The organism is Streptomyces sp. NPDC058665, assembly GCF_042714995.1.
Taxonomy (GTDB): Bacteria; Actinomycetota; Actinomycetes; order Streptomycetales; family Streptomycetaceae; genus Streptomyces.
The window spans coordinates 55,919-112,411 of record NZ_JBHXRX010000007.1; the positions used below are offsets into that span (position 1 = coordinate 55,919).

51 protein-coding genes (1 of these 51 running past the window's edge) are annotated in these 56,493 nt (G+C 71.6%); 25 read left to right on the top strand and 26 right to left on the bottom strand.

Annotated features, from left to right (window positions below):
• Positions 1–504: the start of an LVIVD repeat-containing protein gene (locus tag ACFWV8_RS06285; RefSeq protein ID WP_384198466.1), read on the bottom strand. 996 nt of this gene lie to the left of the window's left edge; the window shows 504 of its 1,500 coding nt (coding positions 1–504); its start codon is at positions 502–504; its stop codon lies off the left edge, out of view.
• Positions 505–693: 189 nt separating this feature from the next.
• Here ACFWV8_RS06285 and ACFWV8_RS06290 point away from each other — a divergent pair, with 189 nt between their 5' ends.
• Positions 694–1,371, top strand: coding sequence for a DUF305 domain-containing protein (locus ACFWV8_RS06290; protein ID WP_384198467.1), 678 nt, complete (start codon positions 694–696; stop codon positions 1,369–1,371).
• 42 nt (positions 1,372–1,413) lie between these two features.
• Here ACFWV8_RS06290 and ACFWV8_RS06295 read toward each other — a convergent pair whose 3' ends face one another.
• Positions 1,414–2,136, bottom strand: a complete 723-nt coding sequence (locus ACFWV8_RS06295) for a DUF6214 family protein (protein ID WP_384198469.1) — start codon at positions 2,134–2,136, stop codon at positions 1,414–1,416.
• 187 nt (positions 2,137–2,323) lie between these two features.
• Between ACFWV8_RS06295 and ACFWV8_RS06300 the strand changes: the two genes are divergently transcribed.
• From ACFWV8_RS06300 to ACFWV8_RS06315, 4 genes are all read left to right on the top strand, one after another.
• Positions 2,324–3,730: an FAD-dependent oxidoreductase gene (locus tag ACFWV8_RS06300; protein ID WP_384198471.1), complete on the top strand. Its 1,407-nt coding sequence runs from the start codon at positions 2,324–2,326 to the stop codon at positions 3,728–3,730.
• Positions 3,731–3,891: 161 nt separating this feature from the next.
• Positions 3,892–4,806: an aldo/keto reductase gene (locus tag ACFWV8_RS06305; protein WP_384198473.1), complete on the top strand. Its 915-nt coding sequence runs from the start codon at positions 3,892–3,894 to the stop codon at positions 4,804–4,806.
• A gap of 128 nt (positions 4,807–4,934) precedes the next feature.
• On the top strand, positions 4,935–6,023 hold the full coding sequence (locus ACFWV8_RS06310) for a WD40/YVTN/BNR-like repeat-containing protein (protein WP_384198475.1): 1,089 nt from the start codon (positions 4,935–4,937) through the stop codon (positions 6,021–6,023).
• A gap of 134 nt (positions 6,024–6,157) precedes the next feature.
• Positions 6,158–6,820 (top strand): hemerythrin domain-containing protein, encoded by a 663-nt coding sequence (locus ACFWV8_RS06315; RefSeq protein WP_384198477.1) that lies wholly within the window; start codon positions 6,158–6,160, stop codon positions 6,818–6,820.
• Positions 6,821–6,848: 28 nt separating this feature from the next.
• Here the strand turns inward: ACFWV8_RS06315 and ACFWV8_RS06320 are convergent, their stop codons facing one another.
• From ACFWV8_RS06320 to ACFWV8_RS06340, 5 genes are all read right to left on the bottom strand, one after another.
• Positions 6,849–8,261 (bottom strand): amidase, encoded by a 1,413-nt coding sequence (locus ACFWV8_RS06320; protein ID WP_384198479.1) that lies wholly within the window; start codon positions 8,259–8,261, stop codon positions 6,849–6,851.
• Positions 8,262–8,306: 45 nt separating this feature from the next.
• The gene (locus tag ACFWV8_RS06325) at positions 8,307–9,179 is read right to left on the bottom strand and encodes an LLM class flavin-dependent oxidoreductase (RefSeq protein ID WP_384198481.1); all 873 of its coding nucleotides are present in this window, start codon (positions 9,177–9,179) and stop codon (positions 8,307–8,309) included.
• Positions 9,179–9,874, bottom strand: coding sequence for a hemerythrin domain-containing protein (locus ACFWV8_RS06330; protein ID WP_384198482.1), 696 nt, complete (start codon positions 9,872–9,874; stop codon positions 9,179–9,181). The genes ACFWV8_RS06325 and ACFWV8_RS06330 overlap by 1 nt, the downstream gene beginning before the upstream one ends.
• Before the next feature lie 128 nt (positions 9,875–10,002).
• Entirely contained in the window at positions 10,003–10,908 is a 906-nt protein-coding gene (locus tag ACFWV8_RS06335; protein WP_384198484.1) for an AraC family transcriptional regulator, read from the bottom strand.
• Positions 10,909–11,058: 150 nt separating this feature from the next.
• Positions 11,059–11,736 carry a uracil-DNA glycosylase gene (locus ACFWV8_RS06340; protein WP_384198485.1) on the bottom strand — a complete coding sequence of 226 codons (678 nt, stop codon included), beginning with the start codon at positions 11,734–11,736 and terminating at the stop codon, positions 11,059–11,061.
• Positions 11,737–11,762: 26 nt separating this feature from the next.
• Between ACFWV8_RS06340 and ACFWV8_RS06345 the strand changes: the two genes are divergently transcribed.
• The 3 genes from ACFWV8_RS06345 to ACFWV8_RS06355 all read left to right on the top strand — a co-directional run bounded on the left by ACFWV8_RS06345 (position 11,763) and on the right by ACFWV8_RS06355 (position 14,037).
• On the top strand, positions 11,763–12,020 hold the full coding sequence (locus ACFWV8_RS06345) for a hypothetical protein (RefSeq protein WP_384198487.1): 258 nt from the start codon (positions 11,763–11,765) through the stop codon (positions 12,018–12,020).
• Complete coding sequence (locus ACFWV8_RS06350; RefSeq protein WP_384198489.1) at positions 12,017–13,021, top strand: N-acetylglucosamine kinase; 1,005 nt, start codon at positions 12,017–12,019, stop codon at positions 13,019–13,021. Before ACFWV8_RS06345 ends, ACFWV8_RS06350 begins: the two co-directional genes overlap by 4 nt.
• Positions 13,022–13,116: 95 nt before the next feature.
• Positions 13,117–14,037, top strand: coding sequence for a sirohydrochlorin chelatase (locus tag ACFWV8_RS06355; RefSeq protein WP_384198490.1), 921 nt, complete (start codon positions 13,117–13,119; stop codon positions 14,035–14,037).
• A gap of 92 nt (positions 14,038–14,129) precedes the next feature.
• On the opposite strand, the gene ACFWV8_RS06360 is transcribed toward ACFWV8_RS06355, so the two are convergent.
• Positions 14,130–15,203 carry a lactonase family protein gene (locus ACFWV8_RS06360; protein ID WP_384198492.1) on the bottom strand — a complete coding sequence of 358 codons (1,074 nt, stop codon included), beginning with the start codon at positions 15,201–15,203 and terminating at the stop codon, positions 14,130–14,132.
• A 183-nt stretch (positions 15,204–15,386) separates the two neighbouring features.
• Positions 15,387–16,319: an SDR family oxidoreductase gene (locus ACFWV8_RS06365; protein ID WP_384198494.1), complete on the bottom strand. Its 933-nt coding sequence runs from the start codon at positions 16,317–16,319 to the stop codon at positions 15,387–15,389.
• Between the two features lie 119 nt (positions 16,320–16,438).
• Here ACFWV8_RS06365 and ACFWV8_RS06370 point away from each other — a divergent pair, with 119 nt between their 5' ends.
• Entirely contained in the window at positions 16,439–17,119 is a 681-nt protein-coding gene (locus tag ACFWV8_RS06370) for a TetR/AcrR family transcriptional regulator (RefSeq protein WP_384198495.1), read from the top strand.
• Here the strand turns inward: ACFWV8_RS06370 and ACFWV8_RS06375 are convergent.
• Positions 17,111–17,404, bottom strand: a complete 294-nt coding sequence (locus ACFWV8_RS06375; protein ID WP_384198497.1) for a putative quinol monooxygenase — start codon at positions 17,402–17,404, stop codon at positions 17,111–17,113. The genes ACFWV8_RS06370 and ACFWV8_RS06375 overlap by 9 nt on opposite strands.
• A 91-nt stretch (positions 17,405–17,495) precedes the next feature.
• On the opposite strand from ACFWV8_RS06375, the gene ACFWV8_RS06380 reads away from it, so the two are divergent.
• A complete protein-coding gene (locus ACFWV8_RS06380; protein ID WP_384198499.1) occupies positions 17,496–18,203 on the top strand; it encodes an HAD family hydrolase in 708 nt (235 codons plus the stop codon).
• A gap of 61 nt (positions 18,204–18,264) precedes the next feature.
• Here ACFWV8_RS06380 and ACFWV8_RS06385 read toward each other — a convergent pair whose 3' ends face one another.
• Complete coding sequence (locus ACFWV8_RS06385) at positions 18,265–18,741, bottom strand: VOC family protein (protein ID WP_384198501.1); 477 nt, start codon at positions 18,739–18,741, stop codon at positions 18,265–18,267.
• 133 nt (positions 18,742–18,874) lie between these two features.
• On the bottom strand, positions 18,875–19,294 hold the full coding sequence (locus ACFWV8_RS06390; RefSeq protein ID WP_329391086.1) for a TOBE domain-containing protein: 420 nt from the start codon (positions 19,292–19,294) through the stop codon (positions 18,875–18,877).
• A 209-nt stretch (positions 19,295–19,503) separates the two neighbouring features.
• Here ACFWV8_RS06390 and efeO point away from each other — a divergent pair, with 209 nt between their 5' ends.
• The 3 genes from efeO to efeU are packed head-to-tail and all read left to right on the top strand — an operon-like array spanning position 19,504 to position 22,869.
• A complete protein-coding gene (gene efeO / locus ACFWV8_RS06395; RefSeq protein ID WP_384198503.1) occupies positions 19,504–20,655 on the top strand; it encodes an iron uptake system protein EfeO in 1,152 nt (383 codons plus the stop codon).
• Positions 20,656–20,666: 11 nt separating this feature from the next.
• Positions 20,667–21,953: an iron uptake transporter deferrochelatase/peroxidase subunit gene (gene efeB / locus ACFWV8_RS06400; protein WP_384198505.1), complete on the top strand. Its 1,287-nt coding sequence runs from the start codon at positions 20,667–20,669 to the stop codon at positions 21,951–21,953.
• Between the two features lie 49 nt (positions 21,954–22,002).
• Complete coding sequence (gene efeU / locus ACFWV8_RS06405; RefSeq protein WP_384198507.1) at positions 22,003–22,869, top strand: iron uptake transporter permease EfeU; 867 nt, start codon at positions 22,003–22,005, stop codon at positions 22,867–22,869.
• 42 nt (positions 22,870–22,911) lie between these two features.
• On the opposite strand, the gene ACFWV8_RS06410 is transcribed toward efeU, so the two are convergent.
• Positions 22,912–23,322 (bottom strand): cold shock domain-containing protein, encoded by a 411-nt coding sequence (locus ACFWV8_RS06410; protein WP_384198508.1) that lies wholly within the window; start codon positions 23,320–23,322, stop codon positions 22,912–22,914.
• Between the two features lie 134 nt (positions 23,323–23,456).
• On the opposite strand from ACFWV8_RS06410, the gene ACFWV8_RS06415 reads away from it, so the two are divergent.
• Positions 23,457–24,434: a YihY/virulence factor BrkB family protein gene (locus tag ACFWV8_RS06415; RefSeq protein WP_384198510.1), complete on the top strand. Its 978-nt coding sequence runs from the start codon at positions 23,457–23,459 to the stop codon at positions 24,432–24,434.
• Between the two features lie 27 nt (positions 24,435–24,461).
• Here the strand turns inward: ACFWV8_RS06415 and ACFWV8_RS06420 are convergent, their stop codons facing one another.
• Positions 24,462–26,177 (bottom strand): IlvD/Edd family dehydratase, encoded by a 1,716-nt coding sequence (locus tag ACFWV8_RS06420; protein ID WP_384198512.1) that lies wholly within the window; start codon positions 26,175–26,177, stop codon positions 24,462–24,464.
• 90 nt (positions 26,178–26,267) lie between these two features.
• Here ACFWV8_RS06420 and ACFWV8_RS06425 point away from each other — a divergent pair, with 90 nt between their 5' ends.
• Positions 26,268–27,281, top strand: a complete 1,014-nt coding sequence (locus tag ACFWV8_RS06425; protein ID WP_384198514.1) for a zinc-binding dehydrogenase — start codon at positions 26,268–26,270, stop codon at positions 27,279–27,281.
• 166 nt (positions 27,282–27,447) lie between these two features.
• Here the strand turns inward: ACFWV8_RS06425 and ACFWV8_RS06430 are convergent, their stop codons facing one another.
• Entirely contained in the window at positions 27,448–28,023 is a 576-nt protein-coding gene (locus tag ACFWV8_RS06430) for a TerD family protein (RefSeq protein ID WP_078078626.1), read from the bottom strand.
• A 196-nt stretch (positions 28,024–28,219) separates the two neighbouring features.
• On the opposite strand from ACFWV8_RS06430, the gene ACFWV8_RS06435 reads away from it, so the two are divergent.
• The 4 genes from ACFWV8_RS06435 (at position 28,220) to ACFWV8_RS06450 (ending at position 32,600) form a co-directional block, all read left to right on the top strand.
• Complete coding sequence (locus ACFWV8_RS06435; protein ID WP_384198515.1) at positions 28,220–28,678, top strand: ATP-binding protein; 459 nt, start codon at positions 28,220–28,222, stop codon at positions 28,676–28,678.
• A gap of 138 nt (positions 28,679–28,816) precedes the next feature.
• On the top strand, positions 28,817–29,464 hold the full coding sequence (locus tag ACFWV8_RS06440; RefSeq protein WP_384198516.1) for a 2Fe-2S iron-sulfur cluster-binding protein: 648 nt from the start codon (positions 28,817–28,819) through the stop codon (positions 29,462–29,464).
• On the top strand, positions 29,461–30,504 hold the full coding sequence (locus ACFWV8_RS06445; RefSeq protein WP_329391064.1) for a xanthine dehydrogenase family protein subunit M: 1,044 nt from the start codon (positions 29,461–29,463) through the stop codon (positions 30,502–30,504). Before ACFWV8_RS06440 ends, ACFWV8_RS06445 begins: the two co-directional genes overlap by 4 nt.
• Positions 30,501–32,600, top strand: coding sequence for a xanthine dehydrogenase family protein molybdopterin-binding subunit (locus ACFWV8_RS06450; protein ID WP_384198518.1), 2,100 nt, complete (start codon positions 30,501–30,503; stop codon positions 32,598–32,600). Before ACFWV8_RS06445 ends, ACFWV8_RS06450 begins: the two co-directional genes overlap by 4 nt.
• A 54-nt stretch (positions 32,601–32,654) precedes the next feature.
• Here ACFWV8_RS06450 and ACFWV8_RS06455 read toward each other — a convergent pair whose 3' ends face one another.
• The 5 genes from ACFWV8_RS06455 to ACFWV8_RS06475 are packed head-to-tail and all read right to left on the bottom strand — an operon-like array spanning position 32,655 to position 38,433.
• Positions 32,655–33,275, bottom strand: a complete 621-nt coding sequence (locus ACFWV8_RS06455; RefSeq protein WP_384198520.1) for a hypothetical protein — start codon at positions 33,273–33,275, stop codon at positions 32,655–32,657.
• Between the two features lie 38 nt (positions 33,276–33,313).
• Entirely contained in the window at positions 33,314–34,813 is a 1,500-nt protein-coding gene (locus tag ACFWV8_RS06460) for an ATP-binding protein (RefSeq protein WP_384198522.1), read from the bottom strand.
• Positions 34,810–35,493 carry a response regulator gene (locus tag ACFWV8_RS06465; protein WP_384198524.1) on the bottom strand — a complete coding sequence of 228 codons (684 nt, stop codon included), beginning with the start codon at positions 35,491–35,493 and terminating at the stop codon, positions 34,810–34,812. Before ACFWV8_RS06465 ends, ACFWV8_RS06460 begins: the two co-directional genes overlap by 4 nt.
• Positions 35,494–35,515: 22 nt before the next feature.
• Positions 35,516–37,192, bottom strand: a complete 1,677-nt coding sequence (gene murJ, locus ACFWV8_RS06470; protein ID WP_384198526.1) for a murein biosynthesis integral membrane protein MurJ — start codon at positions 37,190–37,192, stop codon at positions 35,516–35,518.
• Positions 37,189–38,433: a lipid II:glycine glycyltransferase FemX gene (locus tag ACFWV8_RS06475; protein ID WP_384198528.1), complete on the bottom strand. Its 1,245-nt coding sequence runs from the start codon at positions 38,431–38,433 to the stop codon at positions 37,189–37,191. The genes murJ and ACFWV8_RS06475 overlap by 4 nt, the downstream gene beginning before the upstream one ends.
• Before the next feature lie 203 nt (positions 38,434–38,636).
• Between ACFWV8_RS06475 and ACFWV8_RS06480 the strand changes: the two genes are divergently transcribed.
• Positions 38,637–39,869, top strand: a complete 1,233-nt coding sequence (locus ACFWV8_RS06480) for an Ig-like domain-containing protein (protein ID WP_384198530.1) — start codon at positions 38,637–38,639, stop codon at positions 39,867–39,869.
• A 167-nt stretch (positions 39,870–40,036) separates the two neighbouring features.
• On the top strand, positions 40,037–41,545 hold the full coding sequence (locus tag ACFWV8_RS06485; protein ID WP_384198531.1) for a phosphoesterase: 1,509 nt from the start codon (positions 40,037–40,039) through the stop codon (positions 41,543–41,545).
• Between the two features lie 52 nt (positions 41,546–41,597).
• Here the strand turns inward: ACFWV8_RS06485 and ACFWV8_RS06490 are convergent, their stop codons facing one another.
• The 5 genes from ACFWV8_RS06490 to ACFWV8_RS06510 all read right to left on the bottom strand — a co-directional run bounded on the left by ACFWV8_RS06490 (position 41,598) and on the right by ACFWV8_RS06510 (position 49,197).
• Positions 41,598–43,511 (bottom strand): helix-turn-helix domain-containing protein, encoded by a 1,914-nt coding sequence (locus tag ACFWV8_RS06490; RefSeq protein WP_384198533.1) that lies wholly within the window; start codon positions 43,509–43,511, stop codon positions 41,598–41,600.
• 79 nt (positions 43,512–43,590) lie between these two features.
• Positions 43,591–45,063: an MFS transporter gene (locus tag ACFWV8_RS06495; protein WP_384198535.1), complete on the bottom strand. Its 1,473-nt coding sequence runs from the start codon at positions 45,061–45,063 to the stop codon at positions 43,591–43,593.
• A gap of 144 nt (positions 45,064–45,207) precedes the next feature.
• Entirely contained in the window at positions 45,208–46,005 is a 798-nt protein-coding gene (locus ACFWV8_RS06500; protein ID WP_384198537.1) for a 3-hydroxybutyrate dehydrogenase, read from the bottom strand.
• Positions 46,006–46,136: 131 nt separating this feature from the next.
• Complete coding sequence (locus tag ACFWV8_RS06505) at positions 46,137–47,621, bottom strand: 3-hydroxybutyrate oligomer hydrolase family protein (protein ID WP_384198539.1); 1,485 nt, start codon at positions 47,619–47,621, stop codon at positions 46,137–46,139.
• A gap of 67 nt (positions 47,622–47,688) precedes the next feature.
• Positions 47,689–49,197 (bottom strand): PHB depolymerase family esterase, encoded by a 1,509-nt coding sequence (locus ACFWV8_RS06510; RefSeq protein WP_384198541.1) that lies wholly within the window; start codon positions 49,195–49,197, stop codon positions 47,689–47,691.
• Between the two features lie 349 nt (positions 49,198–49,546).
• Between ACFWV8_RS06510 and ACFWV8_RS06515 the strand changes: the two genes are divergently transcribed.
• The 4 genes from ACFWV8_RS06515 to ACFWV8_RS06530 all read left to right on the top strand — a co-directional run bounded on the left by ACFWV8_RS06515 (position 49,547) and on the right by ACFWV8_RS06530 (position 55,563).
• Positions 49,547–50,404, top strand: coding sequence for a hypothetical protein (locus ACFWV8_RS06515; RefSeq protein WP_384198542.1), 858 nt, complete (start codon positions 49,547–49,549; stop codon positions 50,402–50,404).
• Positions 50,401–52,569: a bifunctional serine/threonine-protein kinase/ABC transporter substrate-binding protein gene (locus tag ACFWV8_RS06520; RefSeq protein ID WP_384198544.1), complete on the top strand. Its 2,169-nt coding sequence runs from the start codon at positions 50,401–50,403 to the stop codon at positions 52,567–52,569. Before ACFWV8_RS06515 ends, ACFWV8_RS06520 begins: the two co-directional genes overlap by 4 nt.
• Positions 52,569–54,776 carry a bifunctional serine/threonine-protein kinase/ABC transporter substrate-binding protein gene (locus ACFWV8_RS06525; protein ID WP_384198546.1) on the top strand — a complete coding sequence of 736 codons (2,208 nt, stop codon included), beginning with the start codon at positions 52,569–52,571 and terminating at the stop codon, positions 54,774–54,776. Before ACFWV8_RS06520 ends, ACFWV8_RS06525 begins: the two co-directional genes overlap by 1 nt.
• Positions 54,777–54,885: 109 nt before the next feature.
• A complete protein-coding gene (locus tag ACFWV8_RS06530) occupies positions 54,886–55,563 on the top strand; it encodes a beta-glucanase (protein WP_384198669.1) in 678 nt (225 codons plus the stop codon).
• A gap of 17 nt (positions 55,564–55,580) precedes the next feature.
• On the opposite strand, the gene ACFWV8_RS06535 is transcribed toward ACFWV8_RS06530, so the two are convergent.
• A complete protein-coding gene (locus ACFWV8_RS06535; protein WP_384198547.1) occupies positions 55,581–56,168 on the bottom strand; it encodes a hypothetical protein in 588 nt (195 codons plus the stop codon).
• Positions 56,169–56,493: the final 325 nt, after the last annotated feature.

Consider the following 56,493-nt stretch of genomic DNA (forward strand, 5'->3'; position numbering starts at 1 on the left):
GGACTTCTCCGTCGCCGGCTGGGAGACGCTGGAGCAGGAGTTGTCACTGCGCGAGGCGTCCGTCGACAGGAAGAGCAGGTCTCCCGAGACGGATATGTCGTTCTGACCACCGGGGCACAGGACCTGTGCGACCGTCTTGGGCTTCGACGGCTTGCTGATGTCGAAGATCCGGAAGCCGTCGTAGTTCCCGGAGAAGGCGTACTTCCCCTGGAACGCGATGTCCGAGTTGGTCCCCTTCAGGTGCTCCTTGGGGACGTTGGCGACGTGTGACATGTTGTCACTGTGGATGATCTCGTCCACGCCGGGTATGTCGTTGTTCTCTATGGCCTTCCTGGCCTCGGCCTGCTGGCTCTTGGAAGTCTCTTCCTTGGCCGGCTTGTCACCGGGGTCGGGTGTCGCGACCGCCGGTCCGGCGGCCAGCAGCGTGGCGAAGAGCCCGGCGGCAGCGGCTGCCGCCACGCCCAGACGTCTGCGCCGCACGCGGGTGGTGTGCAACGAAGTCACTGCGTCCTCCCTTGTATCCGTTCCCAGTTGAACGGCTTACGGACGTCGGCAGTATCGTCCTTCACATGTACATCTCAACAGATGGCAACCTAGATGTAATGAAAGTTTTTGATCACTCGCGTCCGGAAGCGTGTTAGGAAAGTCCCTGACAACGTGCCCGATACACGTCAAGTACCACAGGAGGTCACCGTGTTGATCCGGACCAGGAGACCGCGTGTCCTCCGGCCTGTCGTGGCAGCGGTGGCCATGGCCGCTCTACTCGCCCTGGGAGCCTGTGACTCGGGCGACGACGGCAAGAAGAGCGAGACCAAGAGCGACGCCACGGGGCAGGTGGTCGCCCCGGGCAAGCCGGGTGAGAAGTCCAGGACACTCTCCCCCGAGGAGGCGGCGAAGGAGATCCCGGACAACACACCCAACGCGTCGGACTTCGGCTACGCGACGATGATGATCCAGCACCACAGCCAGGCGCTGGTGATGACCGAACTCGCCCCGGACCGCGCCGGATCCGGTCAGGTCAAGCGGCTCGCCGAGCGCATCTCCGCGTCGCAGAAACCGGAGATCGGCGCCATGGAGGGCTGGCTGAAGCTCAACGGCGGCGAGGAGAAGGCGAAGAAGGAAGGCGGCCACGACCACGGCGCGACGGACATGCCGGGCATGGCCACCGACGCCCAACTGGCCAAGCTGCGGGCGGCGAAGGGGAAGGCGTTCGACGACCTCTTCATCAGCCTGATGGTCACGCACCACCAGGGTGCGGTCACGATGGCGACCGAGGCCCTCTCCGGGGGCAACAACGTCCAACTCGAAGAGATGGCAAGCGATGTGATCGCGCAGCAGACGTCCGAGATCAACCGGATGCGCTCGCTGTGACGCACGTCCGGGGCCCTCTACGGCGTCCCGTGCCGGGTCGGGTCAGCGGCGGCGGTGACGCGGCGTCAGATAGCCGTCGTCGCGGGCGCTCGCGATGACGCTGAGCGACTTGCGGCGCCCGTACCCCGTCGCGCACATCACCGCGAGGACCGGGTCCTGGCCCAACTGCTGTGCCCTGCGGTACGTCTCCGCGACACCGCGCCGGTCCGCGCGGTCGGACGACACGGAGTCGTCGGCGCGGTGCCGGCCGCCGGGCGCGGGCTCGTCCTCCAGAAGCTCCGCGTCGGCGCCCGACGGGCCGCCCTCGTACTCGTAGCCCTCGCCCTCCGCCGTCACGGCCACCGCCGGTTCCGCGGTGCCGGCCGCGGGCCTCACCGCCGGTCTCGGCGCCGCTGCCGCCGCGTCGCCCGCGACCGGGCCTGCCTCCACATGATGCTGTCCCGCCACCACGCGGCAGGCGTACTCGACGGGTGCCTCGATCCAGGCGCGCAGCTCCGTCAGGTCGTCCAGCGGCAGCGGCGGATCGGCCTGCGCGTCCTCGACGGCGACGACGCCGTCCCGCAGGACGGCGAGTACGTCGACGCGCGCCCCGTCGGCGAACGTCAGCCGGATGTCGACCCAGGGCGGTACCAGTTCGTGTCTCGGAAGCTCGCACCGGCGGCCCGGCGGGGTGTCGCAGGTGACCGTGCCGTACCCCTGCACCTCCCACCGGGGCCAGGCAGGTGTCGCGGGCTCGGCGGCGGAAGTCATCTCAGGTTCTGACACATTCACCACTTAATCAGGCAATTCTTCCCCTCCCCCGTGGCACACCCGCCCTCGGCGCGCATCGCACTCGGTCAGCGCACTGGCCTACCCCCACCGGGCGCGACGCCCCCGACGCGACGGGTCCGCGTACTCCTCAGCCCCGCGCGCCGGTGCGATGCTGGAGGTCTCCTGCCGGAAGGAGTGCGCCGTGCCGCGCGTCGCCGTCGTCGGATCGGGCCCCAGCGGGGTCTACACCGCCCAGGCCCTCGTCCAGCAGTCGTCGGTGCCCGGCGTCCTGGTGGATGTCCTGGACCGGCTCCCCGCCCCGTACGGGCTGGTGCGCTACGGCGTCGCGCCCGACCACGAGAAGATCAAGTCGCTCCAGAACACGCTGCGTTCGGTGCTGGAGCACGAACGCGTCCGCTTCCTGGGCAACGTCGAGATCGGCGCGGAGGGCCTCACACCCGAACAACTCCTCAGGCTCTACCACGCGGTCGTCTACTGCGTCGGCGCCGCCCGCGACCGGCGGCTCGGCATCCCCGGCGAGGAGCTGGCCGGCAGCCACTCGGCGACGGACTTCGTGTCCTGGTACAGCGCGCACCCCGACGCCGTACCGGGCGGCTTCGGGCTCGGTACGCGGTCGGTCGTGGTGATCGGCGTGGGCAATGTCGCCGTCGACGTGGCGCGCGTCCTGGCCCGTGGGGCGGAGGACTTCCGGCCGACGGACGTACCGCACCCGGCGCTCGGCGCGCTGGCCGGGAGCGCGGTCAGAGACGTGCACATGGTGGGTCGGCGGGGTCCGTCGCAGGCGAAGTTCACCACGAAGGAACTGCGTGAACTGGGCGCGCTGCCCTCGGCCGAGGTGCGCGTGGAGCCCGCCGACCTGGCGCTCGATCCGGCGTACGCCCCGGCCCCGGCGGACCGCACCGGGTCCGGGCCGCCCACGCCCGCCGCGCGGCCGCCGGCGGCCGTCAACCGGCGCAACGTGGACGTTGTACGCGGCTGGGCCGGCGCGCCCGACCAGAGCCGGGCGCGCCGGATCCACCTGCGGTTCTTCCTGCGCCCGGTGGAGCTGCTCGGGACCGACGACGGACGGGTGACGGCCGTACGGTTCGAGCGCACCGCTCCCGACGGGCAGGGCGGGGTGCGGGGCACGGGGGCGTACGAGGACATCGAGGCGGGGCTCGTCCTGCGTGCGGTCGGCTACCGGGGGGTGCCGATCGCCGGGCTGCCCTTCGACGAGGCGACGGGCACGGTGCCGCACCGTGCGGGCCGGGTGCTGAGGGATGGGGCGGCGTCGCCCGGCGAGTACGTGGCGGGGTGGATCAAGCGCGGGCCGACGGGGGTGATCGGCACCAATCGGTCGTGCGCGAAGGAGACGGTCTCCTCGCTCCTCGCTGACGCGCCCGCGCTGGGCGCACGCCGGATCGACGGGGACCCGCTCGACGCGCTCCGCGCGGCGGGGCACCACCCGGTGGAATGGCCGGGCTGGCTGGCGATCGAGGACGCGGAGGCGGCGCTGGGCGCGGAGCTGGGGCGGCGGTCGGTGAAGATCCCGGACTGGGAGGGTCTGCTGGCGGCGGCGCGCGGGGAGCGGGGGCCGTCGGGTACGTAGCCGCGCCGCCGACGGGAGCGGACTGCTAGGATGCGTTGTCGATCAAGCCTCTTGTCTGCGCGGATTCCGATCCGCCGGGGAGGCTTTTTTCGTGCCCGGATCCGGGTCGTGCCCGGACAGCCTGCCCGCTCTTCCTTCCTACCTACTTACAGAGGAGATCCATGTCCGACACGCGTGACCGCCCCGCGACGGCCGCAGGTACCTGGCGGCTCGGCGACCTGACCGTCAACCGCGTCGGGTTCGGCGCCATGCGCCTGACCGGCGGCGTTCCCTTCGGTCGCGGCGGCGGGCGGAGCGACCGCGAGAGATCGACAGCCGTACTGAGGCAGGCCGTCGAGCTCGGCGTGAACCACATCGACACCGCCGCGTTCTACTTCTCCGCGACGCGCTCCGCCAACGAGCTGATCAACACCGCGCTCGCGCCGTACCCCGACGATCTGGTCATCACCAGCAAGGTCTGGCCGGGCCGGAACCCCTCGGGCGAGTGGTGGTGGGCCGAGCCGGGGCAGTTGCGCGGTCAGGTCGAGGAGAACCTGCGCCAGCTCGGCCGTGATCACCTGGACGTGGTGAATCTGCGTCTGCCGCAGAGCTGGGCGACCCGCTCGGTGGCCGAGCACTTCGGCGCGCTGACCGAGCTGCGGGACGCCGGGCTCGTCCGTCATCTCGGCGTGTCGAACGTGACCTCCGAGCAACTGGCCGAAGCCAGGGTCATCGCACCGGTGGTCTGTGTGCAGAACTCCTACAGCGTGGACGCGCCGGGCGCGGATCAGAAGCTCCTGCGGGAGTGCGGTGACCTGGAGATCGCCTACGTACCGTTCTTCGCCATCGCGGGCGGCGGGCGCGAGTCGGGCGCCGGCGCGACGGACGACGAAGCGGTGCTCGCCGTCGCGCGGGCGCACGGCGCATCGCCCGCGCAGATACGGCTGGCGTGGACGCTGGCCCAGGGCCCGCACGTACTGGCCATCCCCGGGACGGGCGACCCCAAGCACCTCGCGGAGAACGTGGCGGCGGGCGCGCTCCGGCTCTCGGACGAGGAAATGGCACGTCTGGGGACGGTCGGCCGGGCCGACGGCTGAGCCGAAGGCCGCGCGCCGGCCTCCTGGCCTTCGGCCCGGGGGGCCGGCGTCCTCCGGAGGTGCGTTGTCAGTGGGTGGGTGCAGACTGTCCGGAGTCTGGGACAACGGCGTCTTCGGAGGTATCCGCCATGACCAACGACGTACTGCTCACCGTGGGCACACGCAAGGGACTCTTCATCGGCCGCAGGCGCGGCGGGCGGTGGGAGTTCGACGGACCGCACTTCAACGCACAGGCGGTCTACTCGATCGGGATCGACACCCGGCACGCCGTACCGCGCCTGCTGGTCGGCGGGGACAGCGCGCACTGGGGACCGTCCGTGTTCCACTCCGACGATCTCGGCGCGAGCTGGAGCGAGCCGAGCGAACCGGCCGTGAAGTTCCCCAAGGACACCGGCGCGTCGCTGGAGCGGGTCTGGCAGTTGCATCCGGCGGGCCCCGCCGCGCCGGACGTCGTGTACGCGGGCTCCGAGCCTGCCGCGCTGTTCCGTTCCGACGACAGGGGCGAGACCTTCGAGCTGGTCCGGACGCTCTGGGAGCACCCGACGCGTTCGCAGTGGGTGCCGGGCGGTGGCGGCGAGGCGGTGCACACGGTCGTGACCGACCCCAGGGACGCGGACGCGGTGACGGTCGCGGTGTCGACCGCGGGCGTGTTCCGCTCACAGGACGGCGGCGCGAGCTGGGCGCCCTCCAACAAGGGCGTGTCGGCGGTCTTCCTGCCCGATCCCGACCCGGAGTTCGGCCAGTGCGTCCACAAGATCGCCCGGGACGCGGTCGATCCGGACCGGCTCTACCTCCAGAACCACTGGGGCGTGTTCCGCAGCGACGACGCGGGCGCCAACTGGAAGGACATCGGCTCCGGTCTGCCGTCCGACTTCGGCTTCGCCGTCGCGGCCCATCCGCACCGGGGCGACGTGGCGTACGTGTTCCCGATCCAGGCCGACTCCGACCGGGTCCCCGCCGGCCGGCGCTGCCGGATCTACCGTACGAGCGACGCGGGCGAGACGTGGGAGGCCCTGACCACGGGGCTGCCGGACGGCGACCACTTCGGGACGGTGCTGCGCGACGCGCTGTGCACGGACGACGCGGACCCGGCCGGTGTCTACTTCGGCAACCGCAACGGCGAGGTCTACGCGAGCGCGGACGACGGCGACACCTGGCAGCAACTCGCCTCGCACCTTCCCGACGTGCTGTGTGTCCGGGCGGCGGTCCTTGGCTGATTCGTTGATCATGGTCCGCGGCACGTGCTGATCTAAGGTGACCCAGAAGGCGTTTCGGGTCAATTGCACCTTATTGCGCGGTGGTGCGCCAAGGGATCACGGTGAAGCACGTGACGGCCGATGAGGAACCGAGCGTGAGCACGCGCGAGATGTACATGGTGCACACCATGCTCCGGCGGGAGTTCTCGCTGCTTCCGGCCCTGGTGCGCGAGGTCGGGGCCGGTGATCGGGAGCGGGTGGGAGTCGTCGCCGGGCACGCCGAGCTGGTGGCTTCGGTGCTCCATCACCATCATGCCGCTGAGGACGCGTACCTCTGGCCGGTCCTGCTGGAGCGCGGCCCCGAGGAGATCGCACCGGTGGTCCGCTCGATGGAGGAGCAACACGCGGGCGTTGCCCGGCTCTACACAGAGGCGACCGCGCTTCTGGACGAGTGGCGTCACAGCGCGGCCGTGGGTCCGCGCGACGCGCTGGCGGGCACCTTCGAAGAGCTGCTTCCCCCGCTGTACGAGCACCTGGGCGACGAGGAGCGGCGCGTCCTTCCGCTGATCGACAGGTACATCACGCTCGACGAGTGGGACCGGAGTGTTCAGGAGGGCGGCAAGGACACGCCTCAGGAGCTGCTTCCTCTCATGTTCGGCATGATGATGTACGAAGGCGATCCCGGGATCGTCGCGCGGGCGGTGGCCAACATGCCGCCGGAGGTGCGGCCTGTCATCGAGCAGGCGGCCGGAGAGGCGTTCCGAGCCCATTCGCGGCGTGTGCACGGCACCGCCACCCCGCGTCGCAGCACGGGTTGATCAGCCTCACAACGGTCCACGCACGCGGTCAGTCCAGCTGCGGGCGCGGTCGGGACCAGGGGTGCTCCGCCTCAAGTTGGGCCGACAGGGCGAGGAGGGTCGACTCGTCGTGGGGCCGGCCGACCAGTTGTGCGCCGAGCGGGAGGCCGTCGTGGGTGCGGGCGGCCGGTACCACGGCCGCCGGGTTGCCCGCCAGGTTCCACAGTGTCACGAACGCGGTGTAGCGCTGCGCCCCCAGCAGGGTGGTCAGCCAGCCGCGCTCGTACAGTTCGCCGACCCGAAGCGGGGGGCGCGGGGTCACCGGGGTCAGCAGCACGTCCACCGTGTCGAATACGCGGTTCGCCCGCGCGGCCACCCGGTCGCTGTACCGCCGGGCCGCCGCGATCACGGCAGGCGGGTGGAGCCGGCCGAGGGCGGCCAGCCTGCGGGTCGACGAGGACAGTCGCCGCGGCTCGTCGAGAACCGCCGCGGACGAGGCGATCGAGTGCAGGTAGCGCGGCCCGTAACTGAGCATCCCGGTGCGGTCGGTCAGCGGCGGCTCGACGCGCACGACCTCGTGTCCCAACTCGGCGATGGCGTCGGCCATACCGCGGACCGCGTCCTCGACGCGCGGATCGAGGCGGCCCCCGACCGGCCAGGGGCGCAGCGACAGCCCGACCCGGAGCCGGCCCGGCCCGCTCGCGGCGGCCTCGGCGAAGGTGCGGTCCGGCGGCCGCGCGATGTGCCGGTCACCCGGCGCCGGGCCGTGCAGCACGTCCAGCAGGAGCGCGGAATCCGACACGGTCCTGGTCAGTGGACCGGCGACCGACAACCCCGTCCAGACCTCGTCGTACGGTGCCGGCGACACCCGTCCGCGTTGTGGCTTCAGACCGAACAGCCCGGTCGCGGACGCGGGCATCCGGAGGGAACCGCCGCCGTCGCTGCCGAGGGCCGCGGAGACGAGGCCGCCCGCGACCGCAGCCGCGGCACCGCCACTGGATCCGCCGGGCGAGTGCTCCAGTGACCACGGGTTGCGCGTGGGTCCGGCGAAGTAGGTCTGGGTGAACGGCCACAGGCATAGTTCGGGCGCCCGCGTCCGGCCCAGGATGATCGCCCCGGCCCGCCGCAGCCGCGAGACGATCTCGGCGTCCTTGCCGGCGACGGTGGTGACACCGTCGGTGCCGTTCGTCGTCGGCAGCCCGGCCAGGTCCGTCTCCTCCTTCACCGCGATCGGTACGCCCAGCAGAGGGGCGTCCTCGCCGGCGGCACGCCGCGCGTCGGCCTCCCCGGCAGCGCGCCGCGCCGCGTCGGCGAACACCAGCCGGAACGCGTTCAGCGTGCCGTCGAGACGATCGATTCGCGCCAGATAGGCGTCCACGAGCGCGGCAGATGTCACCCGTCCTTCTCGCAGCGCCGTCAACTGATCGCGCACGCTGGAGAAACACAGGTCCGCCGGGGTCATGCGTAGCTCCTCGTAGATCGTGCGGTGGTGATGCGGGGGCGACGGTCAGCCGCTCGTGACGAGTTCACGGACGGCGGGCGCGACTTCAGCGGCGAAGCGGCGCAGGAAGTCGGGTGAGCCGACCCGGTACAGGAAGAACGTATCGATCTGTCCGGCCAGGACGAACTCGGCCAGTTGCCGGGCCCAGACAGCGGGCGGTCCCTGGAGGAAGCCGGAGCCGGTACCGAACTCGCCCTCGATGTTGTAGCCGCGACGGATACTCCGCGGTGACCGGCCGGCGGCCTCCGCGGCCTCGTCGATGATCCGGTTGGCGTCGGGCAGCGCCTCCGGGGGAAAGAAGGGCGAGCTGGGGATCCACCCGTCGCCGATGGCGCCTACGACATGGAGCATGCGGGGCCGGTAGGCGCCGAACCAGATACCGACCTGGTGCACCGGCGCGGGGCCGGGCCGAACGCCGCCGAGCTGGTAGTGCGTGCCCCGGAACTCGACGTCCGTCTCGGCCGTCCACAGCGCACGGATGATGTGCGTGGCCTCCTCCAGCGCCTCGATGGACTGCCCGGCGGTGCGCGGGGGACCGCCCTCCGCGACGATGGACTCCCACATCCGCTGCGCCCCGCTGCCGAGCCCCAGCTCGAACCGGCCGCCGCTGAGGATGTCCAGGGTGGCGGCGGTACGGGCGATCGTGGCGGGCGGCCGAAGCGGCAGATTGAGCAGGTTCGGCATCACCGTGATCCGCCGCGTCCTGGCCACCATGGCCGACAGCAGCGCGACGGTGTCCAGACGCTCGGGCCAGTACGGGTGGTCGGACAACGAGACGACGTCGTAACCGAGTTGCTCCATGAGCTCCGCCCAGCCGACCACATCCTGCGGGCGGTCGGCCGACGGCTCCAGCAGCGCGCCGAATCTCACCTCGGTCATCACGCCACCGCTCCGCGAGCGCCGATCCGCGCCGGGGTGGCGGTGCCGTACACCTGCTGCGCGTGTGCCGCGTAGGACTTCGGAGCCAGCTCCCCGATCACGGCGCTGATCTCGGGCGGCATCTGGGTGACGATGTCCCGCACCGTGCCGGGATCGGCCTCGTACGCCATCATCCCGAAGATCAGCGGAATCCGCTCCGGCACGACGTCGCCGGCGCTGTCGGCGATCATCCGGCCCCACTCGGCCGCGGTGATGTGCTTCTCGATCAGGGGAAGCGCGAGGTCCTCCTCGACGGCGAGGTGTTCGACGAGGTGCTCGTGCAGTCGGGTCATCACGTCGGCGAGGGCCTCGCCCTGTGCCGCGTCGGCGGTGCCCCGCCACCGTGCGAGCCCGGCACGGACCTCGTCCAGCAGCGCGCCGATGGCCGTGTGCTGCTCTTCCATCACCCGCACCACCGGTTCGGCCTCCGCACCCGCGCGCTCGGCCAGCCGTGGCCACACGTGTTCATCCTCGGCGACGTGGTGGTGGTGCAGGCTGTTGTCGACGACCTGGAAGTGGTCGGCCACGGTCGCGGCACGCGTGACGTCGCCGCCCGGCACACCGCGGACAAGCGCCGGGGCGAGTCCGATCTCGCGCCGGAACATGGTGTGCGCCATATACATGTCGCGGACGTCAGCCAGGGGTTCGTTGATCATGGGTCGCTTTCCTGAGCTTTTCTGTACGGCTTCTTCAGCACGACGGCTTCATCGGCACGCCTTCTTCAGGCATAACCCTAGCCACCGCGCCGCACCGCGAAAAGAAAAGGTCCGGGATGCGAATCCGGTTATCCACGAAGCGTACTCAGCGGCTTTATTCCATATTTCGCCTCGTGCGCGGCGGCGAATCGGCCCGGGTGCGAGAAGCCCCAACCGCGGGCGATCGAGGCGACCGAATCGACATACGGGTCGGCGGCGCGGAGTTCTTCGTGCGCCCGGCGCAGGCGGACATCGCGCAGGTACTCCATCGGCGACATGCCCAGATGCTGCTGGAACGCCTTCTGCAGGGTGCGCGCGCTCACGCCGCAGTGCTCGGCGAGAACCGACAGCGTCAGTGGGGTCCGTGCGTCCGCCTCGATGACGTCGATGGCGGTGCGGACCGCTGTCGGCCGCGCCGGCGCCACCGACGCGGTGAGCGCCTCGGTGTGCGGGTGGGCCGCCGCGAGCAGGAAGCCGTTGATCACGCTCTCCGCCAGCGGGGCCGCGACCAGCGGCTGTGTCAGCAGGTTGTCCGGAGCGCCCGCGAGCTGTCGGTTGACCGAGTAGAGCAGGTCCGCCCAGCCACGGCCGTAGCCGTCGGCGGTGTCCATGACCGGGCCGAAGCGGGCCCGGCTGGACACGCGGTCGCCGATGAGCCTGGCCAGAGCGGTCTCCAGCGCCGGCGCGTCAATGCGGACGCACAACGCTCGGTAGCCCGCCGGCCAGCGGCCGGAGAACGGCCCGCCACCCGGCTGGTACACGACCGACGACGCGCGGCTGACCAGCGTGCGCACACCGCGGTGCCGCGACTCGAATCGCCCTTGAATCGGCAGCTGAACATAAAATCCGGTGCCGATATCTTCGCACTCAAGCCGCAGCTCGTCCTGAAATATCACCTCGCCGATCTGGACAGGACCGAGATCGGCGGATCTGTAACTCGACACCGTGACCTCGTCCTGCGGCACGGAATCGATCGTCAAGGAGTCAACGAGCATTTCCGAATTCCTCCGAAACCAGCTGTCCGTCGACAGCCATGAGTCGATGGACTGTGGTCATGCCGCCGTGACAGCAGCCAGGACGGCATACATGTTCACCATTCAACCATCCTAGGTCAACATGCCTCCCGATGGCCCGGTTCCTGTGCCCTACGGCAGTTGCCACTCCACCGGCTGGGCGCCCTGCCCGGCGAGAAGGTCGTTGGCCCGGCTGAACGGCCGCGAGCCGAAGAAGCCCCGGTCCGCCGACATCGGAGACGGATGCGCGGATTCAATCGCCGGAAGATCCCCCAGCAGCGGCCGCAGATTGCGCGCGTCACGCCCCCACAGGATCGACACCAGCGGTTTGCCGCGCCCCACCAACGCCCGGATCGCCTGCTCCGTAACCTCTTCCCAGCCCTTGCCCCGGTGCGCGGCGGGCTTGCGCGGGGCCGTCGTGAGCGCCCTGTTGAGCAACAGCACGCCCTGCCGTGTCCAGGGAGTCAGGTCACCGTTGGAGGGTCTTGGCGTACCGATGTCGCGATGCATCTCCAGGAAGATGTTCTCCAGGCTGCCCGGGAGGTTACGCACGTCTGGGGCTACGGAGAAGCTGAGTCCGACGGCCATCCCCGGTGTGGGGTACGGGTCCTGTCCGACGATCAGGACTCGGACATCGTCGAAGGGCTGCTGAAACGCGCGGAGCACGTTCGCGCCGGCGGGCAGATACGTCCGGCCGGCTGCGATCTCGGCCCGGAGGAAGTCCCCCATGGCGCCGACGCGTTCAGCTACTGGTTCGAGAGCTGTCGCCCATCCGGGCTCAACAAGCTCGTGCAAGGGTCGTGGTGCCACGGCCGATCACTCTACTGGGTTAAGAAGTGGAGCAGTCCCTCGAACGGGGCCACCCCGCCAAGGCGCTAGTCTTCCTCGACGTCGAGATCGTCAAGCCGTTCGAGCGGATCTCGCAGCTGATCGGCAGGAAGGAGGGGAGTTCGTTGCGTCCAGTGAACGATGCACTGACCCACCGTCATCACGCCCGCTCAGCCCTTCGTTCCGAACACACGGACAACGCCTTCCGGGAGACGCACGCGGACATCGCGGCGCCCCTGCCGTCCAACGGGGATCTGACGCCATGAGCTGGGTGCTCGGTGTCGACTCGGGCGGGTCCGGGCTGCGGATCGCCCTCGGGTTGGTGGACGAGGCCGCGGCCGCGTCGGCGGACGGCGGCGCGGCGGTCAGGACGGTGGGGAGCGCCACGTCCGCCGAGCCGGTCCGCACCGGGCCTTCCGGGATCGATCCGGACCATTTGCTGGAGCGGTTGCTGCCCACCGCGCGGACACTGCTCGCGCGCGAGGACGCGGCGGCCCCCGTGGCCGTCGCGATCGGCGCCGCGGGCATGGCATCGCTCGGTGACGGACTGCGCGCCGACCTGCCCGCGGCGCTGGAAAACGCCCTGGGAGCACGGCGGTTGGCCCTCGCCGCCGACGCCGTCACCGCGTACGCGGGGGCACTCGGCCAGCGTCAGGGCGCCGTCGTCGCCGCCGGAACGGGCATGATCGCGCTCGGCACCGATCTGACGGGCTGGCGGCGCGCGGACGGCTGGGGGCATCTCCTCGGCGACTGCGGCGGCGGTGCCTGGATCGGCCGGGCGGGGCTGGAGGCGGCGATGCGCGCGTACGACGGGCGGCGCGGCGGTTCGGCCGCACTGCTGTCCCGGACGGAAGCCGTGTTCGGCCCCGCGCCGGAGATGCCGGGGCGGGTCTATCCGCGTACCGACCGGCCCGCCGTGCTCGCCTCGTTCGCCCCCGAGGTGGCCCGCTGCGCGGCCGACGACCCGGTGGCCGCGGGGATCATCGCCGAGGCCGCGCGGCACATCGCCGACGCGGCCGTCGCCGCGTGTCCGCCGGCGGAGGGGTGCGAAGTGGCCCTGACGGGTGGGCTGTTCAAGATGGGTGACCCACTGCTCGTACCGCTGCGGGCGGAGTTGGCCGACCGGCTGCCGTACGCGAGGCCGGTGCCGGCGGAGGGAGACCCGCTGGCGGGGGCCCTGCGGATCGCGGCGGCCCTCGCGACCGGTTCGCTCCGACTGCCGCGCGACGGGCGGATGTTGTCCGTCCCGACAGAGCGGGACGAATAAGGGTTAAGCATCATAGCGAAAAAATACGGACAGATGGCGCACGACCGGACCCTCCCCGAACAGCCGACCCCACAAAACCAGTAGCATTCGGCGCCATGAGCTCCCCCACTGGGCCGGCACCCGGCCTGCCTGTACGAATGCCTCGACCTCGACAGTCGGGGCGGCACCGTCGACCCGAACCCGTGGCGGCGCCCGAGGGCGCGCCCACGCTTGTGCTGGCCATGCCCGGCATCCCCAGTGCCGAGGTGCGGAACCTCGGCGAGGAGGTCGTCAGCATCGCCCGTTCCGAGCTGCCGGGCCTGGACGCCCGGATCGGCTATCTGGACGGCGACGACGACGAGTACCCCGCGCTGGGCACCGTCCTGGCGCACACCTCCGAGCAGCGTGTCGAGCGCTACGAGCAGGCGAAGGCCGCCGGCCGTGAGGTCACCGAGCCCGAGGGCATCTCGGCCGTTGTCGTGCCGCTGCTCGCGGGTCCCGACAACTCCCTGGTCAGGCGGATACGCCAGGCCGTGGTGGACAGCAAGGCCGTGGCGGAGATGACCGAGGTCCTCGGTCCGCACCCGCTGCTCGCCGAGGCGCTGCACGTGCGTCTGTCGGAGGCCGGGCTCGCCCGTGCCGACCGCGCGAGGCTCTTCACGGTGGCGACGGCCGCCGACGGCATCATCCTCGCCACGGTGGGCGGCGAGGAGGCTGTCCAGGCGGCCGGGATCACCGGGATGCTGCTGGCCGCGCGCCTCGCCGTGCCGGTGATGGCGGCGGCGCTCGACGACGACGGCGCGGTCGCCGCCATCGCCGAGCAGCTGCGCGAGTCCGGCTCCACACAGCTGGCGCTCGCCCCGTACCTGATCGGACCCGAGCTGCCCGAGGGGCTGCTCGACATCGCGCTCAAGGAGGCCGACTGCGCCTCTTCCGAGCCGCTCGGCGCGTATCCGGCCGTCGGCAAGCTGGTGCTCTCGCAGTACACGAGCGCGCTGGGCATCTCGGCGCAGACGCAGAACTCCCCGGCGTCCTGAACTCCGCGACTCCGCTTCCGCCCGGTGGCCGCCGGACGGCCTGATCTCTCAGCCCGTCCGGCGCCGGGCACCGGCGCCGCCCGGCGGCGGTGTCAGCCGAAGATCACACAGGAGGCCGCGGGCGCCTCGAACGAGCCCGCACGGGACGGCACACCGGTCACCGGGTCGATGTCGAACCAGGTCACGTCGCCGGAGTGCTCGTTCGACACGTAGAGCCTGCGGCCCGCCGGGTCCAGCGCGAGATCGCGCGGCCAGTGCCCCCCGCAGTCCACGGTCGTGACCAGAACGGCCTTCTCACGCGTCTCGTCGAGCGTCAGAACGGCGATGGAGTCGTGCCCGCGCACCGCTGCCCACAGGTGCCTGCCGTCGCGTGAGACGACGATCTCGGAGGCGTGGCTCGCCACTTCGACACCGTCGGGGAGGACGGGCGCCTCGCCGGCCGGCTCCAGGGTGCCTTTGTCCGCGTCCCAGCGGCAGACCGTGAGGGTCGTCTCCAGCTCGTTGAGTATGTACGCGTGCGTGCCCGCCGGGTGGAAGACGAGATGGCGCGGTCCGGTGCCGGGGCGCAGCACGGTCTCGCCGTGCGGGTTGATGTCGCCGCTGCCCGGGTCGACGGAGCTGATCCGTACGGAGTCGGTGCCCAGGTCGACGGCGAGCAGCCACTGGCCGCTCGGGTCGGGCAGCACCTGGTGGGCGTGCGGCCCCTCCTGCCGGTCGGAACGTGGTCCGGTGCCTTCGTGCTGGAGGATTCCGGCAGCGGCACCGAGGCTGCCGTCGGGGCGGACGGGCAGCGTGGTGACGCTGCCGGAGCCGTAGTTGGCGGTCACCAGGTGCCCGGCGGTGAGGGTGAGATGGGTGGGGCCCGATCCGCAGACCGGCACCGGTTCGCCCAGCAGGCGCGGCGCCGACGCGCCGCCCGACGCGCGCGGGACGACGTCGAAGGCCGCCGCCGCTCCTTCTTCTCCTTCGGAAACGGCGTAGAGCATGGAGCCGTCGGCCGCGAGGGTCAGATAGGAGGGGTCGGCCAGTTCGTCGGTCGCGCCGATCTCCGTCAGCGAGCCGGTGTCGGCGTCCACGGTGGCGGCGATGATGCCGCGACCGCCCGCCGAGGTGAACGACCCGATGTAGGCCCGTCCTTCGCTCCTGCCGTCGCGCCTGTCGCCCACTGTCCGTCCCCTTGTCGCTCGATCGTTCTGTGCGTCCGTGAGTGGTGCGCGGTGCCCCGCTCACGTGTCCGGCCGACGGTAGCAGGCGGTCTAGACCAGCCACCGACGTCGGGTGCTGCCGCCTGAACTACCCATTCCGGTAGCCGGTTCACCCTTTTGGATGCATCAGAGGCAGATCGGCCCTCAGACGGCGTGCGCGGGGAGCGCGACGCCGGTCAGGCGCTCCGCCTCCGCCCAGAGACGGGCGTTGACCGACGCGTCGAGCGCCCTGCGGGTCATCCGTGCGGTGGTGGCGGGACCGACGAGGCCGAAGCGCCCGCCGGGGCCGTAGTAGCCGGCCGCGACGGCGTCGGGGCTGGTCGCGGCGTAGAGCAGCGGTTCGGTGCCCGGCTCCACCCCCTGCGAGGGCAGAAAGTCCATCTTGGTGAGCAGAGTCGTACCGAGGGACCTCTTGCCGGTACCGAGACTCGCGCCCGCCGTCTGGAGGTTGGTGAGGGTATAGCCGGGGTGCGCGCCGGTGCTCAGCAGATTCCAGCCGCGCTCCGCCGCGATACGGGCCAGCTCCCTGGTCATGATCATGTCGGCGAGCTTGGACTGGGCGTACGACCTGTTCGAGCTGTACCTCCGGCTCTTCCACTGGAGGTCGGCGAAGTCGATCCTGCCGAAGCTCGCCGTACCACTGCTCATGGTGGCCACACGTGGGGATCCGGCGGCGAGCAGCAGCGGGAGGAGCCGTACGGTCAGGGCGAACGGGCCGAGGAAGTTGCTGCCCATCTGGAGCTCGAAGCCGTCGGTCGTCTCGATGCGCGAGGGCGGGGCCATCACTCCGGCGTTGTTGACCAGCAGGTCGAGCGGGGTGCCGTCGGCGATGAGACCGTCGGCGAACTCCTCCACGGAGGCGAGGTCCGCGAGGTCGACGCGGCGCACGTCGAGCTCGGCGTGCGGATGGCGCGCGAGGATCTCGTCACGGGCGCTCTCACCCTTGGCGACCGTACGGACGGCCATCACGACATGCGCGCCGGCGGCGGCGAGACGGCGGACCGCCTCCTTGCCGGTGCCGCTGTTGGCGCCGGTGACGACGGCGTACTTACCGGTCTGATCAGGAACGATGTACATGACGACTCCTTGAGGTGCGGTGGGGCGGCGATCCATATAAGACCGCCGGTCTCTTCAATTCCGAAGATAGCAGACCGGTGGTCCGATAACAACAGACCGGAGGTCTGTAGACTTGGCCCATGGCACACACCTTCCAGCGCGCACGCAGCGAGGAGCAGCGCGCCCAGCGCCGCCGGGCGATCCTCGACACGGCGGCATCGATGCTCACCGAGATGCCGGTGTCCCAGGTGAGCCTCAACGAGCTGAGCCGGCGGGTCGGGCTGGCGAAGTCCAACGTCCTGCGCTACTTCGAGTCCCGGGAGGCCGTCCTCCTCGACCTGCTCGACGTCGCGTGGCGCGAGTGGACGGAGTATCTGGAGGGGGCGCTCGCCTCGGACGTCGACGCCCACGCGCCGCTGCGCGAGCGGGGCGACCAGGTGGCCGCCGTGCTCGCCGCCTCGCTGGCGGACCGCCCGGTCCTGTGCGACCTGACCAGCTCGCAGGCGGCGGTCCTCGAACGCAACGTCTCGCCCGACGTCGCGGCCGAGTTCAAGCGCACCGCCATCGCGAACGTGGGCAAGCTGGCGGCTCTGGTCCGCACCCATGTGCCGGAGCTGAGCGAGCAGGACGCGCCGCGGTTCGCCGCCTACTGCGTCCTGACCGCCGGCGCGATCTGGACCCACACCCAGCCGTCGGCGGCGATGCTGGCCGCCTACGAGGCCGATCCGTCGCTCGCGGCCATGCGGATCGACTTCGCGCCGTCGCTGCGGGAGGTCCTGGAGGTCGGGCTCTCGGGGCTGCTGGCCCGTGCGTCAGGCTGAGAGCGGGCCAGAGGCGCCGATCTCGTACTGCGTAATCTCCATGCTGAGCACGACGGGGGACGGCTGTGACTCCCGCGCCGTACGGGCCAGATGGGCCGCCAGGTGTTCCTGCGACTCCCACCGCTCGTACACGTTGACGCGGCCCGGTTCGACCGGGTCGGCGGCCACCACGTAGTCCAGACAGCCGGGTTCGGCCCGCGCCCGCAGCTGCGCCGCCTCGAAGCCCGCGAGGAACGCCTCACGGTCGTCGGGATCGACGTAACCCTTGCCGGCGACGATCAGCATGGTGGCCTCCGTGGTGTTTCGGGGTGATGCGTGAGCCGTGCGGAGCCGGCCAGGCGGGGCGCCCTGCGTACGGGCTTGGCATGCTGGGGTCATGAGCACCGCGCGCACCCCCTCCTCTGTCCGCGTCGTCTTCGACCTCGACGGCACCCTCGTGGACAGCGAGCCGAACTACTACGAGGCCGGCCGTCGACTGCTCGCACAGCACGGTGTACCCGACTTCACCTGGGAGCACCACACCCGGTACATCGGCATCAGCACCCGCGAGACGCTTCAGGCGCTGCGCGCGGAGTACGGGCTCGACACATCGGTGGACGAGTTGCTGGCCGTGAAGGACCGCTTCTATGTGGAGCTGGCACGCGCGTCGACCGAGGTCTTTCCCGAGATGCGGAAGTTCGTGGAGCAGTTGCACGCACAGGGCGTGCCCATGGCGGTCGCCTCCGGCTCGTCGCGTACCGCCATCGAGGCCGTGCTCGACGGCACGGGGCTCGGTCCGTACTTCGACCTGTACGTCTCCGCCGAGGAGGTCCCGCACGGCAAGCCCGAGCCCGACGTCTTCCTGGAGGCGGCGCGGCGTCTGGGCGCGGAGCCGGCCGACTGCGTGGTGCTGGAGGACGCGGCCCCGGGCGTGGCGGCGGCACGCGCGGCCGGGATGCGGTGTGTCGCCGTCCCGTATGTGCCGGACACGGCCGGTGATCCGGCGTTCCGCGGGGCGGAGTTGCTGTTCGCGCGCGGCCGGAGCGAGTTCACGGCGCGGGCGGCGTACGCCTGGCTGACCGGGACGGAGCAGGGCCGGAGGTAGCCCCGCCGGCCCGGGTGAATCGGACGGCACGCGCTACGCGATCACTTGGGCGTCAGCCGCTTCAGGCCGTCCCGTCGGCGGCGGCCCGCAGAGCGGCCAGGTCGATCTTCTTCATGCCGAGCATCGCCTTCATCGCCCGCTGGCCGCGTTCCTGGTCCGGGTCGTTCAGAACCTCCTCCATCCCGGCGGGCGCGACCTGCCAGGAGAGGCCGAACTTGTCCTTCAGCCAGCCGCAGGGGCCTTCCTCGCCGCCCTCGGAGAGCTTGTACCAGTAGTAGTCGACCTCTTCCTGGTCGGCGCACTCGATCAGGAACGAGACGGCCTCGTCGAAGGTGAACTGCGGGCCGCCGTTGATCCCCGTGTAGCGGTGGCCGTCGAGCTCGAAATCGACGGTGAGTACGGTGCCGGCCGGCCCGGGACCGGCCTCGCCGTAGTGGGTGATACCTGTGATCTTGGAGTTCGGGAAGATCCCGATGTAGTACTCGGCGGCGTCCTTCGCCTGCCCGTCGAACCAGAGATTGGGGGTGATCTTCGGCATCGCTGTCTCCCGGTGTCGTCGCCGTTCGCCGCCTCTACGGCTCGGGCGCTTCCTTCTCCTCTTCTGACTGTGGCACCGGCCGGAACTCATCGCAGAAGCAGCCCGGATCGAGGCCTTCGGCGCCCCGGACCGCTCAGACGGCCGCGAGGGAGATCTCCGTCGACTTGACCAGCGCGGTGACGCCGGTCCCGGGGGTGAGCCCCAGCTCCTCCACCGCTTCCCTGGTGATCACGGCGGTCAGCTCGGTCTCCCCCACCGTCAGCTTGACGTTCGCCAGGCTGGTGCCGAGAACGATCTCGGTGATCTTGCCGGCCAGCCGGTTGCGGATGCTCAGCCCGTCGATCGGCCCGGTGGCCAGGGAGACCTCGGTGGCCTTGGCCAGCACACGCACCGCCGTGCCCACCGCGATGCCGAGTTCCTGGACGGCCTCCAGCGTGATGGCGGCGGTGACGTCCTCCCCACCCGCCAGATGGACCCTGACCGTGGCCATGACCTCCCCGGGAATGACACCCGTGACGGTGCCGGGGAGCTGGTTGCGGATGCTCAGCTGCATGGGAGGTTCGGCCTCTCGCTGGTGGGGCGTGGAGCGGACAGAAGTAAGGCCATTGAAAAGGATGAGCAAAGGCGAACCACCCATTGACTCCGGTATCTGGGAATTTGCCATGTTTTCGGACGAGTAAGGCTGAGCTAACTTAGGCTCGCCTCACCCCCTGGGGCCATGACGAAACACCGCAAACACCGTCCTCAGCCGCTGGAGCCCGCATGCGTCCCGTCCGCCTCTCCCTGATCACCGCCCTCGCGGCGGTCGCCGCCCTCACCACCGTCACGGCGTGCGCCGAGAAGAGCGACGCCGAAGGGGACGGGGCCGTCAAGGTCACGGCGACCGACACCTCCTGCGAGGTGTCGAAGAAGGAGTTCCCGGCCGGTCACCTTCAACTGGCCGTGGAGAACAAGGGCTCGAAGGTCACCGAGGTCTATGTCCTGTTCCCCGACGACCGGATCGTCACCGAGCGCGAGAACATCGGCGCGGGCACCAAGGCGAACATCACCGCGGAGATCAAGGCAGGCGACTACGAGATCGCCTGCAAGCCGGGCATGAAGGGCAAGGGCATCCGCCAGCAGGTCAAGGCCACCGGCGGCGGCAGGACCGCGAAGCGGGACCCGAAGCTGGACGCCGCGGTCGCGGCGTACCGGCAGTACACGCTGGAGCAGGCAGAGGAGACCCTGCCGAAGGCGAAGGTCTTCGCGGACGCGGTGAAGGCCGGTGACATCGAGGCCGCGAAGAAGGCGTACGCCGACTCCCGTATCGGCTGGGAGCGCACCGAGCCGGTGGCCGAGTCCTTCGGCGACATCGACCCCAAGGTCGACCTCCGCGCGGACGGCCTCGAAGACGGTCAGGACCCCGAGACGGACTGGACCGGCTGGCACCGCCTGGAGAAGGCGCTGTGGCAGGACAAGAAGATCACCCCGCGCGACAAGGAACTCGCGGATCTGCTGATCACCGATCTGACCGCCTGGCAGAAGAAGGTCGGTACGGCGGAGATAACCCCGACGTCCATGGCGAACGGCGCCAAGGAACTGCTCGACGAGGTCGCCGCGGGCAAGGTCACCGGCGAGGAGGAGCGGTACAGCCACACCGACCTGGTCGACTTCAAGGCCAACGTCGAGGGCGCCGAGAAGTCGTACGCGCTGCTGAAGCCGGTCGCCTCGAAGAACGACGCGAAGCTGACCGGTGAACTGGACACCCAGTTCGCGGCGTTGAACAAACTGCTCGACAAGTACCGCGAGGACAGGACGAGTTACGTCTTCACCTCGTACGACAAGGTCGGCGAGCCGGAGCGCAAGGAGCTGTCCGACGCGGTGAACGCGCTGGCCGAGCCGCTGTCGAAGCTCGCAGCCGCGGTCGTGAAGTAGTGGCGGGGGACATGACCGACGAGACGGAGCCGGGCGCACCGGCCGGCGAACCCCGTACACCGTCCCGCCGTTCGGTGATCGGCTGGGGCGGTGCGGGGCTCGCGCTCGGCGCCGGGGTGGCCGGCGGTACGACCGTCGCCCTGCGGGATACGGACAAGTCGGAGCCGGCCGGGTCGGCGGGCGCGGCCGTCCCCTTCCACGGCGTGCACCAGGCCGGGATCGCCACCGCGGTGCCCGACCGGCTGCACTTCGCGGCCTTCGACGTGACCACCGGCGACCGGGCGGAGCTGATCCAGCTCCTGAAGGACTGGACCGCGGCAGCCGCGTTGATGACCGAGGGACACGCGGTCGGCGAGGGCGCGTTCGGCGGGCTGCCGGAGGCACCGCCCGACGACACGGGCGAGGCGGTCGGCCTCCGACCGTCCAGGCTGACGCTGACCATCGGTTTCGGGCCCTCCCTGTTCACGGGGGACGGCAAGGCCCGCGGGGACCGTTTCGGCCTGGCGAGGCGGAGGCCCGAGGCGCTGGTGGAGCTGCCGAAGTTCCCCGGCGACAATCTCGACCCGGCGCGCAGCGGCGGCGATCTGTGCGTGCAGGCGTGCGCCGACGATCCTCAGGTCGCGGTGCACGCCATCCGTAACCTCGCCCGCATCGGGTTCGGCCGGATCGCGATCCGCTGGTCGCAGCTCGGCTTCGGCAAGACGTCGTCCACCACGCCCGACGCGCAGACCCCGCGCAATCTCTTCGGCTTCAAGGACGGCACCCGCAATGTCGCGGGCACCGACACCGCCGCGCTCGACCGGCACGTGTGGGTGCCGGCCGAGGCGGGACCCGACTGGCTGGCCGGCGGCTCGTACCTGGTGGCGCGCCGGATCGCGATGCGGATCGAGTCCTGGGACCGCACCTCCCTGAAGGAGCAGGAGGACATCTTCGGACGGGACAAGGGCGAGGGCGCGCCGGTCGGCAAGGCGAAGGAGCACGACGAGCCGTTCCTCAAGTCGATGCTGCCGACGTCGCACGTACGGCTCGCACACCCCGACTCCAACGGCGGGGCGCGGATGCTGCGGCGCGGCTACTCCTACACCGACGGTACGGACGGGCTGGGCCGGCTGGACGCGGGCCTGTTCTTCCTGGCGTACCAGCACGACGTGCGGGAGGCGTTCATCCCCGTACAGCGGAGCCTGTCGCGCGCCGACGCGCTCAACGAGTACATCCAGCACGTGGGTTCGGCGGTCTTCGCCGTGCCGCCGGGCGTCCGGGACTCCGGCGACTGGTGGGGACGGGAGCTGTTCTCATGACCCGCGCGCTCGTGACCGGCACAGTGACATCGGCGGAAGGACGGCCGGCATGTTCGGCAACTATCTGATCGGTCTGCGCGAGGGGCTGGAGGCCAGTCTGGTCGTCTGCATCCTCGTCGCGTATCTGGTCAAGACCGACCGCCGCGACGCGCTGCGGCCCGTCTGGACCGGCATCGGTATCGCCTGCGCGGTCTCGCTCGCCTTCGGCGCCGCGCTCGAATTCGGTTCCCAGGAGCTGACGTTCGAGGCGCAGGAGCTGCTCGGCGGGTCACTGTCGATCATCGCGGTGGGGCTGGTGACATGGATGGTCTTCTGGATGCGGCGTACGGCGCGGCATCTCAAGAGCGACCTGCACGGCAAGCTCGACGCGGCGCTGCGGATGGGTACGGGGGCGCTGGTCGCGACCGCGCTGCTGGCCGTGGGGCGGGAGGGTCTGGAGACGGCGCTGTTCGTGTGGGCGTCGGTACGGGCGGGTGGTGAGGGCAGGTCGGGGCCGCTGATCGGCGTGCTGCTCGGGATCGCCAGCGCGATCGTGCTGGGCTGGCTCTTCTACCGGGGCGCGCTGAGGATCAATCTGGCGAGGTTCTTCACCTGGACCGGCTCGATGCTGGTGATCGTGGCGGCGGGCGTCCTCGCGTACGGCTTCCACGACCTCCAGGAGGCGCGCTTCATCGGCGGTCTCCAGAACAAGGCGTTCGACATCACCAGCACGGTCCCGCCGGACAGTTGGTACGGCACGCTGCTGAAGGGCGTCTTCAACTTCCAGCCCGATCCGACCGTCGTGCAGGTGACGGTGTGGGTGCTGTATCTGATCCCGACGATGTTCTTCTTCCTGGCGCCGCAGCGTACGAAGGCCGGGCCCCCGCCGCCTCCCGCCGCCACGCCGGCGTCGGAGCCTTCCGCGAAGACGGGGTAGCCGGGCCGGGTGGTGGGCGGCGCCCCGCCCACCACCACCGTTTCAGGATTCGAGCCAGCCGTGGGAGCGCGCCAGCTCGATCACCGACGCACGCACCCGCTTGATCTGATCACCCGTCAGGCTTCCGTCGGCCTGGAGCAGCGCCTCGGTCAGCTCGTTCCGCAGCTCGACCTGGGACAGCACGTCCGAGTAGTCGCCATGCGGATCCGCGGGGCCCGTACCCGACGAACTCCGCTGCGGCGCGGGCGCGTTCACCAGTCTGATCTGTGACGCCTTGGGACCCTTGTCCCCCATCTCCAGGAAGTATTCGACCTCACTGCCTGCCTTGTACTGGTACTTCTCGTCCAGCAGATCGTTGGCGTGCATGAACACGTCCTCGTCCCCCTCGCTCGGGACGATGAACCCGTACCCGCGGACCTCGTCGAACCTCAGCACTCGACCTACGTGCAACACAGCCCCTGCCTCCACAGCCTGCCCACTTCCTCGGCCACCTCCACCGGGGCCCACAGCGAACCCCCGAGCAACCTCTCATATCCGCCCGCCTGCGAGAATCCGTCGTCGGCAGATCAATTCGAGTCGGGGGCACGATGGGCACGGTGGTGCGGGTACCACAGACCCGGGACATGATCGGGGAAGAGCTCTCCGGGGACGAGGCGTGGGCGGCACTGCGCACGTACGGCGGGGGCAAGCTGCTGCACGACGCGTTCGTACGGTTCCGTTACGCGGACGGGTTCAGCATCGCCAGGGCGCTGGCCTTCCAGTTCGTCCTGGCGCTGGTGCCGTTCAGCATCGCGCTGGTGGGTGTCGCGACCTCCCTTCATACGGAGAGCGTGGGCCGCGTCGTGGAGTTGACGCTCACCGGGATCGCGCCGGGGCCAAGCGCGGATCTGATCCGGACCTCGCTCGGGCGCGCCGAAGGCGGCGCCTCGGGTCCCGGCGGTGAGCTGGCAGTCTGGCTCGGGCTGGGCTTCGCGACGCTGAATCTGGCGTCGGCGATGGCGCAGATCGAGCGGGGCGCGAACCGCATCTACGGCGTTGAGCGGGACCGCCCGTTCCACGCGAAGTACGGGCGCGCGCTGGCGCTCGCGGTGGCGGCGGGGCTGCCGCTGCTCGGCGGGTTTCTCATTCTGGTGGGCGGCAAGGCCGTCGGCGGCGCACTCGCGGAGACGTTCCAGTGGGGCGAATCGGCGCGGGACATCTGGGGGTGGCTGCGGATTCCGGTGGGCATCTCGCTGACGTGGCTGGCTTCGGCGGTGCTGTTCCGCCGGGCCCCGCGCCGCGATCAGCCGGGTTATACGTGGCTGGCGTTCGGCTCCGCCGTACATCTGCTGCTGTGGGTCGGCGCGACGTGGCTGCTGACTCTGTACGTCAGCTACAGCGGGTCGTTCGGCTCGGTGTACGGGCCGCTGACCGCGTTCGTCGCGCTGCTGCTCTGGTCCCAACTGGCGGGCATATCCCTCTTCCTGGGGCTGTCCCTGGCCGCGCAGCTGGAGTCGGCGCGGGCCGGGCAGCACGACCCGATCCATCCCGATCCGGGCCACGGCGGTGATCCGGACCACGTCTGAGGGGCGGCGCCGGCGGGCCGGCCGTGCTCAGTGGGACTCGCGTGACACCTCGTGGCCGCTCGACCCGACGAGGAAGTCGAGGTCGACGCCGGTGTCGGCCTGCATGACATGGTCGACATAGAGACGTTCCCAGCCGCGCGCCGGGGCGGCGAAGGCGCCGGTCATCTCCTCGGCGGGGCGCCGCAGTTCGAGCTCCGCGGCGGGGATGTCCACGTCCAGCCGGCGCCCGGCGACATCCAGCTCGATCCAATCCCCCGTGCGCAGAAGTCCCAGCGGGCCGCCCGCCGCGGCCTCGGGCGCCACATGCAGTACAACCGTGCCGTACGCCGTCCCGCTCATCCGGCCGTCGCAGATCCGCACCATGTCGCGTACGCCCCGCTCCAGCAGCTTCGTGGGCAGCGGCAGGTTCGCCACCTCGGGCATGCCCGGGTAGCCCTTGGGACCGCAGCCCCTGAGCACGAGCACCGATGTCGCGTCGACGTCGAGGTCCGGGTCGTCGATACGGGCGTGCATGTCCTCGATGCTGTCGAAGACGACCGCCCGGCCCCGGTGGTTCAGCAGCTCGGGCGAGGCTGCGGCGGGTTTGATGACGGCGCCCGAGGGGGCCAGGTTCCCGCGCAGCACGGCGATGCCCGCCTCGGCCTGGAGGGGTTCGGCACGCCGGTGGATGACGGAGTCGTCCCAGATCCGCGCCCCGTCCAGATGGTCCACCAGCGGTGTGCCGGTGACGGTGAGCGCCGCCGGATCGAGCAGGTCCCGCACCTCGTTCAGAACGGCGAGCAGACCGCCGGCCCGGTGGAAGTCCTCCATGAGATGGCGTCCGGCGGGCTGGAGGTCGACCAGGAGCGGTACGCCCGCGCCGGTGCGGTCGAAGTCGTCGAGCGTGAGGTCGATACCGAGCCGTCCGGCTGTCGCGAGCAGATGCACGACGGCGTTGGTCGAGCCGCCGACGGCGGCCAGGGCGACTATCGCGTTGAGAAAAGACCCCTTGGTCAGTGTGGTGCTGGGGCGGCGGCCGTCGGCGACCATCTCCACGACGAGCCGTCCCGTGCCGTGGGCGCTCTCCAGCAGCCGGCTGTCGGGGGCGGGGATGCCGGCGACGCCGGGGACGGTGGTGCCCAGTGCCTCCGCGACGCACGCCATGGTCGAGGCGGTGCCCATGGTGTTGCAGTGGCCCCGGCTGCGGATCATCGAGGACTCGGAGCGCAGGAACTCCTCCTCGGAGAGCGTTCCCGCCCGCACTTCCTCGCTGAGTTTCCACACGTCCGTACCGCAGCCCAGCGGCTTGCCGCGGAACGTGCCGGTCAGCATCGGACCGCCGGGCACGACGACGGCGGGCAGGTCGACGGAGGCCGCGGCCATCAGCAGGGACGGGATGGTCTTGTCGCAGCCGCCGAGCAGCACCACTCCGTCGACGGGGTTGGCCCGCAGCATCTCCTCGGTCGCCATCGCCGCCATGTTCCGCCACAGCATGGCCGTGGGCCTGACCAGCGTCTCGCCGAGGGAGACGACCGGGAGATTCATCGGGACGCCGCCGGCCTCCCAGATGCCCTGCTTGACGCTCTCCGCGACCTCACCGAGGTGGGCGTTGCAGGGCGTCAGATCGGAGGCGGTGTTGGCGATCGCGATGTGCGGGCGTCCGTCGAAGGCGTGCGCGGGCAGTCCCCGGCGCATCCACGCCCGGTGGATGTAGGCGTTCCGGTCCGTTCCCGCGTACCACTGAGAGCTGCGCTGCTCCGGCATGGCTGGCACCCTAACTTTCCCGAGCCGTACCGGGGAAGGGCGCCCCCGCCCTCCCACCCGCCGTCCGGCCCGCCCGTCAGGAGGTCGTCCTTGCGTGCTTTTGTCATCACCGGTCCCGGCCGGTGCGGGGTACGGGACGTCGAACCGCCGGTCGCCGCGCCCGGCGAGGTCGTCGTCGATGTGGACCGGGTGGGTGTCTGCGGCACGGACATCGAGTTCTACACCGGCGAGATGAGCTATCTGCACGACGGGCACGCGGCGTATCCGATCCGGATCGGCCATGAGTGGTGCGGCACCGTCTCGGCCGTGGGCGAGGGTGTCGGACCGGACTGGCTCGGGCGGCGTACCACCGGGGACACCATGCTCGGCTGCGGCCACTGCCGGCGGTGCGCCGGAGGGCTGCACCATGTGTGCGAGGAGCGTTACGAGTTGGGCATCCGGCACGGCCGGGCGGGCGCGCTCGCCGAACAGGTCGCCGTCCCCGTCTCGTCTCTGCACGCGCTGCCGGACAGTGTCGACGCGACGGCGGGCGCGCTGGTCGAGCCGGGCGGCAACGCGCTGCGCGCCGTCGAGGCCGCCGCGCTGTCCCCCGGCGACCGGCTGCTGGTGCTCGGTCCTGGCACCATCGGTCTGCTCGCCGCGCGGTTCGCGCTCGCGCGGGGCGCGGAAGTGCACGTACAGGGGCTCGACGAGGCGTCCCTGGAATTCGCCCGCTCCGTGGGAGCGAACGGCGCCTGGACCGCCGACGGGCTTCCCGATGTGCCCTTCGACGCCGTGATCGACGCGTCGAACGCCGCTCATCTTCCGGCGCGGGCACTGGAGTTGGTCGAACCGGGCAAGCGCGTGGTCTACATCGGTCTGGCGAGCGGGCCGAGCCGGATCGACACCCGCGCGCTGGCGCTCAAGGACGTCACCGCCGTGGGCATCCTCAGCGCGTCGCCCGCCCTCGCCCGCACCATCGGGCACTACGCGTCGGGCGCGGTCGATCCGCGTCCGCTGGTCGCGGGCACGGTGGCGCTGGAGTCGCTGGCGGAGGTACTGGCCGGCGCCCGGCCCGAGGGAGCGGGCCCGGGACCCAAGATCCACGTCGATCCCCGGCTGTGAGCGGCCGGGGAAACCTGTTGCGCGTCAGGCCCGTTCGATACGTGGCGCCGGCCCATAGGACCGGCCGGGCGGCGGCGGACCAGTTCTCGTCCGCCACCGTCCCGCTCGTGCTCGTGTCTCTATGTGCTGAACGCGTGCCTGCTTCTCGCGTCCGTCGCGTCCGTGGTCAGACGTTGACGCCGAAGTCGGCCGCGATACCTGCCAGTCCGGAGGCGTAGCCCTGGCCGACGGCGCGGAACTTCCACTCCGCACCGTGCCGGTAGAGCTCACCGAAGACCATCGCGGTCTCGGTGGACGCGTCCTCCGTGAGGTCGTAGCGCGCGAGTTCGGCGCCACCGGCCTGGTTCACCACGCGGATGAACGCGTTGCGGACCTGGCCGAAGCTCTGGCCGCGGGAGCCCGCCTCGTGGATCGAGACCGGGAAGACGATCTTGTCGACATCGGCGGGAACGCCGGCGAGGTTGACCTTCAGCGACTCGTCGTCGCCCTCGCCCTCACCGGTGAGGTTGTCACCGGTGTGCTCGACCGAACCGTCAGGGCTCGTCAGGTTGTTGTAGAAGATGAAGTGCTGGTCGGAGAGCACCCGGCCGGCGCTGTTCACGAGCAGCGCGCTCGCGTCGAGGTCGAAGTCCGCACCGGTCGTACTGCGCGCGTCCCAGCCGAGGCCGACGAGCACCGCGGTCAGGCCGGGAGCCTCCTTGCTCAGCGAAACGTTGCCACCCTTGCCCAGGGAAACGCCCACGATCTCCTCCTGCTGTTCGTGACTGAAAAGTGGATCAAAATCTATAACACCGTACGACCGACGGTCCCGGTATCGACCAGGCTCGTACGGTTCGTTGCCCTGCTTTGGGACTGAAGTGGCTGAAGCGGGGCAGGCGGTGGCAGGAACAGACGAAGAGCCGGCTCCCAGGAGCCGCCGCGGGGGAACGGATCGAACCATGGACGGGCAGGTTGAGGAGACCGAGGACCGCTGCCCGGCCACGGGGCGGGTGTTCAGGCGAGGCGCGGTGTTCGACGGGGAATCCGGGATGATCGGCGAGGCGCGCCGCTTCACCGCCGGCGTCCTCGGGAGCGTACGGACGGACCAGGGCCTGACCGTGCCGTCGCGCGTGATCGACACGGCGCAGCTGGTCGTCAGTGAGCTGGTGACCAACGCGTGCAAGTACGCGCCCGGCCCCTGCCTCCTCGATCTGGTCTTCGACGGGGACGTCGTGGAGATCACCGTGTGGGACACCGACTCCACGCTGCCGGTGCCGCGCGCGGCCGAACCCGGCCGGATCGGGCAGCACGGGCTGGAGATCGTCATCTCGCTCTGCGAGGGATACGACGTCCGCCGGGAGCCCGTGGGCAAGCGCGTCAAGGTCCGCCTCGCGGCCCGGACCGACAGCCGCGTGTAGGCTCCCGTCCGCCCTCGCCGGACCCCGGCCCGCACCCCCGGCCCGTACCCCGGTCCTGGGTCGCCTCACCGGGCCGAAGCTGATCGAGTGGTCCCCGGCGGGAGCCGTTTCCGGGGCGTTCCCGACGGATACCCGAGGGTGGTGCCAAATACCTCGGAAGTACTTCTCCATGTCAACGGAACCCCCCGCCGACTGACGCTCGACAACCGGACCACCGTGCTCGACACGCTGCGCGAGCACCTGGATCTCACCGGCCCCAAGAAGGGCTGCGACCACGGCCAGTGCGGCGCCTGCACCGTCCTCGTGGACGGCCGCCGCACCAACAGCTGTCTGCTGCTGGCCGTCGCGCAGAGCGGCGCCCGTATCACCACGATCGAGGGCCTGGCGGACGGCGCGAACGCCCCCGGCGGTGGTGCGGACGAGCTGCCCCGGCCGCACCCGATGCAACAGGCGTTCCTCGACCACGACGGCTTCCAGTGCGGCTACTGCACCCCGGGCCAGATCTGCTCGGCGGTCGGCGTCATCGCCGAGGCGGCCGGCGGACACCCCTCGCACGTCACCGGCGCGGACGGCCCGCCGCCCGGCGAACCGGTGCCGCTCACCCCCGACGAGATCCGCGAACGGATGAGCGGCAACATCTGCCGCTGCGCCGCGTACCCGAACATCCTCGCCGCCGTCCAGGACGTCGCGGGCACGACGCCGCGGACGACTACGACGATCAGTTCCGGCACGTCGAGCAGTACGACCTGGACCGGCAGTACGAGCAAGGCGGACATGACCTCATGAAGTCCTTCACCTATGAACGCGCCACCGACCCCGCCCAGGCCGTCGCCCTCCTCGCCCGCGACCCGGCCGCCCGCTTCCTCGGCGGCGGCACCAATCTCGTCGACCTGATGAAGCTCGGGGTCGAGACCCCCGGCCATCTGGTCGACGTCGCCCGGCTGCCGCTCGACCACGTCGACGCGACCGACGACGGCGGCCTGCTCATCGGCGCCACCGTACGCAACAGCGACCTGGCCGCCGACCCGGCCGTCCGCACACGTTTCCCGGTGCTGTCACAGGCACTGCTCGCGGGCGCCTCCGGGCAGCTTCGCAACGCGGCCACCGCCGGCGGCAATCTGCTCCAGCGCACCCGCTGCGCGTATTTCCAGGACGTCACCAAACCGTGCAACAAGCGGGAGCCGGGCACCGGTTGTCCGGCCAGGGAGGGCGCCCACCGCGATCTCGCGGTGCTGGGGCACTCCGAGGCGTGCGTGGCGACGCACCCCTCCGACATGGCCGTCGCGCTCGCCGCGCTCGACGCCGATGTCCAGCTGCTGGGCCCGGACGGCGAACGCACCGTGGCGCTCACCGACTTCCACCGGCTGCCCGGCGACCACCCCGAGAAGGACACCGTGATCCGGCCGGGCGAACTCATCACCGGCATCCGGGTCCCCGGGGCGACCGCCGGGCTGCCGTCCGCCTACCGCAAGGCCCGGGACCGTGCCTCGTACGCCTTCGCGCTGGCATCGGCCGCCGTGGTGCTCGACGTGCGCGACGGTGTCGTGGGGGATGTACGGCTCGCCTTCGGCGGGCTGGCCCACAAGCCCTGGCGGGCCACGACCGCCGAGGCCACACTGCGCGGCGAGCCGGCCACGCCCGAGTCCTTCGGACACGCGGTGGACGCCGAACTCGCCGCCGCCCGGCCCCTGCGGGACAACGGCTTCAAGGTCCCGATGGCGCGCAATCTCGCCGTCCGCCTGCTCACCGAGCTGGCCGACCCCACCGCGACCGCCACCGACCCCACCGACCCCCGCCACACCGACCCCCGCGGAGGAGACCGATGACGACCAGCCGCGAGCGCGCCCTGGGCTCCGCCGCCGTCCGGATCGAGGGCCTGGCCAAGGTCGGCGGTACGGCCAGGTACTCCGCCGAACACACCCCGCCCGGCTGCCTCTACGCGTGGGCGGTGCCCGCGGCCGTGGCCAAGGGCCGGATCACCTCGATCGACACGGCCGCCGCCCTCGCCGAACCCGGGGCCGTCGCCGTACTGACCCATGAGAACGCGCAGCGCGTCAGTGCCCCCGACGACGCGACGCTGGGCGTGCTGCGGGACGACCGCGTGCCGCACCGCGGCTGGATCATCGCGGTCGCCGTGGGCGAGACGCTGGAGGCGGCACGCGCCACGGCCGATGCCGTGCGCGTCTCCTACGCGGCCGAGGAGCACGACGTCGTCCTCACCGCCGACCATCCCGGTCTCTACGCCCCGGAGGTGGCCAACGGCGGGTATCCCGGCACCCGGGAGCGTGGTGACTTCGACACCGTCTACGCCGCCGCCCCGGTCACCGTCGACGTCACGTACTCCATGGACCCGACGCACAACCACCCCATGGAGCCGCACGCCTCCGTCGCCCAGTGGCACGACGGGCGGCTGACCGTGTACGACTCCAGCCAGGGGTCGACCGTCGTGCGCGAGACGCTGGCCGCGCTCTTCTCCCTCGACCCGGCGCAGGTCACGGTCATCAGCGATCACGTGGGCGGCGGTTTCGGTTCGAAGGGGACGCCGCGCCCGCAGCCGGTGCTGGCCGCGTTGGCGGCCCGGCACGTCGGACGCCCGGTCAAGCTGGCGCTGCACCGCTCCCAGCTCGCGGCGGTCGTGGGGCACCGGCCGCCGACCATCCAGCGCGTGCGGTTCGGCGCCGACGAGGACGGGGTGATCAGCGCGCTGGCGCACGAGATGATCTCGTACACGTCCACGGTCAAGGAGTTCGTGGAGCAGGCCGCCACGTCCGCCCGCACCATGTACACCTCGCCGCACAGCCGCACCGTCCATCGCGTCACCGCCCTCGATGTGCCGACTCCGTCGTGGATGCGCGCCCCGGGCGAGGCGCCGGGCATGTACGCGCTGGAGTCGGCGATGGACGAGCTGGCCCTGGCCGTCGGGGTGGACCCGGTGGAGCTGCGGGTGCGCAACGACCCGTCCCACGAGCCGGATTCGGGCCGTCCCTACAGCAGCCGCCATCTCGTGGAGTGTCTGCGCGAGGGGGCCAGGCGGTTCGGCTGGGGCGACCGCGATCCGCGTGCCGGGCTGCGGAGAGAAGGCCGGTTCCTGGTCGGCAGCGGTGTCGCGTCGGCCTCGTATCCGGTGGTCATCCTGCCCTCGACCGCCGAGGCGCGCGCCGACGCGAACGGCGGTTTCCTGGTACGGGTCAACGCCACGGACATCGGTACGGGAGCCCGTACCGTGCTCGCCCAGATCGCCGCCGACGCGCTCCACGCGCCCTTCGAGCGGGTCCGGATCGTGATCGGCGACAGCGATCTGCCGACCGCCCCGCTGGCGGGCGGTTCAGCGGGCACCGGCTCGTGGGGCTGGTCCGTCGACAAGGCGTGCCGTGCGCTGCGTGCGCGTATCGACGAGGTGGGCGGCACCGTGCCTCCCGAGGGGCTGTCGGCGAGCGCCGACACCACGGAGGACGTCGCGGCCGGGACGGAGTTCGCCCGCCACGCCTACGGCGCGCACTTCGCCGAGGTTCAGGTGGACACGGACACGGCCGAGATCCGGGTCAGGCGGATGCTCGGGGTATACGCCGCCGGCCGCATCCTCAACCCCCGTACGGCGCGCTCCCAGTTCATCGGCGGGATGACGATGGGGCTGGGGATGGCGCTGATGGAGGGGGCGACGATCGACCCCGTCGCCGGCGACTTCGTGGAGCGCGATCTCGCCTCGTACCACGTCCCCGCCCACGCGGACGTGCGCTCCCTGGAGGCGTACTGGATCGAGGAGGACGACCGGCACCTCAATCCGATGGGCAGCAAGGGCATCGGCGAGATCGGGATCGTCGGCACGGCCGCGGCGATCGGCAACGCGGTGCGTCACGCGACCGGGGTGCGGCTGCGCGAACTGCCCATGCTGCCGGACAGGCTGCTGCCGCATCTGGGGTGACGGACACGGGCGGACAGGGGCGGGTACGGGCGGTGGATGCCGCCCCCGCACCCGTCAGAGGCTGTCCGCCGGAGGTGCGACCGCCCGGCGCGGCTGTACGCCCAGATCGATGTCGGCGTCGCAGTTGGCCGGCTCCATGGTCCCGTCCGTACCCCGCAGCAGTACCGGCCGGCTGCCCTCGGCGTCCCGTGCGAACGCGACGGTGCAGATCACCTGCCGTACCGCCGTGTCGTCCAGGCCGCTGAGCGCGAGAGGCAGTATGGCGAGCGTCCGGTCATCCTTGGTCAGCTCCACCCGGGGCGACTCGCCGTCGCCACCGCCGTCGCCACCGCCGTCGCCGGGCTGGTCGGGAAGATCGGGCAGACCGTCGGTGAGCCCGACCTCGCGCTCATTCGGGAGCAGTCCGCCGAAGAGCGCCACCAGGGCCTTGGTCCCCGCCGTCGCCGGATCCGCCGTCGGCTGGTCCGACAGGTCCGCCGGGTCCTGCGGGGGTACGTAAGCGCCGGGCCGGGCCACGGGCATCAGCGCTCCTTCCGAGCGGAAGAAGAGCAGCGTCCGGTCCTCACGGCTCGGGAACACCTGGATGGTGGCGGGGCCGCCCGCGTCGATCGCGTCGGTCGACTGGATGTCGCAGCCGGTGAGTTGCAGCGCGAGGAGGAGAACCGCGCCGGACACAAGGGGAGTTGAGCCGCGCGGGCGGCGCCGACAGCGGATCACGCGGTCCCCTCCCCCGCGTTCAGGGGTATCTCGACGGTGAAGACCGCGCCTGTCGCCGCGTCCGGGTCTCCCGTGCTGTCCCGGGGGGCGTTGGCGGCATGGATGGTGCCGCCGTGCAGCCGTACGTTCTCCTGGGTGATCGCGAGTCCCAGCCCGCTGCCCGTCGAACGGGTCCGGGCCGCCTCCGCCTTGTAGAAGCGGTCGAAGATGTGCGGCAGCGCCTCGGGCAGGATGCCGGGTCCCCGGTCCCCGACCTCCATCACGAGCAGGCCCGTACCGTCGTCGCTCGTCCTCGTGCGCAGCCGTACGGTGACGCCCGTGCCGCCGTGCCGCAGCGCGTTGCCGACGAGGTTGGCGACGACGATGTCGAACCGGCGCGGGTCAAGCCTGGCGCGGATGCCCCCGGGCAGTTCGGTGCGTACCTGGCCGGTCCAGTGCCTGCTCTCCAGGGTCTTGGCGATGGTCTCGGCCGCGTCGACCTCGTCGGTGTTCAACTCGGCGGCGCGCGCGTCGAATCGGGAGATCTCCAGCAGGTCGTCGACGAGTACGGCGAGCTTTCCCGTCTCGGCGCTGATCAGCCGTACCGCCTGCGCGGTGTCGGGGTCGAGCCGGCCGGCGTCCTCGTCGAGCACCTCGGTCACGGCGAGCATCCCGGCGAGCGGGGTGCGCAGTTCGTGCGAGACGTCGGCGGCGAAGCGCCGGGCGCGTGCCTCGGCTCGCTGGAGTTCGTCCACGGACCGCTCGATCTCACCGGCGGACTCGTTGAACGTGCGGGCCAGATCGGCGAGTTCGTCACTGCCCCGGACCGGGATACGGGTGTCGAACCGGCCGCTGCCCATGCTGCGGGCGGCCCGCCGCAGCTCGCGGACCGGGCGCAGGACGCTCCGCGCGGCGAGTAGCGCGGGCAGCAGCGCGATCGCGAGTCCCGGCACCGCGCCGTCCCTGGCGGCGGTGATCAGCGCGTCGACCTGCGTCTGCTCCTGGTCCATGCGCATCACCGCGTACAGGACGAGCCCTGTGGACAGGACTCCGCCGACCCCGACCTTGAAGACGGTGGGCATGGCGATCGTCAGATACGGCACACCGTCCTTGACGACCCGTTCGAAGCTGCCGTGCGGATAGCCGGTGGCCTTGCGGCGCAGTTCGGGGGTGATCACGGTGGAGGTGGGGCTGGTCCCGGAGGAGGCCCGGAGTGTGCCGTACTCGGCGAAGACGATCCAGGTGTGCGGTTTGCCCTTGCGGGCGATGTCGCGCAGGACCTCCGACAGCCCGTCCGGGTCCTCCACGGGCAGCCCGACACCGATCTGCTGGACCTGTTCGCGGAAGGACGAGACGGCGGTGTCCTGCGCCGTCCTGAGGACACTGCTGCGCGCTTCCCGGAAGGTGAGGGTGGCGGTGGTGCCCGCGCTGACGACGGCCACGAGCAGGAAGGCCAGTACCAGACGGGTGCGCAGCTTGAAGGGGGTGGCGGGCCGGCCCGTCCCGATGCCTTTCACAGTGGTCCGAAGCGGTAGCCGAAGCCGCGCAGGGTCTGGATGTACCGGGGGTTGCCAGGTGACGACTCGATCTTGTTGCGCAGCCGCCGGACGCACGCGTCGACCAGTCGGGCGTCGCCGTGGTAGCTGTGCTCCCATACGTGTTCCAGCAGTTGCTGCCGGCTGAACACCTGCTCGGGCGCCGCGCTCAGATGCAGCAGAAGACGCATCTCGGAGGGGGCGAGCGCGAGCCGCTGCCCGGACTTGGTGACGGTGAGACCGGTGCGGTCGATGGCGAGTTCGCCGTGGAACTCGACGGCGGGCCGCCCGTTGCCCGGCTCGTCGATGCGCCGCAGCACGGCCCGGATGCGGGCCTCGATCACTTCCGTACGGGCGGGTTTGACGATGTAGTCGTCGGCACCCGCCTCCAGGCCCACGACGACGTCGAAGTCGTCGCCGCGCGCGGTGAGCATGATGATCGGCAACTGGCTGTTCTCACGTACCCGGCGGCAGACCTGGACGCCGTTCACGCCGGGCAGCATGAGGTCGAGCAGGAGCAGATCGGGGCGGAACTCGTCCAGGGCGGCGAGGCCGGCCTCGCCGGTGGCGGCGGTCCGCACCTCGTGACCCCGGCGGCGCAGGCCCAGTTCGACCCCTTCGCGTACGGAGGGGTCGTCTTCTATGAGGAGCACGCGTGGCATAGGCGGATTGTCCCAGGGGTTCTCAGCGCCGGGTGGGGCGTCGGACGAGGCGGCGGGTGAGGCCGGTGAGCAGGTGGTCGAGTTCCGTGAGCCGGAGCGGGCGGGCGAGGACGACGAAGACCAGGCCGACCGCGGCAACGCCCGCGGCGCAGGCGGCGACCGCGCCCGCCGGCATCGCGCGGGCGGCGGCGAGGTGGCCGAGGATCGCGGCCGGTACGGCGGCGGTGAGCAGGCGCGCGTGGGCGGCGACCGATGCGGACCGTACGGACACGGCGGCGGGTAGGGCGGGCGCCAGCCGGCGGTGCAGGACCAGCGCCGTCAGCGCCCATCCCGCCAGCAGGGCCACCGAGTAGGCGCCGGCCATCCCGGTCACGGCCCACCGGGCCGGCAGCAGCGCGTACGCGGCCAGCGACAGACCGGCGTTGAGTCCGGCGATCACCAGGTTGAGAAGGAAGGGGGTGCGGGTGTCGGAGAGCGCGTAGAAGGCGCGGGAGAGGACGTACTGCCCGGAGAAGGCGACAAGTCCGGGCGCGAACGCCATCAGGATCCCCGCCATCACCGCGATGTCGCGCGCGTCGGTCCGCCCGTACTGGAACACGGCCGCCATCAGCGGCTGTGCGAGGGCCAGCAGGAGGCACGCGGCCGGTACGACCGCCGCCGCGCTGCTCCGCAGGGCGTACGAGACGTCGCGTCGCAGGCCGTCCCGGTCGCCGTCGGCGGCGGCCCGGCTCATCCGTGGCATCAGTGCGGTGACCAGCGAGACGGTGACGATGCCGTGCGGTACGGCCCAGAGCAGATAGGCGTTGTTGTACGCGCTGAAGCCCGCGCCGCCGTCGATGCCCTCGCCCGCGGCCCGGCCCCCGGCGAGGGTCGCCAGCCGGGTCACCACCCAGTACGCGCCCTGGTTGGTGAGCACGAGCAGCACCAGCCAGCCCGCGGCGCGCAGCGGTCCGGTCAGTCCGCTGCCGCGCCAGTCGAAGCGGGGACGCCAGCGGAACCGGGCCGCGCGCAGGGCGGGCAGGAGCGCCAGCGCCTGGACGGCGATGCCCGCAGTGGTGCCCCAGCCGAGGAGCGCGGTTTCGGCGCCGGTGAGTTCGGAACCGTCGCCCGTCGCGAGGTAGAGGCCGAACACCGCGATGACGACAACGTTGTTGAGGACGGGAGTCCACATCATCGAGCCGAACCGGCCCCGGGCGTTGAGCACTTGACCGAGCAGGGTGAAGATCCCGAGGAAGAAGATCTGCGGCAGACAGTAGCGGGCGAACGCGATGGTCATCGTGGCCTGTTCACCGGTGTAGCCGGTGTACGCGTCGACGAGTGCGGGCGCGGCCCAGACGGCGCACGCGGTGATCGCGAGCAGGGCGACGACGCAGACGGTGAGCAGCCGGTCGGTGTACGCGGCGCCGCCGTCCTCGTGCTCCCTGGCCGCGCGGACCAGTTCGGGGACGAACACGGCGTTCAGGGCTCCGCCGATGAGCAGCGTGTAGACGATGGTGGGGACGGAGTTGGCGACGGCGTAACCGTCGGCGGTGAGCCCGACGCCGAGTGCGGCGGCGACCACGGCCGACCGGACGAATCCGGCGGCGCGTGACACCACGGACCCGGCCGCCATGATCACGCCGCTGCGCGCGACGGACTGCTCGCCCGGCTCGGCGGAAGGCGCGGGCTCGCCCGGCTTCGTGACGGATATGGCGCTCATCGGCGGGCCAGGTAGGCCTGGAAGGCGCGGTACAGCGCGTGGTTGGTCGTCCCGGCCAACGGTCTCTCCCACTCCCCCAAGGTCTCGACGACCTGTCCCCCGGTGCCGAGTTTCCAGCGCAGCAGCCCGAAGGAACGATCCGCCGGATCGAGAGTGGAGGGTACCCCGCGCATGTCGTACACCTCCGCGCCGGCCGCGTGGGCGTCGAGGATCATCCGCCACTGGAGGGCGTTCGACGGGCGGACCTCCCGCCGGTGGTCGGCGGAGGCCCCCGTCTGGTACCAGACCCGCCGCCCGACGGTGATCATGGTGTGCGCGGCGAGTATCTCGCCCTCGTGACGGGCGAGATAGAGCTTCATCCGGCCGGGCTCCTCCGCGTTGAGCGCGGCGTACTGGCGCTCGTAGTACGCCTGCGAGCGGCCGAGCCGGAAGCCGTCACGCTCTTCGGTGAGGCACAACAGCCGGTAGAAGTCGGGGAGTTCGGCCGCGCTGCCCACGGACACCGCCACCCCTGCCTTCTGCGCGCGGCGCACGTTGCGCCGCCACTCCTGGTTGAGCCCCGACCAGAGGTCGTCGGTGCTGCGGCCGGCGAGCGGCACCTGGAAGACATGGCGGGGCTGCGCGTCCCCGCCGTCCCCCGTGTCGTCGCCGCAGCGCTGCCAGCCCCGGGCCCGCAGCCGTTCGGCGACCGCCGTACCGAGCGGGTCGACCTCGCAGTCGAGGACATCGGCGAGCCGCATACCGGTTCCGGTCCGCGACTTCAGCGGGCCGGGGTGCCAGCGGCGGTGCGCGGGCGTGGGCCCGATCCGCACCGCGAAGGCGCCGGCGCCCTTGAGATACCGCAGCAGGGGTGCGAGCCAGCCGTCGATGTCCGGATCGGTCCAGTCGGTGACCGGCCCGTCGGGCAGATACGCGAAGTACCGCCGGGTGCCCGGAAACTGACGCAGCAGCACGAGCGCCACGCCGGTGAGCCCCCCGGCTCCCGGCGCGACTCCGCCCACCGGTTCGCCCGCCGGTTCGCCGACCGATCCGGAAGCCGGTCCCCAGCCCAGCAGCAGTGGCCGCCAGCCGTCCTTGACCTCGGCCCACGAGGGGCACTGGAGGAATCCGGGACCGAGGGCCGCCCCCGTACGGGAGGCGAGGAACGCGCGGTACGCCTGTGCGGTGACGGGTCGCGGCCACAGGTCCCGGCCGCCTTGGCTCTGCCCGGCCCGGCCGGCCGTCACAAGGAGCGCTGCCACAGTGTGAGCCTCTCTTCCACCCCGACCTGTCCGCGGGGACGCCGAGGATGCTCACAGCGGTCCGTGACCGCTCCGCGGGCCGAATGTGACGGGACGACGACCGTTCGCCATCAGTGGCTGTCACATTGCCCGCACGCCTCTCACCTGCGTGTTTCACCTGCCTAGAGTCGCGCTGTCCCACTGCCTTCCGACGGAGGTCTCCGTTGCGTCAGCCACCGCACCCACGCCACCGGTCCGTACGCCTCGCGCTCGCGCCGGCCGTACTCGTCCCGCTCGCCGCCTCTCTCGCCGCCTCGCTCACCGCCTGTTCGTCCGCCGCCGCGGGCGGTACGCCGGACGCCGCCGACGGCAAGGCCGACCGTGCCGCCGAGAGCCCGGCCACCGTCACCGTCACCTCGCGCGGACAGGACGCCAAGGCGGGGCACCCGGTGAAGGTCACCGCCCACGGCGGCACGCTCACGTCCGTCACGGTCACCGACGACCGGGGCCGGGCCCTCAAGGGCTCGCTGGAACCGAAGAACATGGTCTGGGTCTCCGACCGCAAGGCGGTGCCCGGGGCCTCGTACACCGTCAGGGCGGCGACCCGGACGAAGGGCGGGACGACGGGGACGGCGCAGGCGGCGTTCACCACCGCCGACGCCGGCAAGGTCAACAAGACGGACTGGCGGCCGGGCGCGGGGGCCACGGTCGGCGTCGCGCAGCCGGTCTCGCTCGTCTTCGACAACCCGGTCGCGAACAAGGCCGAGGTGGAACGGCAGTTGAGGATCACCACCTCCAACGACACCGAGGGTTCCTGGGGTTGGGTACGGGACTGGTCGGGCCGGGACCGGGTGGACTGGCGGCCGAAGACGTACTGGCGCCCCGGTACGAAGGTCACGCTGCGGGCGGAGCTGAACGGCACGGACTCCGGGACCGGCGGCGGCTGGTTCGTACGGGACTACTCGACCACGTTCACCATCGGCCCCCGCCAGGTGGTCAAGGTCGATCTGGACCGCCACCGCCTCACCTTCGAACGGGACGGCGAGTCCGTACGCGAGATCCCGGTCTCCGGCGGCACCCCCGGCGGGGACAAGCGGTCCTGGCGCGGCACGGCGGTGCTGATGGCCAAGGAGGGCACGATCAACATGAACTCCGAGACCGTGGGCCTCGGTGACGCCTACGACAAGATGGTCGACCAGTCGATGCGGCTGACCTGGTCGGGCATGTACGCGCACGCGGCACCCTGGAACTCGCGCCACATGGGTGTGGCGAACCGCAGTTCGGGCTGTATCGGGATGAATTCCGCCGATGCGGCCTGGGTCTACGGGCAGGTGCGCGTGGGCGATCCGTTCGAGATCAAGGGCGCCGACACCAAGGGCACGGTGGAGGCGGGCAACGGCTTCGGGGCCTGGAATCTCTCGTGGCCGCAGTGGCGGGAGCGGAGCGCCATGGACTGAGCGCGGGGAGAAGCCGGCTGAGCGCGGAGGATGCCGGGCTTTCGGTGTAGGGGGCAGTGGTGGTTGTTCTCGACGGACCCTGCCTCCGTTCACCCGGCGTTCGGTTTGTTCTCCGAGACTCTGCGGTTGGCACCCCCCGCCGGAAGTAGAACGAAAGGCTTCACACCGTGAAGGACAAGAACACCGAAGACCCCGAGCGCTCGGCGCTCTCGCGGCGTCGCCTGGTCAAGTTCGCGGGCGTCGGTGCGACGCTCGCCGCCGCTGCCCCCATCGTTGGCGCCGGCGTCGCTTTCGGCAACGAGGACGACGACGACAACCGCAAGTCCGGCCAGTCCGGTGACTCCCGCAGACGCTCCTGGCGCGCCGGTGACCACCACGTGCACTCGGAGTACAGCGGTTCGTTCGACACGACGAAGAACCCGCCCGTGTTCAAGAAGGGCGCCGACGCCGTCTACCCGATCGTGACCAACGCGATCATGGCGAAGAACTTCGGCCTCAACTGGGCCATGTGCACGGACCACGGCGGTCCGACGCACTCCAAGGTCAACCTGGAGCAGGCCTACCCCGACCTGCTGCGCTCGCGCGTGCTCGTCCCCGAGGTGCTCCAGTTCTGGGGCATGGAGTTCGACGCCCCGGCGCTCGACCACCACACGCTGATGATCCCGCACCACACCGACGAGGCGCAGCAGCTGTTCGAGCTGGAGTCGCGCTTCGCCAAGCTCGACGCGTTCCCCTCCGACCCGGGCCGTGACACCGAGGCCAAGATGGTGGAGTTCCTGAAGGCGGCGAAGGACATGCGCCGCAAGCCGCTGGTGATCGCCCACCACGCCTCGCGCTCGGCGCCCGGCCTGGGCGTCTACGGTCAGGACACCCCCCGTGAGTTCCGCAACGGCAACGACGCCGCCCCCGACATCTACGTCGGCTTCGAGGGCGCGCCCGGCCACCAGGCAGGACCGCTCAACGGCGGCGCCCGCGGCGGCTACGGCAACTACCCGACGCACGGCGGCTTCGACCAGATGACCGCGCGTGTCGGCGGCCTGTGGGACGCGCTGCTCGGCGAGGGCCGGCGCTGGTGGATCACCGCGACGTCCGACTCGCACGTGCACTGGACGCGCGGCGGCTCCGACTTCTGGCCGGGTGAGTACAGCAAGACCCACGTGCTGGCGCGGCAGGACTACGCCGACATCATGGACGGTCTGCGCAACGGCCGGATCTGGGTCGGCACCGGCGACCTCATCCGGACGCTGGACGTCACGGCGAGCAACCGCGGCAACGAGGCGTCCGTGGGCGAGTCGATCACGATCGACAACCGGGGCCGTACGGACGTCGAGATCGAGATCCGGTTCCGCCCGCTGAACGGCGAGAACGCCAACGGCGACCGTCCCGAGGTCCGTCGTGTCGACCTGATCACCGGCAAGATCACCGGCAAGGCCGACAACCGCGACTCCGACACCAACCCGACCACCAAGGTCGTGGCGCGGTTCGGCAAGCGCGACTGGCGCAAGCAGGGTGACGAGTACGTCATCAAGCACACCCTGCGCGACGTGGACGGCGACATGTACGCCCGCGTCCGCGGCACCAGCACGGACGAGGCCGAGCCGCTCGCGGACGGCCTGGAGAGCCCGTGGGAAGACCTGTGGTTCTACTCGAACCCGGTCTTCGTCAAGGTCCGCTAGTTTCACCGGAATCACCTGATTCACCGGTCGCCGGTCGCCGGTCGGGCGGAGTTCAGCCCGTCCGGCGATCGCGCGTCAACCCGTGGAGCCGCAGGGCCAGTTGGATCTCCAGCGAGCGGGCCGGGGAGTTCCAGTCCTCGCCGAGCAGCCGGCCGACCCGTTCGAGCCGCTGCACCACCGTGTTCACATGGACGTGCAGCGCGGTCTTCGTCCGGGTGAGGCTCGCCCCTTCGGCGAAGTACGCGTCGAGCGTCCCCACCAGATCGGTGCCGCGCTCGGTGTCGTAGTCGAGTACGGGGCCGAGTGTGGCCGTCACATAACCGCCGAGGTCCGGCCGGTCGCCCAGCAGTACGCCCACGAAGCCGAGGTCGTCGCTCGCCCCGCCGTGCCCGGTGTGGCCCAGGGCCCGCAGGGCGGAGAGGCAGCGGCACGCCTCGGTGTGGGTGGTGGGCAGTTCGGCGGGACCGGCTGCCGGGCCCGCCGCGCCGACGGTCACCGGGGAGCCGATCGCCTGGCCGAGTTCGGCGGCGAGCCTTCGCGCGCCGGTTCCTGGTGTGTCGGTGGGCGCGACCAGCACCACACGACCCTGGTGGATTCCGGCCAGACCCCTGTCCGCCTGCGCGTGCCTGGCGGCCACGGCCAGCAGACGGTGCCGGTCAGCCGTCTCGCTCTCCGCGACGAACACACAGTGTCTGCGGGCCAGGTTGACGCCGAGGCGCCGGGCCCGCGCCGACAGCGCGCCCGGATCGCCGGAGCGCGAGAGCAGATCGCCCAGCAGTTCGCCGCGTACCCGGTCCTCCGCCTCGGCGACCGAGCGGCGCAGCAGCAGAAGCAGCGCGGTGACGACCCCGGCGCGTTCGAACAGCAGCCGGTCGACGTCCGCGAGGTCCGCGTGCCCGGTGAGGGCGATGCTGCCGAGGAGTTCGGGACCGGCCAGGACCGCGCAGACCCAGGTGCCGCCCAGCGGGACCGCCCGGCCGCTGGCCCTGGAGGCGGCGACGGCCGGGGCGGGTGGGGCGAGCGACTCGGCGCGGGCGCGGGCGAGTTCGGCGCCGTCCGCGTCGTGGATGAGGATTCCGCCGTCGAGGATGTCGGCGATGGCCTCGGCCACGTCGTCGGCGCCGCCGCCCCGCAGGACGAGATCGGTGAGCTGGTCGTGCGCCTGCTCGGCGCGGCGCATCTCGCCGCTGTGCGTTCTGATCGTCTCCGAGGCCGAGTTGAGCTCGACCAGCGCGGCCCGGGTCTCCTCCAGCAGCCGCGCGCCGTCGATGGCGATGGCGGCGTGGTCGGCCAGCGAGGAGAGGAGGGCGACCTCCTCGGCGGCGAACTCGCGCGGCGCGCGGTCGGCCGCGTACAGCACTCCGATGACCCGGGCGCCGACTCGCAGCGGCACCCCGAGAATCGCGCGCAGACCTTCGTCGAGTACGGCGCTGTCGATGGTGGTGGTGTGGTGGAAGCGGGTGTCGCGCTGGTAGTCGCCGGTGGCGTACGGGCGGGCGGTCTGTGCCACGAGTCCGCCGAGACCCTCGCCCATCCCGAGCCGCACCTGCTGGAACGCGGCGGCCACCGACCCGTCGGTGACGCGCATATAGGTGTCGCCGGCGGCCTCGTCGTTCAGGGACAGATAGGTGACGTCCGTGCCGAGCAGCAGCTTGGCCCGGTGCACGATGGCCCGCAGCACCGCGTCCAGGTCACGGAGCGCGGCCAGGTCGCTCGCGGTGTCGAAGAGCGCGGTGAGCTGGGCCTCGCGGCGCCGGTGCTGACTGAGGGTGCGCCTGATCCGCAGGGCGACATCGGTCGCCTCGGTGATCGCGGCCAGTTCACCGCCCCGCACGCCCGCCTCACGGGCGTCGGCGGCGGGGCGGGCGAACTCCTCCGTGGGCGCTCCCCGCGCCAGCAGATCGAGCAGCCGGCGCAGGGCGGCCACGGAGTGCCGGGTGCCTGGAGCTGTCACGTCGGCGAGCATACGGTGATCACCTCCAGGTGGGCACGGGTGCGACGGCGCCGGTACGGGCCCGGTCGCGGTCGCGAGGGCGGGGCCGGGGTCAACCGCCCAGCCGGGCCGAGTCCTTGACGGTCTCGGTGTTCCCGGTGCGGTTCACGGCGGGGGCGCCCGCGGGCGGGGCGGGAACGGAACCGACCAGACCGTCCTTGGTCAGATCGCGGCCCCGGGTCTCCTTCGCCACCCAGACGGTCACGACGGTGACGAGCGCGGCGGCGCTGAGATAGAGGGACACCGGCACGGACGAGTCGTAGTCCTTCAGCAGTTCGACGGCGATGAGCGGCGCGAGCGCGCCACCGACGATCGAGGCGAGCTGGGAGCCCATCGAAGCGCCGGAGTAACGGACCTTGGTGTCGAACATCTCGGAGATGAAGGCCGCCTGCGGCCCGTACATCGCCCCGTGGAAGAGCAGGCCCACCGTCACGGCGACGGCGATGACCGGGAACGATTCAGTGTCCAGCAGGGCGAAGAAGGCGAACGCCCAGCCCACCATGCCGACCGCGCCGATCTGGGTGACCGGTCGGCGGCCGAGCCGGTCGGAGAGCGCGCCCCACATCGGGATGGTGACGAAGTGCACCGCCGAGCCGATGAGGACCGCGTTGAGGGCGTCGCTCTTGGGCAGTCCCAGATGCACGGTGACGTAGACGAGCACGAAGGCGGTGAGGATGTAGTACGAGACGTTCTCGCCGAACCGGGTGCCGATCGCGACCAGCACCTCACGCCAGCTCTTGCGGAACACCTGGACGACGGGGGCCTCTTCCTTGACCGCCGGGACGCCGCCCTCGCCGCCCTCGCCGCCCTTGGCAGTCGTCCCCGCCGCCCGTGCCGCCTCCTCGGCCGCCTTCCGCTGAGCTTCGAGGAAGACCGGTGACTCCTCGACCGAGATGCGGATCCACAGGCCGATCATGACCAGCACACCGGAGAGCAGGAACGGGACGCGCCAGCCCCACGCGAGGAACGCCTCGTCGGACTGGATCGCGGCGAGCAGCGCCAGCACACCGGTGGCCAGGAGGTTGCCGCCGGGGGCGCCCGCCTGCGGCCAGGAGGCCCAGAAACCACGGCGCTTGTCGCCGCCGTGCTCGGAGACGATCAGGATCGCACCGCCCCACTCACCGCCGAGGGCGAAGCCCTGGACGAGCCGCAGCACGGTCAGCAGGATCGGCGCCCCGACGCCGATGGTCGCGTGGGTGGGCAGCAGACCCATGGCGAAGGTGGCGCCACCCATCAGCAGGAGGCTGAACACCAGGAGCTTCTTGCGGCCGATCTTGTCCCCGTAGTGACCGAAGACGATCCCGCCGAGGGGACGGGCTGCGAAGCCGACCGCGTACGTGAGGAAGGCGAGCAGCGTGCCGACGAGGGGGTCGCTGCTCGGGAAGAACAGGGTGTTGAAGACCAGCGCGGCGGCGGAGCCGTAGAGGAAGAAGTCGTACCACTCGATGGTGGTGCCGACGAGGCTGGCCGCCACGATGCGGCCGATGTTGGCCCGGCGGGGTTGTGGGGAGCTGGAGACGCTCATGGTGAAGTCACCGCGTTTCGTTGGGCGGTCAGGGACGGGGATGCGGGTGGCGCGAAGGGAACTGGAGCGGGTCGGGCGATGGCGTCGGGCGGGTGGGGGCGGGTGGGGGAGCCGGCGACCGCGGGGAGACGGCCGCCGCGCGGATCAGCCGGCTCCCCACCCGCCGTCGAGAGGGAAGGAGGAGCCGGTGATGTAACCGGTGTCGGGGCCGCAGAGCCAGCGGCAGACCGCGGCCACCTCCGCCGGCTCGATCAGCCGTTTGATCGCGGAACGGTCCAGCAGTACGTCCCTGACGACGTCGTCCGGGGCGATTCCGTGGGCCGTGGCCTGGGCGGCGATCTGCCCCTCCACGAGCGGAGTCCGTACGTAGCCGGGGTTGACGCAGTTGCTGGTCACGCCGTGCGGCGCGCCTTCGAGAGCCGCCACCTTGCTCAGCCCCTCCAGGCCGTGCTTGGCGGCGACGTAGGCGGACTTGAAGGCGCTGGCGCGCAGTCCGTGGATGCTGGAGATGTTGACCACGCGGCCCCAGCCGCCCGCGTACATGTGCGGCAGGCAGTGCCGCATCAGCAGGAACGGGGCCGTGAGCATCACCTTCTGGATCAGCTCGAACCTGTCGGGCGGGAACTCCTCGATCGGGGCGACGTGTTGCAGCCCGGCGTTGTTGACCAGGATGTCCACGTCCGCCGGGAGCCGGCCGATCGCCCCGGCGTCGGCGAGGTCCACGGCATGGCTCATACCGCCGGTCCCGGCGGCGACGGACTTGGCCGCGTCGGCGTCGCGGTCGACGATGTGCACCAGCGCCCCGGCTCCGGCGAGCGCCTCGGCACAGGCCCGTCCGATGCCGCTGCCGCCGCCGGTCACCAGCGCGGTGCGACCCTGGAGCTCCCTGCCGTCCGCGCGCGGTGCGGAGGGGCCGGGTGCTGCGTGACTTGGGCTCTTCATGGCCGGAACGGTAGAGACACCTGACCGGACATCCCATGTGACGGTTCGCCACAGTGGATGCCGATCAGGTGTCGACGGTCACCACTCGCGTTACCGAGAGCGGCGGTTCGCCACTCTGCGTGGTTCGGCGCTCACCGGCCGAGCGGGCACCGGTTGAGCGAATCGGCCGGGTCGGCTCCTTCGGGCATCGGCAGCGTCCGGCTCGACGGCGGGCGCCGGCCGTCGTCCAGCCAGCGCTCCAGCGCGGTGACGGCGGAACGGTGACACGGCACCAGCGGGCGGAGCCGGTCGGGGAAGGTGTCGAAGAGCGAGTCGACGTGCGTGCCGCCCTCGACCCGGTAGTAGCGGTGCAGCGAACCCCGGCCCTCGCGGCGCACCATCTTCGCGTACGCGTCCGAGGTCTTGGAGATGGGCAGCAGCACGTCGAGGGTGCCGTGGAAGCTGATCAGCGGTTTGCCGATCCGGCCGGTCAGCTCGATCTTCCCGATCGCCTCGCGGACCGCGTCCGGCCGGGCGGTGTAGTCGTAGTCGGCGTCGCAGGCGGGTGTTCCCGGGGCGCAGAAGGGCGTTCCTGCCTCGGTGGCGCCGTCGTAGTCCGGGTCCAGTTCCTCACGGTAGATGCGCTGGGTGAGATCCCAGTAGTACTGGTGGTGGTACGGCCAGAGGAATTCCGAGCCGGCCGGGAATCCGGCTGCCACGATCTCCCGGTGTGCCGCGCCGGCGCCCGCGCCACCGGCCGCGTAGGTGGGGTACGCGCGCAGGGTGGGCGGCAGGAAGGTGAGGGGGTTGGGGTCTTCCGTACGCCAGAGGGTGCCCTCCCAGTCGACGCCGCCGTCGTACAGCTCGGGATGGTTCTCCAACTGCCACCGCACCAGATAGCCGCCGTTGGACATGCCCATAGCGAGTGTGCGGGACACGGGGCGTTGATAGCGCTGGGTGGTCACCTTCCGTGCCGCGACGGCGAGTTGGGTGACCCGGCTGTTCCATTCGGCGAGGGCGTCGCCGGGCGCCGAGCCGTCGCGGTGGAAGGCGGCGCCGGTGTTGCCCTTGTCGGTGGCGGCGAAGGCGTAGCCGCGGGCGAGCACCCAGTCGCCGAAGGCCCGGTCGTTGGCGTACTGCTCGCGGACGCCGGGCGATCCGGCGATCACGAGGCCGCCGTTCCAGCGGTCGGGCAGCCGGATCACGAACTGGGAGTCGTGGTTCCAGCCGTGGTTGGTGTTGGTGGTGGAGGAGTCGGGGAAGTAGCCGTCGATCTGGATGCCGGGGACGCCGCTCGGGGTGGCGAGGTCCTTCGGCGTCAGCCCCGACCAGTCGGCCTCGTCGGTGTGGCCCGAGGCGACGGTGCCCGCGGTGGTCAACTCGCCCAGGCAGGCGGCCCGCTGGTGTTCGGCGCCGGGTACACCGAGCGCGTTCATCCGGGCGCAGTGGCCGGGCGGCCGGCCGGTGTCCGTCGCGGCGGACGGGACCGCGGACGGGACGGCGGACGCCGGGATCGCGGGGGCGGAGACCGCCACCAGCACGGCCGCCACGGCGACGCACGCGGCGCGCAGGCGCCGAACTGCCCCGGTGGACAGGCCCGTCGGGGCGGGTGGGACGTTCTGCGGGACAACTGGCATGGGTCATCACTCCGTTGCGGGGACACGGCACACGACATGTACGGGGCGGCGGGACGCTACCCGCCCGTCAGGGGCAGCGAGCGTCGGCGAGGACGTAATAACCCGTCGGTGACTCCTTCAGCGTGCGGCCGACGAACGTGTTGTTGAGGCCCATGTTCTGGTTCGAGCCCTTGGCGTACACGTATCCCCCGCTGGTGGTCGCCCGGCCGGAGCGCACATGCTCGTAGTTGCTCGACGTCCAACAGGCCGCCGTCGCCCCGGTGGTACCGGCCGTGACCTGTGCCGAGCGGGCGCCTTCGACCCCGTCGGCACCGTGCGCCGCGACGCCGTACGCGTGCGTGGCGCCGGCGCCCAGACCGCTGTCGGTGTACCGCGCGTCGGCCGGCCGGCCCACGCGCGTGCCGTCGCGGTAGACCGCGTAGCCGGTCGCGCCCGCCACCGGCTCCCACTCCAGCGCGATGGAGGAGCCGGTCACGCCCGTGGACCGCAGTCCGGCCGGGGCGGGCAGACCGCCGGGGTCCGGCGCGGCCGTGTCGAGTCCGAAGAAGCGGGTGACCCAGTGGCTGGAGCAGATCGAGTCGATGAAGTGGGCGGTGCCGGTCGCCCCGCACTGCTCAGCGCCGGTGCCGGGGTCGACGGGCGTGCCGTGACCGATGTTCGGCACCCGGTTGACCTCGACGGCGACGGTGCCGTCCCCGGCCAGATACTCGTCCCTGCGCGTGCCGTTGGGGCCGATGGTGGAGCTGCGGTCGGGTGTCTGGTCCAGGCCGTGCACCTGGGTCCACTGGTCGCGCAGTTCGTCCGCGTTCCTCGGGACGACGGTGGGGTCGTTGTCGCCCTGCCACACGGAGACCTTCGGCCATGGGCCGGCGTAGCCGGGGTAGGCGTTCCGCGCGCGCTGTGCCCAGTCCTGGGGCGTACGGTCGACGCCGGGACTCATGCAGGTGAAGGCCGCGAGGACGTCCGTGGCGCACTCGTACGGCAGCCCGGCCATCACCGCACCGGCCCTGAAGACGTCGGGGTACGCGGCGAGCATGACCGCGGTCATGCCCCCGCCGGCCGACAGTCCGGTGACGTTGACCCGGCCGGCGTCGGCGCCGTACGACGACACGGCGTGGGCGACCATCTGCCGGATGGACGCGGCCTCGCCCTGGCCGCGCCGGATGTCGGCGGCCTGGAACCAGTTGAAGCACTTGTTGGCGTTGTTGACGGACGTCGTCTCGGCGAGGACCAGCAGGAAGCCGTACCGGTCGGCGTAGGTGGCCAGGCCCGAGTTGTCGGCGTAGATCTGGGCGGACTGGGTGCAGCCGTGCAGCGCGACCACCACGGGCGCGTTCGCCGGCAGGGACGAGGGCCGGTAGACGTACATGTTCAGGCCGCCGGGGTTGGCCCCGAAGCTCGTCACCCGCTCAAGGGCGACGGCGGCCTGCGCCTGGGGCGCGGGCGGGAGCAGCGCGATTCCGGTGGCGAGGGCGAGGGCGGCGGCGACGCGCCCGGGGACGCGGCGCAGGCGCCCCCGGCGGCGTACGTGGGCGGGTGTCGGCTGATCCGGACGGGGCGGCGATACGTGGGACAACGTGACCTCCGGCGGCAAGGGCCCGGCCGCCGGCCCTCGGGGAGGACGGTGGCCGGAGTGGGGTGCGGTCACAGTAGGAGCGCGTGGTGCGGCACGGAATGTGGCGCCGCTCCACAACCCGGCCGCCACAGGGGGGCCGCCACCTGTTGCGGGGAGCACGGCCACGGTGCTACGGCACGCCGCCCGGCCTCAACCACCCACCGTCCGGACGGTGTTCACGCACGGTGTGTGACAGATGGGGTACGGCTCTGCCACGAGATCGTCAACGGGACGAGGGCTCCCGTACGTTGCTGCCTAGTATCGCCGAAGACGCATGTCAGCGGATGGATCGTATGGGGGACTCGTGGTCGTGACAGGCCGATTGGCGCGCCTTGGCTGTGCCGTCGGGGTGTGCGTCGTACTCGCCGGCTGCACCTCCGACGGAGGCGACGAACCGCGGGAATCGGCGTCGGCGAAGAAGAACGGCGCCTCGGCGTCCCCGTCCCCCTCCCCGACCGAAGTCGTCGACATCTCCCCCGCCCGGCTCCCGAACACCCGGGCACAGGCGGCCGTCCTGATCCGGAACGTCCTCCCCGGCCCTTCCGACTTCGGCCCCGGCGCCGTACGCCGGGCCCCGTACGAGAGCGATCCGCTCCGCTGGCCGGTCCTCGGCGAGGAGTGCGTCTGGGAGCAGCGGGCGCTCCCGAAGGGTGTGCTCGCCACGCTGACCCGCTCCTACGAGATACCGGCGGGCGACGGCAGGGGCCCGCTCCGGCTGAGCGCCGTCGTCACGGTGCACCGCACTCCCGAGCAGGCCGACTGGGAGAACGCCGAGGTCCTGGAAGAGATGATGCGCTGCCCCGAACAGATGCTGCGCTCCGACGAGTTGATCACGAACCTGAGGAACGTCCCCGCCTCCTTCGGCGAGTCGGGGAACGAGTTCGCCGAGGACTCCCTCACCGAGCTCGGCAGCTATACGAGTACCGCGAAGGGCCTGGGCGGCACCAACCCGTACATCTGGGAGCAGACCCGCATCGGCCAGTTCACCCTCGCCGTCTCCGCCAAGGGCGCCAAGGGCTGGTCCCAGGCAGACCTGTTCGACCGGCTGCGGGATCCGCACGTCGGCATGCGCTCCCGCCTGCGGACCGCGATCGAGCGCGACCCGTCCCGGCCGGGTGGCGACACGAAGGGTGACACCAAGGGCGATACGAGGGGCGAGCGCCGATGACCGAGAAGCTCACCCCCACCGACCCGGCGCACATCGGCGGACACCGGCTGCTCGCCCGGCTCGGCGCGGGCGGCATGGGCGTCGTCTATCTCGGGCGCGCCGAGTCGGGGGAACTGGCCGCCGTCAAGGTCATCCTCCCCGAGTACGCCGACCAGCCCGAGTTCCGCGCCCGCTTCCGCCGCGAGGTCACCGCCGCCCGGCGCGTGGACAGCCCCTGGGCCGTATCCGTCACCGGCGCCGACCCGGACGCGTCCGCGCCCTGGCTGGCCACCGCGTTCGTTCCCGGCCCCTCGCTCGCCGAGACCGTCGCGGCCTGCGGCCCGCTGCCGTCGAGCGGTGTACGCGTCCTCGGCCGGATGCTGGCCCGCGCCCTGACCACCGTGCACGAGGCGGGACTTGTGCACCGCGACGTCAAGCCGGGCAATGTGCTGCTCACCGTCGACGGCCCCCGCCTCATCGACTTCGGCATCGCCCACGCCACCGAGGAGACGGCGCTCACCTCGGCCGACATGGTCATCGGCACACCCGGCTTCCTCGCCCCGGAACAGGCGCGGGCCCAGCCCGCCTCGCCCGCGAGCGACGTCTTCGCCCTCGGCTGTCTCCTCGCGTACGCGGTCACCGGGCGCCCGCCCTTCGGGTCCGGCGCCGTGGACGCGCTCCTCTACCGCACGGTGCACGACGAACCCGACCTCGACGGCGTCCCCGACGACACGCGTGGTCTCCTGGAACGCTGCCTCGCCAAGGACCCGGACGAGCGGCCCACCGCCCGCGAGGTGGACGAGGCGCTGGTCGAGGAGACACCCCAGGACTCGGTCGACTGGCTGCCCGACGCGGTGGTACGGCTCATCGCGGAGCGTTCAGCCGCGATGCTCGCCCTCCCGGACATCGAGGCGACGGCCGTCGACGCGAAGGCGGAGGGGGCGGACCGGGCTGAGGGAGCCGCGAGGGCTGAGGGAGAGCCCGAGGACGCGGCGCCGACGCCACGTGCCGACGGCCGCCGCCGTTTCCTGCTGCTCGGCGGCGCGGCCCTGCTGGCCGCCGGTGGCGGTGGCGCCCTCTGGGCCGCCCAGCGCGACGACGGTACGCCGCCGGCCGCCGCACCCCCTGTCCGCCGCTGGATCCTCGGCGTCCAGGCCGACCTGACAGGCCCTCAGAAAGCTGTCGGGCAGGGCCAGGAGCGCGGGGTGCGGCTGGCCGTGGAGCAGTTCAACTCCCGTGCGGACAAGCCCTTCACGCTCACTCTCAAGTCGGTCGACGACCGGGGCGACGCGACCCGCGCGGCCAAGGTGGCCCGTACTCTCGCCGCCGACCGCGATCTGCTCGCCGTCATCGGCTCGACCGGGGACGAGACCACCGGGGCGAGCCTCGGCGGCTACGACGAACGGCGGGTCCCCCAGCTCACGGCCTCATCCGCGCAGAGCCCGTACGGCACGTCGGACCCCCGTCACTTCCTCCAGGCCGTCCCCTCCTACACCCATCTGCCCGCGACGGCCGCCTTCTCGCTCCGGACCCAGGGCGCCCGGCGGGTGGGCGTACTGATCGACCGCGGCGGCGGCATGCCCGCCTGGCAGCTCGGCAACACGATGTTCCAGAACCTCGGCGTCCTCAAGATCGCCGGCGAGCCGCGCGTCGCGCCACGGCTGGCCGAGGACCTCAAGCCGGTGATCGCCGAGATGGTCGCGAACAAGCCGGACGCCTTCGTCTTCACGGGCACCCCCGCGCGGGCCGCCGCCGTCGCACGCGCGCTCGCGGCGACGGACTTCGACGGCCCGCGCGTGCTCGGCTATCCGGCGGCGGACAAGGAGTTCCTGACGGCCGCGGGCGCCGCCGCCGACGGCTGGCAGATCTTCGCGCCGTACATCGACCCGTCGGCCGCCCCTGTCCGCGCCTTCGCCAGGGCCTACCGGAAGCGGTACGGCTCCGCGCCTCCGTACTGGGCGGCCGAGGCGTACGACGTCGCCCGCATGGTCATCACCCGCCTCACCGAGGCCGGCGGCCGGCCCTCGCAGCAGGAGCTGTTCGACCTGCTGCTGAAGGACGAGTACAAGGGCGTCGTCCGGTCGTACACCTTCGACAAGGAGTACCGCTGGCTGGAGAGTTACGAGATCTTCCGGTACGAGGTGAAGGGCGGCCGGTACTCCTACGCGGGCAAGGTCGGCCTCTGATGCGCCCCCTGGCGGCCGACGACCCCGAGGACATCGGCGGACACCGGCTGCTCGCCCGGCTCGGCGCGGGCGGTATGGGCGTCGTCTACCTCGCCCGTACGGGGGGCGGTGCGCTCGTCGCGCTCAAGACGATCCACGCGCAGCACGCGGCGGACCCCGCCTTCCGCACCCGGTTCCGGCGCGAGGTGACGGCGGTGCGGGGTCTGACCGGGCGCTGGCTGGTGCCGGTCGTGGCCGCCGACGCGGAGGCCCGGGAGCCCTGGCTGGCCACGGAGTTCGTGCCGGGTCCCTCGCTGGTCGAGGCCGTCGACGGCTTCGGTGTACTGCCCGTCGCCGCCGTACGGACCCTGGGATCCCGGCTGGCCGAGGCGCTGACCGCCGTACACGACGCGGGACTCGTGCACCGCGACGTGAAACCCGGCAACGTGCTCCTCGCTCTCGACGGCCCCCGCCTCATCGACTTCGGCATCGCCTACGCCGGGGGCGCCACCGTGCTCACCGCGCCCGACGCCGTCGTCGGGACGCCCGGTTTCCTCGCGCCGGAGCAGGCGCGGGCCCGCGCGGGAGAGGTCGGACCGGCGAGCGACGTCTTCTCGCTGGGCTGCGTGCTGGCGTACGCGGCCTCCGGCCGGCGCCCGTTCGGCGGCGGGAACGCGGCAGGTGTCCTCTTCCGCACGGTGCACGAGGAGCCGGACCTGGCGCAGGTGCCCGGCGAACTGGAGACACTGATCCTGGCGTGCCTGGCCAAGGACCCGGCCGAACGGCCGACGGTCAGGGAGGTCGCGGCCACGCTCGACGACCCGCGCGTCTCGCTCGCCCGGAACATCTCCGGGGGCCGGGACGAGGGCTGGCTGCCGACCGCGCTCCTGCGCGTGGTCGCCGAACGCTCCGCGCGGGCGCTGGACGTGCCCACGCCCCGGCGAGCCGCAAGGCCGGAGACGGGCGACGACGCGCCTGGCGAAGGGGATTCGACGTCCTCCGGTCCACGGGACGCCCGCCCGCCGACCCGGCGGCGGGTCCTGCTGATGGGGGGCGCGGCGGCGTCCGTGGTCGCCGTCGGCGGCGGAGTCACCGCGTATCTGACGGCGGGGCGAGGGAGCGACGGCGGCTCGGGGGGCTCCGGCGGTGACCTTCCCGTGCACACGCTCGGTTTCCAGGCGGACTTGAGCGGCTCGGACAAGGCGGACGGCGTGGCGCAGGAGCGCGGGGCGCGGCTCGCCGTGGAACAGCACAACAAGCGTGCGGGGATCACTTTCCGGCTCACCCTCAACACCGTTGACGACCGGGGCGATGCGGCTCATGCCCGGGAGGCGGCCCGGCGTCTCACCGAGGCCGGGGTGAGCGCGGTGCTCGGCCTCGGCAAGGTGACCGCGGCGACCGCCGCCGCGCCGGTCTATGAGGAGGCCCGCACGGCGATGGTGCTGATCTCCACGGACGGCGCCGAACTCACCCGCTCCGAACCGAACTTGACCACGCTGCGCGTCACCCGGGGTCCCGAATCGACCCTGGCCGTCCCACTGGTGTCCTATCTGTCGTCATTGCCGGAGGTCGACCGCACCGCTGTCATCGACGACCTGGAAGCGGGCCGAACAGGCTCGGACCTCACCACCTTGGTCAGGCGGTCGCCGCCCGGCGGGGGCGGGACAAGCGTCCATTCCGTCGAGGCCGACAGCGACGACTTCGCTACCGCCGTGCGCGCCGCCCTCGCGGCGAAGGCGCAGGCCGTCGTCTTCAGCGGCACATCGCCGGAGCGCGCCGCACGCTGCGCCCGCGCGCTCGCCGAGGCGGGCTTCACCGGGCCCCGGGTGGGCATCTGGCGCAGCATGGGCCCGGTCTTCCTCCAGCAGGCCGGAACCGCGGGCAGGGGCTGGGTGTTCGCCGCCCCCTTCACCGACCCCGACCGCGTGTCCGGCACCTTCAGGACCGCGTACCGGAAGAAGTACGGTACGGGACCCGGGCGTTGGTCCCCGGAGGCGTACGACGCCGTGGGACTGGTCGCCCGTACTCTCAAGAATCTGGGCGGGACGGCCGACATCGAACCGGGTGGGGTGGCCCAGCGCCTGTTCGACGCCGAGTACGGCGCGTACCAGGGAATCGCGAAAACCCTCCGCTTCACCACGGACGGCACCAACGCCCTGGTGCCGGAGGTGCCCGTGTACTCCCTGTTCCAGACGGAGGAGCAGGGCTTCCGCCTGCTGGACCGGTAGGACGCGATCGACCAACTGTACGGTCTTTTATGGCGATTCGTCGGCAGTCGCCGTAGGTACGTATGCGGGGTGCGGGACGGTGCGGTGCGAGATCGAGGCGGTCGACGTCATGTGCGGATCCTCAGATACGGCCGACGACGGCCGACCGGTGTTCACGGCGGACTTCTCGTCGGAGGACCAGTGGGTGGCCGGCCACTCGTGGGCCTATCCCGGCGGCGGCCCGACCAACCCGGGTGACAACAAACTGGATTACCTCACCCCGGACCCCGCGTACAGCAGAAGCGGTGTCTTCCGCGCGACGCGGAGGCCCCAAGGCACCTGGTACACCGGGCTGTTGACCACCGAGGGCAGCCCGGACGGCTTCCTGCTCCGTACGGGAGACGTCCTGGAAGCCCGGGTCCGTCTCCCCCACGAGCAGGGAGCCTGGCCGGCGATCTGGACCTGGCTGGACGGCGGGAACGAGATCGACGTGTTCGAGTACCACCCGGACAACCCGGATCTGCTGGAGCTTTCGAACCACGTGAACGGCGGCCAACGCTACTACCGCGACCGGGCGATCCGCCCCGGCGCCTGGGTGGACTTCGAGGTCCACCTCGGGGCCCGCTCGGTCGACTGGCACATCAACGGCACGCGCGCGTTCGCCGACCGCAGGGGTGTGGGCCGGGACTGGCGGGCCCATCTGATCGTGAACCTCTCGGTCTGCGCGGGCCGTTACCATCCAGGCCCGGATCCGGCCACGAAGGAGATGTCGTACGAGGTGGCCGAACTCCTGGTGTACCGCCCCTGATTCACGGTCAGTCGCCGTCAGTCGCCGAAGAGGCCGCCGAGAAGTCCGCCGAGCGGGTCGGGGTCCTCCGACGGTGGTTCACTCGACTCGCCGGACGGTGTCGGTGTGCCGGTGTCGGCGCTCGGTGACGGCGGAGTCGTGGTCCCGGGGGCGCTCGGGCTCCCCGACGTCGCGGAAGGCGATACGGCGCCGGTCTCCGACGGGAGCGGCTCGGCCGAACCGCTGCCACCGGACCGCGCACCGGCCGTGGACTCCACGGCTTCCACGCTCCGCCTGGTCTCACCCGGCCCCGGTTCACCGCCCCGCCCCGGCCCGCCCTCCGGCGCACCCGAGACCGAATCCACGGGAGCGGGCGTGGTGTTGGCCGGATCCCGACCGTCGCTCTCGGCGACCCCGGGTATGGACAACCAGGGCGGCGCCGAACCTCCACCGATCACGGCAGCCCCGAGGACAACGGCACAACAGACACCGACACCACCCAAAACCCACCCGACCCGCCGTACGCGCTTCCGGGGAGGGTGGGGCGTGTCGTCGTACGCGGGGGACGACGCCACGGGCTCCGTGGGCGGCGCGGCCACGGCCTCGATCTCGCCGACGGCGGTCACGGGGGCAGCGACCTCGGCCGTGGCCGCAGCCGGGGCGGGCCCGCTCGCGCCACCTGGCTTACTCCCGGTCGCTGCCGCGAGCGAAGGCCCGGACTCCCCCGAACCCGCAGGAGCGGCCTCAGCCCCGGTCGCTTCCACCAGGGACGCACCCGGCGCCACCGCCCCGACAGACACAGCCTCAATCTCAACCGCCGCACTCGCAGAGGGCGCGAGCACGCCCAAGCCGCCCGGCTCGCTTCCGGTCACTGCCGCGACAGACGAACCGGACTCCGCCGAACCCACGGCAGCGGCCTCAGCCCCGGTCGCTTCCGCCACGGACGAACCC

What these genes read in the sequence shown, in the direction of transcription:
- ACFWV8_RS06370 (WP_384198495.1), top strand. Translation starts at nt 16,439, where the DNA reads ATGGCACACACCTTCCAGCGCGCACGCAGCGAGGAGCAGCGCGCCCAG.
- ACFWV8_RS06320 (WP_384198479.1), bottom strand. Translation starts at nt 8,261, where the DNA reads ATGACCCCGGCGGACCTGTGTTTCTCCAGCGTGCGCGATCAGTTGACG.
- efeB (WP_384198505.1), top strand. Translation starts at nt 20,667, where the DNA reads ATGACCGACGAGACGGAGCCGGGCGCACCGGCCGGCGAACCCCGTACA.
- efeO (WP_384198503.1), top strand. Translation starts at nt 19,504, where the DNA reads ATGCGTCCCGTCCGCCTCTCCCTGATCACCGCCCTCGCGGCGGTCGCC.
- ACFWV8_RS06525 (WP_384198546.1), top strand. Translation starts at nt 52,569, where the DNA reads ATGCGCCCCCTGGCGGCCGACGACCCCGAGGACATCGGCGGACACCGG.
- ACFWV8_RS06415 (WP_384198510.1), top strand. Translation starts at nt 23,457, where the DNA reads ATGGGCACGGTGGTGCGGGTACCACAGACCCGGGACATGATCGGGGAA.
- murJ (WP_384198526.1), bottom strand. Translation starts at nt 37,192, where the DNA reads ATGAGCGCCATATCCGTCACGAAGCCGGGCGAGCCCGCGCCTTCCGCC.
- ACFWV8_RS06390 (WP_329391086.1), bottom strand. Translation starts at nt 19,294, where the DNA reads ATGCAGCTGAGCATCCGCAACCAGCTCCCCGGCACCGTCACGGGTGTC.
- ACFWV8_RS06495 (WP_384198535.1), bottom strand. Translation starts at nt 45,063, where the DNA reads ATGAGCGTCTCCAGCTCCCCACAACCCCGCCGGGCCAACATCGGCCGC.
- ACFWV8_RS06530 (WP_384198669.1), top strand. Translation starts at nt 54,886, where the DNA reads ATGTGCGGATCCTCAGATACGGCCGACGACGGCCGACCGGTGTTCACG.
- ACFWV8_RS06365 (WP_384198494.1), bottom strand. Translation starts at nt 16,319, where the DNA reads ATGTACATCGTTCCTGATCAGACCGGTAAGTACGCCGTCGTCACCGGC.
- ACFWV8_RS06310 (WP_384198475.1), top strand. Translation starts at nt 4,935, where the DNA reads ATGACCAACGACGTACTGCTCACCGTGGGCACACGCAAGGGACTCTTC.
- ACFWV8_RS06330 (WP_384198482.1), bottom strand. Translation starts at nt 9,874, where the DNA reads ATGATCAACGAACCCCTGGCTGACGTCCGCGACATGTATATGGCGCAC.
- ACFWV8_RS06445 (WP_329391064.1), top strand. Translation starts at nt 29,461, where the DNA reads ATGAAGTCCTTCACCTATGAACGCGCCACCGACCCCGCCCAGGCCGTC.
- ACFWV8_RS06355 (WP_384198490.1), top strand. Translation starts at nt 13,117, where the DNA reads ATGAGCTCCCCCACTGGGCCGGCACCCGGCCTGCCTGTACGAATGCCT.
- ACFWV8_RS06505 (WP_384198539.1), bottom strand. Translation starts at nt 47,621, where the DNA reads ATGCCAGTTGTCCCGCAGAACGTCCCACCCGCCCCGACGGGCCTGTCC.
- ACFWV8_RS06500 (WP_384198537.1), bottom strand. Translation starts at nt 46,005, where the DNA reads ATGAAGAGCCCAAGTCACGCAGCACCCGGCCCCTCCGCACCGCGCGCG.
- ACFWV8_RS06305 (WP_384198473.1), top strand. Translation starts at nt 3,892, where the DNA reads ATGTCCGACACGCGTGACCGCCCCGCGACGGCCGCAGGTACCTGGCGG.
- efeU (WP_384198507.1), top strand. Translation starts at nt 22,003, where the DNA reads ATGTTCGGCAACTATCTGATCGGTCTGCGCGAGGGGCTGGAGGCCAGT.
- ACFWV8_RS06450 (WP_384198518.1), top strand. Translation starts at nt 30,501, where the DNA reads ATGACGACCAGCCGCGAGCGCGCCCTGGGCTCCGCCGCCGTCCGGATC.
- ACFWV8_RS06380 (WP_384198499.1), top strand. Translation starts at nt 17,496, where the DNA reads ATGAGCACCGCGCGCACCCCCTCCTCTGTCCGCGTCGTCTTCGACCTC.
- ACFWV8_RS06350 (WP_384198489.1), top strand. Translation starts at nt 12,017, where the DNA reads ATGAGCTGGGTGCTCGGTGTCGACTCGGGCGGGTCCGGGCTGCGGATC.
- ACFWV8_RS06385 (WP_384198501.1), bottom strand. Translation starts at nt 18,741, where the DNA reads ATGCCGAAGATCACCCCCAATCTCTGGTTCGACGGGCAGGCGAAGGAC.
- ACFWV8_RS06490 (WP_384198533.1), bottom strand. Translation starts at nt 43,511, where the DNA reads ATGCTCGCCGACGTGACAGCTCCAGGCACCCGGCACTCCGTGGCCGCC.
- ACFWV8_RS06325 (WP_384198481.1), bottom strand. Translation starts at nt 9,179, where the DNA reads ATGACCGAGGTGAGATTCGGCGCGCTGCTGGAGCCGTCGGCCGACCGC.
- ACFWV8_RS06420 (WP_384198512.1), bottom strand. Translation starts at nt 26,177, where the DNA reads ATGCCGGAGCAGCGCAGCTCTCAGTGGTACGCGGGAACGGACCGGAAC.
- ACFWV8_RS06375 (WP_384198497.1), bottom strand. Translation starts at nt 17,404, where the DNA reads ATGCTGATCGTCGCCGGCAAGGGTTACGTCGATCCCGACGACCGTGAG.
- ACFWV8_RS06465 (WP_384198524.1), bottom strand. Translation starts at nt 35,493, where the DNA reads ATGCCACGCGTGCTCCTCATAGAAGACGACCCCTCCGTACGCGAAGGG.
- ACFWV8_RS06435 (WP_384198515.1), top strand. Translation starts at nt 28,220, where the DNA reads ATGGACGGGCAGGTTGAGGAGACCGAGGACCGCTGCCCGGCCACGGGG.
- ACFWV8_RS06520 (WP_384198544.1), top strand. Translation starts at nt 50,401, where the DNA reads ATGACCGAGAAGCTCACCCCCACCGACCCGGCGCACATCGGCGGACAC.
- ACFWV8_RS06335 (WP_384198484.1), bottom strand. Translation starts at nt 10,908, where the DNA reads ATGCTCGTTGACTCCTTGACGATCGATTCCGTGCCGCAGGACGAGGTC.